Source organism: Streptomyces sp. NPDC051180 (genome assembly GCF_040689545.1).
Classification (GTDB): Bacteria; Actinomycetota; Actinomycetes; order Streptomycetales; family Streptomycetaceae; genus Streptomyces.
In genome coordinates, this window is record NZ_JBFBBC010000001.1 from 450997 (window position 1) to 507564 (window position 56568).

Annotated in this window: 50 protein-coding genes (2 of these 50 cut by a window edge); 28 read left to right on the forward strand and 22 right to left on the reverse strand. The window is 72.2% G+C overall.

Translation table 11 applies throughout. The features are described 5' to 3' along the window. Together AB0424_RS02015 and AB0424_RS02020 are read right to left on the reverse strand one after the other, a co-directional pair. A protein-coding gene (locus tag AB0424_RS02015; RefSeq protein ID WP_366301436.1) for a hypothetical protein crosses the window boundary here: on the reverse strand, positions 1 to 379 show its 5' portion. The gene continues 122 nt to the left of window position 1, outside the view; only the first 379 of its 501 coding nucleotides appear in the window; the start codon lies at positions 377 to 379; the stop codon falls past the left edge of the window. A 23-nt stretch (positions 380 to 402) separates the two neighbouring features. Further along, the gene (locus AB0424_RS02020; RefSeq protein ID WP_366301437.1) at positions 403 to 723 is read right to left on the reverse strand and encodes a MerR family transcriptional regulator; all 321 of its coding nucleotides are present in this window, start codon (positions 721 to 723) and stop codon (positions 403 to 405) included. A 129-nt stretch (positions 724 to 852) separates the two neighbouring features. On the opposite strand from AB0424_RS02020, the gene AB0424_RS02025 reads away from it, so the two are divergent. Both AB0424_RS02025 and AB0424_RS02030 read left to right on the forward strand, forming a co-directional pair. Further along, on the forward strand, positions 853 to 1410 hold the full coding sequence (locus tag AB0424_RS02025) for a PadR family transcriptional regulator (protein WP_366301438.1): 558 nt from the start codon (positions 853 to 855) through the stop codon (positions 1408 to 1410). A gap of 201 nt (positions 1411 to 1611) precedes the next feature. Beyond that, a complete protein-coding gene (locus AB0424_RS02030; protein ID WP_366301439.1) occupies positions 1612 to 3336 on the forward strand; it encodes an acyl-CoA dehydrogenase family protein in 1725 nt (574 codons plus the stop codon). A gap of 170 nt (positions 3337 to 3506) precedes the next feature. Here the strand turns inward: AB0424_RS02030 and AB0424_RS02035 are convergent, their stop codons facing one another. Then, complete coding sequence (locus AB0424_RS02035) at positions 3507 to 4181, reverse strand: DUF4232 domain-containing protein (protein ID WP_366301441.1); 675 nt, start codon at positions 4179 to 4181, stop codon at positions 3507 to 3509. A 394-nt stretch (positions 4182 to 4575) separates the two neighbouring features. On the opposite strand from AB0424_RS02035, the gene AB0424_RS02040 reads away from it, so the two are divergent. The 7 genes from AB0424_RS02040 to AB0424_RS02070 all read left to right on the forward strand — a co-directional run bounded on the left by AB0424_RS02040 (position 4576) and on the right by AB0424_RS02070 (position 13943). Then, entirely contained in the window at positions 4576 to 4959 is a 384-nt protein-coding gene (locus AB0424_RS02040) for a VOC family protein (protein WP_366301443.1), read from the forward strand. 83 nt (positions 4960 to 5042) lie between these two features. Continuing rightward, on the forward strand, positions 5043 to 5666 hold the full coding sequence (locus tag AB0424_RS02045) for a histidine phosphatase family protein (RefSeq protein WP_366301444.1): 624 nt from the start codon (positions 5043 to 5045) through the stop codon (positions 5664 to 5666). A 437-nt stretch (positions 5667 to 6103) separates the two neighbouring features. Beyond that, positions 6104 to 7285, forward strand: coding sequence for a hypothetical protein (locus AB0424_RS02050; protein ID WP_366301445.1), 1182 nt, complete (start codon positions 6104 to 6106; stop codon positions 7283 to 7285). Positions 7286 to 7354: 69 nt separating this feature from the next. Further along, positions 7355 to 8215, forward strand: a complete 861-nt coding sequence (locus tag AB0424_RS02055; protein ID WP_366301447.1) for a nuclease — start codon at positions 7355 to 7357, stop codon at positions 8213 to 8215. Positions 8216 to 8383: 168 nt separating this feature from the next. Next, positions 8384 to 10417: a hypothetical protein gene (locus AB0424_RS02060; RefSeq protein WP_366301448.1), complete on the forward strand. Its 2034-nt coding sequence runs from the start codon at positions 8384 to 8386 to the stop codon at positions 10415 to 10417. A 77-nt stretch (positions 10418 to 10494) separates the two neighbouring features. Further along, positions 10495 to 12591 carry a hypothetical protein gene (locus AB0424_RS02065; RefSeq protein WP_366301450.1) on the forward strand — a complete coding sequence of 699 codons (2097 nt, stop codon included), beginning with the start codon at positions 10495 to 10497 and terminating at the stop codon, positions 12589 to 12591. 95 nt (positions 12592 to 12686) lie between these two features. Further along, complete coding sequence (locus tag AB0424_RS02070; RefSeq protein WP_366301451.1) at positions 12687 to 13943, forward strand: hypothetical protein; 1257 nt, start codon at positions 12687 to 12689, stop codon at positions 13941 to 13943. Positions 13944 to 13972: 29 nt separating this feature from the next. Here the strand turns inward: AB0424_RS02070 and AB0424_RS02075 are convergent, their stop codons facing one another. Beyond that, positions 13973 to 14725: a hypothetical protein gene (locus tag AB0424_RS02075; RefSeq protein ID WP_366301453.1), complete on the reverse strand. Its 753-nt coding sequence runs from the start codon at positions 14723 to 14725 to the stop codon at positions 13973 to 13975. 188 nt (positions 14726 to 14913) lie between these two features. Between AB0424_RS02075 and AB0424_RS02080 the strand changes: the two genes are divergently transcribed. The 5 genes from AB0424_RS02080 (at position 14914) to AB0424_RS02100 (ending at position 19224) form a co-directional block, all read left to right on the forward strand. After that, entirely contained in the window at positions 14914 to 15966 is a 1053-nt protein-coding gene (locus tag AB0424_RS02080; RefSeq protein ID WP_366301455.1) for a mechanosensitive ion channel domain-containing protein, read from the forward strand. 198 nt (positions 15967 to 16164) lie between these two features. Then, on the forward strand, positions 16165 to 16626 hold the full coding sequence (locus AB0424_RS02085; protein ID WP_366301456.1) for a hypothetical protein: 462 nt from the start codon (positions 16165 to 16167) through the stop codon (positions 16624 to 16626). Positions 16627 to 16757: 131 nt separating this feature from the next. Then, a complete protein-coding gene (locus tag AB0424_RS02090) occupies positions 16758 to 17165 on the forward strand; it encodes a YciI family protein (RefSeq protein WP_366301855.1) in 408 nt (135 codons plus the stop codon). 8 nt (positions 17166 to 17173) lie between these two features. Further along, on the forward strand, positions 17174 to 18319 hold the full coding sequence (locus tag AB0424_RS02095) for a DUF6596 domain-containing protein (RefSeq protein ID WP_366301457.1): 1146 nt from the start codon (positions 17174 to 17176) through the stop codon (positions 18317 to 18319). 143 nt (positions 18320 to 18462) lie between these two features. After that, on the forward strand, positions 18463 to 19224 hold the full coding sequence (locus AB0424_RS02100; RefSeq protein WP_366301458.1) for a MerR family transcriptional regulator: 762 nt from the start codon (positions 18463 to 18465) through the stop codon (positions 19222 to 19224). A 279-nt stretch (positions 19225 to 19503) separates the two neighbouring features. On the opposite strand, the gene AB0424_RS02105 is transcribed toward AB0424_RS02100, so the two are convergent. Continuing rightward, the gene (locus AB0424_RS02105; RefSeq protein ID WP_366301459.1) at positions 19504 to 21495 is read right to left on the reverse strand and encodes a hypothetical protein; all 1992 of its coding nucleotides are present in this window, start codon (positions 21493 to 21495) and stop codon (positions 19504 to 19506) included. A gap of 333 nt (positions 21496 to 21828) precedes the next feature. On the opposite strand from AB0424_RS02105, the gene AB0424_RS02110 reads away from it, so the two are divergent. Both AB0424_RS02110 and AB0424_RS02115 read left to right on the forward strand, forming a co-directional pair. Then, entirely contained in the window at positions 21829 to 22965 is a 1137-nt protein-coding gene (locus AB0424_RS02110; RefSeq protein ID WP_366301461.1) for a hypothetical protein, read from the forward strand. Between the two features lie 152 nt (positions 22966 to 23117). After that, positions 23118 to 24380 carry a SpoIIE family protein phosphatase gene (locus AB0424_RS02115; protein WP_366301463.1) on the forward strand — a complete coding sequence of 421 codons (1263 nt, stop codon included), beginning with the start codon at positions 23118 to 23120 and terminating at the stop codon, positions 24378 to 24380. 75 nt (positions 24381 to 24455) lie between these two features. Here the strand turns inward: AB0424_RS02115 and AB0424_RS02120 are convergent, their stop codons facing one another. Next, positions 24456 to 24659 carry a cold-shock protein gene (locus tag AB0424_RS02120; RefSeq protein ID WP_030213732.1) on the reverse strand — a complete coding sequence of 68 codons (204 nt, stop codon included), beginning with the start codon at positions 24657 to 24659 and terminating at the stop codon, positions 24456 to 24458. 287 nt (positions 24660 to 24946) lie between these two features. Here AB0424_RS02120 and AB0424_RS02125 point away from each other — a divergent pair, with 287 nt between their 5' ends. Further along, positions 24947 to 25543 (forward strand): DUF1349 domain-containing protein, encoded by a 597-nt coding sequence (locus AB0424_RS02125; protein WP_366301465.1) that lies wholly within the window; start codon positions 24947 to 24949, stop codon positions 25541 to 25543. Between the two features lie 82 nt (positions 25544 to 25625). Here AB0424_RS02125 and AB0424_RS02130 read toward each other — a convergent pair whose 3' ends face one another. From AB0424_RS02130 to AB0424_RS02145, 4 genes are all read right to left on the reverse strand, one after another. After that, entirely contained in the window at positions 25626 to 26840 is a 1215-nt protein-coding gene (locus AB0424_RS02130; protein WP_366301466.1) for a glycosyltransferase, read from the reverse strand. Between the two features lie 209 nt (positions 26841 to 27049). Next, complete coding sequence (locus AB0424_RS02135; RefSeq protein ID WP_366301467.1) at positions 27050 to 29473, reverse strand: hypothetical protein; 2424 nt, start codon at positions 29471 to 29473, stop codon at positions 27050 to 27052. A gap of 219 nt (positions 29474 to 29692) precedes the next feature. Then, positions 29693 to 30412 carry a DUF6333 family protein gene (locus tag AB0424_RS02140; RefSeq protein WP_366301468.1) on the reverse strand — a complete coding sequence of 240 codons (720 nt, stop codon included), beginning with the start codon at positions 30410 to 30412 and terminating at the stop codon, positions 29693 to 29695. A 53-nt stretch (positions 30413 to 30465) separates the two neighbouring features. Further along, the gene (locus AB0424_RS02145; protein ID WP_366301469.1) at positions 30466 to 30816 is read right to left on the reverse strand and encodes a hypothetical protein; all 351 of its coding nucleotides are present in this window, start codon (positions 30814 to 30816) and stop codon (positions 30466 to 30468) included. A gap of 78 nt (positions 30817 to 30894) precedes the next feature. Here AB0424_RS02145 and AB0424_RS02150 point away from each other — a divergent pair, with 78 nt between their 5' ends. The 3 genes from AB0424_RS02150 to AB0424_RS02160 all read left to right on the forward strand — a co-directional run bounded on the left by AB0424_RS02150 (position 30895) and on the right by AB0424_RS02160 (position 35612). Continuing rightward, positions 30895 to 31062: a hypothetical protein gene (locus AB0424_RS02150; protein ID WP_366301470.1), complete on the forward strand. Its 168-nt coding sequence runs from the start codon at positions 30895 to 30897 to the stop codon at positions 31060 to 31062. 185 nt (positions 31063 to 31247) lie between these two features. After that, positions 31248 to 33098: an ABC transporter ATP-binding protein gene (locus tag AB0424_RS02155; protein ID WP_366301472.1), complete on the forward strand. Its 1851-nt coding sequence runs from the start codon at positions 31248 to 31250 to the stop codon at positions 33096 to 33098. Positions 33099 to 33341: 243 nt separating this feature from the next. Continuing rightward, entirely contained in the window at positions 33342 to 35612 is a 2271-nt protein-coding gene (locus AB0424_RS02160; RefSeq protein ID WP_366301473.1) for an alpha-N-acetylglucosaminidase, read from the forward strand. Positions 35613 to 35763: 151 nt separating this feature from the next. On the opposite strand, the gene AB0424_RS02165 is transcribed toward AB0424_RS02160, so the two are convergent. Together AB0424_RS02165 and AB0424_RS02170 are read right to left on the reverse strand one after the other, a co-directional pair. Beyond that, the gene (locus tag AB0424_RS02165; protein ID WP_366301474.1) at positions 35764 to 36528 is read right to left on the reverse strand and encodes a GntR family transcriptional regulator; all 765 of its coding nucleotides are present in this window, start codon (positions 36526 to 36528) and stop codon (positions 35764 to 35766) included. 33 nt (positions 36529 to 36561) lie between these two features. After that, positions 36562 to 37329, reverse strand: a complete 768-nt coding sequence (locus AB0424_RS02170) for a GntR family transcriptional regulator (protein ID WP_366301475.1) — start codon at positions 37327 to 37329, stop codon at positions 36562 to 36564. Between the two features lie 174 nt (positions 37330 to 37503). On the opposite strand from AB0424_RS02170, the gene AB0424_RS02175 reads away from it, so the two are divergent. The 5 genes from AB0424_RS02175 to AB0424_RS02195 all read left to right on the forward strand — a co-directional run bounded on the left by AB0424_RS02175 (position 37504) and on the right by AB0424_RS02195 (position 43563). Next, the gene (locus AB0424_RS02175; RefSeq protein WP_366301477.1) at positions 37504 to 38763 is read left to right on the forward strand and encodes an extracellular solute-binding protein; all 1260 of its coding nucleotides are present in this window, start codon (positions 37504 to 37506) and stop codon (positions 38761 to 38763) included. Between the two features lie 137 nt (positions 38764 to 38900). Then, the gene (locus AB0424_RS02180; RefSeq protein ID WP_366301857.1) at positions 38901 to 39761 is read left to right on the forward strand and encodes a sugar ABC transporter permease; all 861 of its coding nucleotides are present in this window, start codon (positions 38901 to 38903) and stop codon (positions 39759 to 39761) included. Next, complete coding sequence (locus AB0424_RS02185) at positions 39758 to 40591, forward strand: carbohydrate ABC transporter permease (protein WP_366301478.1); 834 nt, start codon at positions 39758 to 39760, stop codon at positions 40589 to 40591. The genes AB0424_RS02180 and AB0424_RS02185 overlap by 4 nt, the downstream gene beginning before the upstream one ends. A 9-nt stretch (positions 40592 to 40600) precedes the next feature. Further along, positions 40601 to 42085, forward strand: coding sequence for a beta-N-acetylhexosaminidase (locus AB0424_RS02190; RefSeq protein WP_366301479.1), 1485 nt, complete (start codon positions 40601 to 40603; stop codon positions 42083 to 42085). 47 nt (positions 42086 to 42132) lie between these two features. Continuing rightward, complete coding sequence (locus AB0424_RS02195; protein WP_366301480.1) at positions 42133 to 43563, forward strand: cellulose binding domain-containing protein; 1431 nt, start codon at positions 42133 to 42135, stop codon at positions 43561 to 43563. 68 nt (positions 43564 to 43631) lie between these two features. On the opposite strand, the gene AB0424_RS02200 is transcribed toward AB0424_RS02195, so the two are convergent. Then, positions 43632 to 44033 carry a hypothetical protein gene (locus AB0424_RS02200; protein ID WP_366301481.1) on the reverse strand — a complete coding sequence of 134 codons (402 nt, stop codon included), beginning with the start codon at positions 44031 to 44033 and terminating at the stop codon, positions 43632 to 43634. A 171-nt stretch (positions 44034 to 44204) separates the two neighbouring features. Here AB0424_RS02200 and sigJ point away from each other — a divergent pair, with 171 nt between their 5' ends. Next, the gene (gene sigJ / locus AB0424_RS02205) at positions 44205 to 45185 is read left to right on the forward strand and encodes an RNA polymerase sigma factor SigJ (RefSeq protein ID WP_366301483.1); all 981 of its coding nucleotides are present in this window, start codon (positions 44205 to 44207) and stop codon (positions 45183 to 45185) included. Positions 45186 to 45230: 45 nt separating this feature from the next. On the opposite strand, the gene AB0424_RS02210 is transcribed toward sigJ, so the two are convergent. Beyond that, positions 45231 to 45632, reverse strand: a complete 402-nt coding sequence (locus AB0424_RS02210) for a hypothetical protein (RefSeq protein ID WP_366301484.1) — start codon at positions 45630 to 45632, stop codon at positions 45231 to 45233. A gap of 62 nt (positions 45633 to 45694) precedes the next feature. Here AB0424_RS02210 and AB0424_RS02215 point away from each other — a divergent pair, with 62 nt between their 5' ends. Beyond that, positions 45695 to 46294 carry an N-acetyltransferase gene (locus AB0424_RS02215; RefSeq protein ID WP_366301485.1) on the forward strand — a complete coding sequence of 200 codons (600 nt, stop codon included), beginning with the start codon at positions 45695 to 45697 and terminating at the stop codon, positions 46292 to 46294. Here the strand turns inward: AB0424_RS02215 and AB0424_RS02220 are convergent. The 6 genes from AB0424_RS02220 to AB0424_RS02245 form a co-directional block, all read right to left on the reverse strand. Beyond that, positions 46261 to 47304, reverse strand: coding sequence for an aminoglycoside phosphotransferase family protein (locus AB0424_RS02220; RefSeq protein WP_366301487.1), 1044 nt, complete (start codon positions 47302 to 47304; stop codon positions 46261 to 46263). The two genes, AB0424_RS02215 and AB0424_RS02220, sit on opposite strands and share 34 nt — an antisense overlap. 188 nt (positions 47305 to 47492) lie before the next feature. Continuing rightward, on the reverse strand, positions 47493 to 48503 hold the full coding sequence (locus AB0424_RS02225) for a LacI family DNA-binding transcriptional regulator (RefSeq protein WP_366301489.1): 1011 nt from the start codon (positions 48501 to 48503) through the stop codon (positions 47493 to 47495). 137 nt (positions 48504 to 48640) lie between these two features. Then, positions 48641 to 49999 (reverse strand): GH1 family beta-glucosidase, encoded by a 1359-nt coding sequence (locus tag AB0424_RS02230; RefSeq protein ID WP_366301490.1) that lies wholly within the window; start codon positions 49997 to 49999, stop codon positions 48641 to 48643. 38 nt (positions 50000 to 50037) lie between these two features. Next, the gene (locus tag AB0424_RS02235) at positions 50038 to 50877 is read right to left on the reverse strand and encodes a carbohydrate ABC transporter permease (protein ID WP_366301858.1); all 840 of its coding nucleotides are present in this window, start codon (positions 50875 to 50877) and stop codon (positions 50038 to 50040) included. 55 nt (positions 50878 to 50932) lie between these two features. Next, entirely contained in the window at positions 50933 to 51931 is a 999-nt protein-coding gene (locus AB0424_RS02240; RefSeq protein WP_366301492.1) for a sugar ABC transporter permease, read from the reverse strand. Between the two features lie 14 nt (positions 51932 to 51945). Then, positions 51946 to 53262, reverse strand: a complete 1317-nt coding sequence (locus tag AB0424_RS02245; RefSeq protein ID WP_366301494.1) for a sugar ABC transporter substrate-binding protein — start codon at positions 53260 to 53262, stop codon at positions 51946 to 51948. Between the two features lie 183 nt (positions 53263 to 53445). Here AB0424_RS02245 and AB0424_RS02250 point away from each other — a divergent pair, with 183 nt between their 5' ends. Then, a complete protein-coding gene (locus AB0424_RS02250) occupies positions 53446 to 54756 on the forward strand; it encodes an ROK family protein (protein WP_366301496.1) in 1311 nt (436 codons plus the stop codon). Positions 54757 to 54816: 60 nt separating this feature from the next. Here the strand turns inward: AB0424_RS02250 and AB0424_RS02255 are convergent, their stop codons facing one another. Together AB0424_RS02255 and AB0424_RS02260 are read right to left on the reverse strand one after the other, a co-directional pair. Next, positions 54817 to 56178, reverse strand: a complete 1362-nt coding sequence (locus AB0424_RS02255; RefSeq protein ID WP_366301497.1) for an ABC transporter ATP-binding protein — start codon at positions 56176 to 56178, stop codon at positions 54817 to 54819. Between the two features lie 161 nt (positions 56179 to 56339). Further along, positions 56340 to 56568, reverse strand: the end of a protein-coding gene (locus AB0424_RS02260; protein WP_366301498.1) for a LacI family DNA-binding transcriptional regulator. Its footprint extends 812 nt past the window's final position; 229 of the gene's 1041 nt are visible here — the last part of the coding sequence; the start codon falls outside the window, past its right edge — the gene reads right to left on this strand; the stop codon is at positions 56340 to 56342.

The window sequence follows — 56568 nt, forward strand, 5'->3', positions numbered from 1 at the left end:
GGGTGATCCAGTCGGCGACGGCGTCGTACGCGCCGAGGATCTGGGGGAAGGCGGCGGACGGGCCGTTCACCTCGGTGCAGGCGAGGGTGGTCTCGGGCAGGTCGCGTACGGTCATGTCGTCGGGGAGGTCGGTGGCCTGGGCGCCCTTCTCCCAGAACGGCAGGCATGCCTCGACGAGGGTCTCGTTGTCGTCGTCGCAGACGCCGTGGAAGCGGACGAAGGCGGGGCCGGTGAAGGTGAGCGGGCCGCGGCCGGCGACCTCGTACATCTGCTGGTAGGCGGTGCGGAGGAAGGTGTCGAGGCCGGAGTTGTCCAGGGTCGCCCCGCGGACCAGGATCCGTTCGGGGGTGCTCTGGCGGACGGTGACGCGGTGGGTCATCTCGGCTCCTTCGGTGAGTCGGGTCAGAAGGCCGTGGACGACGGAGCGCTGCCGTTCCAGCCGACGCTCGGCCGCCCGCAGGTGCGCCCCAACGCGGTGGCGAGCTCCTGCTCGTCGCCGCCGAGGAGGCGGCGCACCTCCTCGACCGGGATGTCGAGCTGCCGGAGCGCTCTGATCGACTGCGCGGTGCGCACCTGGTCACGTCGGAAGTACCGGTAGCCGCTCACCGGATCGACGAAGGCGGGCACCAGGACGCCGGCGGCGTCGTAGTGCCGGAGCGCCGTGACCGAGAGGCCGCTGGCCTGTGAGAACTGCCCTATCGGCAGCATGTTTCTCCTGTCCACGGCGTCGACTGTGCCGTCTCGGGTCACCGGAGAGTCAAGCCCGTCGTCCGGGACGTCGGCGGGGTGAGGCGTGTCTCACCGGGGCCGGGACGCTTGCTATGCACTTCGTTGCATAGCAAGATCCGGGGTATGGCGCTCGACCACGCGATCCTCGTGTCCCTGCTGGAGAAGCCCGGGTCCGGCTATGAGCTGGCTCGGCGGTTCGAGCGGTCCATCGGGTACTTCTGGACGGCGACGCACCAGCAGATCTACCGCGTGCTCAAGCGGATGGAGCAGGACGGCTGGATCGACGTCCGGGAGGTGTCCCAGCAGGGGCGGCCGGACAAGAAGGAGTACTCGGTGGCCGAGCGGGGGCGCGAGGCGCTGGCCGCGTGGCTGCACGAGCCGATCGAGCCCGAGAGCGTGCGGCACGATCTCGCCGTGAAGATCCGGGGTGCCGCCTTCGACGATCCGGCCGGTCTGATCGGCGAGGTGCAGCGGCACAAGGAGGCGCACGCGGGTCGTCTCGCCCACTACCTGGCCGGGGAGGCCCGGGACTTCGGGGAGGCCCCGCAGGACGGGGCCCTCGACGCCGAGCGGGAGCTTCAGCATGTGGTGCTGCGGGGCGGCATCGCGTACGAGCGGATGATGATCGCCTGGCTCGACGACGTCCTCGCCACGCTCGACAGGTTCCGCGCCGCGCGGTGAGCGGGGCCGTGCGAGCGGCATCGTCGCGGTGAGCAGCGCCGTGCGGTGCGCATCGTCGCGGTGACCGCACCCGCAGGCGCCCCCAGACGTACGGCCTCCGCCGGGCTCCGGCAGGAGCGGCGCCTCCGTACGCCGATCGATTCAGGACCTCTTCCCGTACCAGTACGACCACCCTCATCACGATCCGGAAAGGCGGACGTCATGGCCGACGCGCTGCTGTTCAACCCGAACACCTACGACCCCGTGCACTTCGACCCGGAGACCCGCCGGCTGCTGCGCGCCACCGTCGACTGGTTCGAGGCGCGTGGCAAGCGCCGGATCATCGAGGACTACCGGACGCGGGCCTGGCTGGGCGACTTCCTGGCGTTCGCGGCCGAGGAGGGGCTCTTCTCCACCTTCCTGACGCCGTCTTCCGACGCCGGTGAGGCGGAGGGCGACAAGCGCTGGGACACCGCGCGGATCGCCGCCCTGAACGAGATCCTCGGCTTCTACGGCCTGGACTACTGGTACGCCTGGCAGGTCACCATCCTCGGCCTCGGCCCGGTCTGGCAGAGCGACAACGTCGCCGCCCGCGCCCGCGCCGCCGAACTCCTGGCCCAGGGCGAGGTGTTCGCATTCGGGCTCTCGGAGAAGTCCCACGGCGCGGACATCTACTCCACCGACATGCTCCTGGAGCCGGACGGCCGAGGCGGCTTCCTGGCCACCGGTTCGAAGTACTACATCGGCAACGGCAACGCGGCCGGCCTCGTCTCCGTCTTCGGCCGCCGGACCGACGTCGAGGGCCCCGAGGGGTACGTCTTCTTCGCCGCCGACAGCCGCCACTCGGCGTACCACCTCGTCAAGAACGTCGTGGACTCGTCCAAGTACGTGAGCGAGTTCCGCCTGGAGGAGTACCCGGTCGCGGCCGAGGACGTGCTGCACACCGGCCGGGCCGCCTTCGACGCCGCCCTGAACACCGTCAACGTCGGCAAGTTCAACCTGTGCACCGCGTCGATCGGCATCTGCGAGCACGCGATGTACGAGGCCGTCACCCACGCGCAGAACCGCATCCTGTACGGACGCCCGGTCACCGCCTTCCCGCACGTGCGGCGGGAGTTGACCGACGCGTACGTGCGCCTCGTCGGCATGAAGCTGTTCAGCGACCGCGCCGTCGACTACTTCCGCACGGCCGGCCCGGACGACCGCCGCTACCTCCTCTTCAATCCGATGACGAAGATGAAGGTGACCACGGAGGGCGAGAAGGTCATCGACCTGATGTGGGACGTCATCGCGGCCAAGGGCTTCGAGAAGGACAACTACTTCGCCCAGGCGGCCGTCGAGATCCGCGGTCTGCCCAAGCTGGAAGGAACGGTCCACGTCAACCTGGCGCTGATCCTCAAGTTCATGCGCAACCACCTGCTCGACCCGGTGGCGTACGAGCCCGTCCCGACCCGTCTGGACGCGGCCGACGACACGTTCCTGTTCCAGCAGGGCCCGGCCCGCGGCCTCGGCTCCGTCCGCTTCCACGACTGGCGCGCCGCCTACGACGCGTACGCCCACCTGCCCAACATCGCCCGCTTCCGCGAACAGGCCGACGCGCTCTGCGAGTTCGTCCTCAAGGCGGCGCCCGACGAGAAGCAGAGCCGCGACCTGGATCTCCTCCTCGCGGTCGGCCAGCTCTTCGCCCTCGTCGTCCACGGCCAGCTGGTCCTGGAGCAGGCGGCCCTCACCGGTCTGGACGAAGACGTGCTCGACGAGCTGTTCGCCGTCCTCGTCCGGGACTTCTCCGCTCACGCCGTCGAACTGCACGGCAAGGACTCCGCCACCGAGCAGCAGCAGCTCTGGGCGCTCGGCGCCGTCCGGCGCCCCGTCGTCGATGACGCCCGCTCCACCCGCGTCTGGGAGCGCGTCGAAGCCCTCTCCGGCACGTACGAGATGGCTCCCTGATTCCGACCGCAGGCCGTTGACCCCTTGATCGGGGGTCGGGGGTCGGGGCTCGGCTCTCGGCTGCCGGCCGCCGGCTGCCGGCTGCCGGTGATCCACACGCGGCCGGACGGCGCACGCAGGCGCCGGTGCCTACGCAGCGAGCGGAGGCACCGGCGGCCGGCATCGGTCGACTACAGGCTGAGCGCGTCCTCGACGTTGTCCACCCAGGCGGTCACCGAGTTGTCGGGGGCGACGTGGAAGCCGGGGGTGGAGACCTTCAGCGGGACCTGCTCGAGGTCCGACTCGGTGTTCATCGTCAGGGCGATCGAGGAGACCGTCTTGGTCTTGACGCTCTTCGGGTCGCCCATGAGGCCCGCGTAGGCGGACTGGCCCGGGGCGAGGCGGATGGCGTCCTCGATGCCGGGGGCGGCGCCCCGCTCCGTGGCGCGTCCGTCGAGGGCGCCGAAGGTGATGATGGGGTGGCCGAGGACGCGGCAGGGCTTGCCGGACTTGTTGGTGATCTTCAGCAGGTAGCTGCTGGTCGTCGGCTCGGCCAGCGTCGCGGTGAACGCGACGTCGTAGGTGCTGCAGGGGAAGACGTCGTAGTCCGGATCGGTCGACGGCGGGCCCGGCTTCGCGGGCTTCGTCGGCTTGGCCGTCGGCTTGGCGGACGCGGTCGGCTTGGCGGTCGGCTTCGCCGGCGGCGTGGTCGGATCGGTCGGCGTGGCCGGGGCCGCGGAGGTGGGGGGCGTCGCGGTCGGCACGTCGGTGCCGCCGCCGGCACCGTCCTCGGAGGGCCCGCAGGCCGTGAGGGCCAGTGCGGATGCGGCGACGAGGACGACGGCGGCTCTGCGGACGGTACTCATGGCGGATCTCCCCCCGATGGCAACGCACGAACTGCGTTGTGATGGACACCAGGTTCGCGCTCGCGCTTCACGATTCTGTGACGACGCCTTACCGAATTCACCACGGTTCGCCCCGAGCGCGACCTCGCGGGCATTCCGGGGTGGACCGCACGAGCGGCCACGGCCGACCCGCGCCGCAACCGGCGATCGGGAGGCACCGCCGACGGCGCCACGTACCGTCGTTCGCCGGGCCGCCCCGGCGGCCGGCCCCGGCTGCGACGACAGCCGCCCAGAGGGTCGGGTTTCGCCGGACTGCTCGGATCCGGGCTCACTCCTGAGAGGAGCCAGAGGCCGAAGCCTCCCCCCGGGCTCGGCGTGCGGCCGTGTCGTGTGGCGCCTCCTTACACTGGCGCGCATGGCATGCCGCATCAGTGAACTCGTGATCGACTGCGCCGACCCGGAGCGCCTCGCCGCGTTCTGGGGTGAGGTGCTCGGATACGTCGAACTCGGCCGTGAGGACGACGGCAGTATCGAGATCGGTCCGCCCGGTCTCGGATTCGGGGGGCCGCAGCCCACGCTCGTCCTCAGTCCCAGCGGTGATCCGCGGCGAGGGAAGCTCCCGCTGCACCTCGACGTCAACCCGACCGACCGGGATCAGGAGGCCGAGCTCGCGCGGTTGCTCGCCCTGGGGGCGCGGACGGCGGACGTGGGCCAGACGGGCGACGAGGGCTGGCACGTCCTGACGGACCCCGAAGGCAACGAGTTCTGCCTCCTGCGCAGGCGGCTGCCGCCTGTGTGACGTGTGCGCGCCGTGGAACCGGTGGGCGCGGGTCTGCGTCACTCCAGGGGTTCGCAAGATCGAATCCAGAGGAGGACCCGGTCATGACCGGTACGGCCGCGCGGTACCTGTATCTCACCCGGCACGGTGAGGCGACGGCGGACGAGAGCGAGCTGACGGAGGCCGGTCGGCGGCAGGCCGTGCTGCTCGGGGAGCGGCTGCGCGGGGTTCCGTTGAGCGCGGTGCATCACGGGCCGCTTCCCCGGGCCGAGCAGACGGCGCGGCTGGTGGGTGAGCGGCTCGACGGTGTTCCGCTGCGGCGCTCCGAGGAAGCCGGCGACTACGTTCCCTACCGGCCGTCGCGCGACGAGCTTCCGCCGGAGGCGGCCGACCTGCTGGTCGCCTTCCTGGACCAGTTCACGGACGAGGACTGCGAGCGGGGTGCCGCGCTCACCGCTGCGGCGGTCGCGCGGTTCACGGGCCCCGTGGCCGGTGACGAGCCCCGCCACGAGCTCCTCGTGACGCACAACTTCCTGGTCGGGTGGCTCGTGCGGGCGGCTCTGGACGCACCGAGGTGGAGGTGGCTGGGCATCAACCACGCCAACGCCGCGCTGACGGTGATCCGCTACGCGCCCGGCCGCGCGCCTGCGGTCCTGGTCTTCAATGACATGAGCCACCTGCCGGCGGAGCTCCGCTGGACCGGCTTCCCGCCGGAGCTCCACGTCTGACGTCCCCCGGCGGGCCGTGTCCCTACCGTCGCGGGCGTCGAGCGCGCGCGAAGATCGCGTCCTCGGTGATCATCAAGATCCTCGAGAGGCTGCTCGGACCGGCGGCCGACGTCGTTTACGTAGGGTTGCCGGGAGGCGCCGCTTGCGCCCTTTTGGTCCGTTCGTTCACGGAGTGCGTCGGCCTCCTCCGAGCGGAGCCGGCGGAGAGAGCGGAGCGTGACGACCGCCACGGACGGTAAGGATGCCCGACTCGGTTACCATCGTGCGGAGTTGACGCCCCGACGGCTTCTCGGCGCGCCCGGATCCCTCCCCGAGCTGCGAGGTGACGCCGCCTGGATATGCTGGTACTGGGACATTGTGCTAGCGCGTGGTACTCGTCACCGAGCGTCATCTGACGCGGTAATGGAAGACAAGACGCACACGGAGGGGTGACTCCCGTGGCGAAATTCTGCACAACACCTCGGGCAGCGGGCGCACCTCGCTGGGCGGCGGCGAAGGTCGGTCTGGTCGTCGAGTGGATCGTCCGGCAGGAGTACTGCTTCAGCAAGGGCGGCTGCAATCCGTATCAACGCGGTGGTTCCGGTACGGACTTCTTCGACGAGATGTCCGACACGACCCGCTGCCGGTTCCTCGCCAGTTTCCTCGCGACCCGCCAGCCGTCGGTGAACGAGGGATCCATCTCGGCGGACTGCGAGGCGCGCAAGAAGCCGGTCGACGCCGACGACGACGAGAACGAGCGGTTCGCGGTGCCGGACATCATCACCCATGAGCCGGGGCGCATGGAGTTCTACGAGATCAAGCCGAACTCCTTCTTCGGCCGGGAGGCCGGGCGGGCGAAGATAGAGACGTTCCTGTCGCTGATGGACTTCCTGGCGGCGACCGACCCGCTCTTCGAGAAGTACGAGAAGGGCAAGATCTTCGATCCGGACCGGACGATCACGTTCTACCAGCGCAACTATCTCGGCATCGTCCCGTGCAGGGTGTCCCTGCACTACCGGCGTGCGACGGAGCCCGAGATCGATCGGGGTCTCATCGTCTACGAGATCTGCGTGGAGGTGGACGGGGAGCTCCTGGAGGCGTTCGCGAAGGCGATCATCGTCTCGGCGATCATCGCGGCGCTCGCGGCGCTGGCGGCCATCGCCGCCGCCGTTCTCGGCGGTGGGGTGCTGGTTCCGGCGCTCCTGGCCTTCGAATCGCCGCTCGGTGACTCGGTGGGGCCCGACGGGACCAACGATCCGCAGGACGTGCGGTACGTCCAGGCTCTCGTCAACGACTGGCGGGCCGCCACGGACGGCTCCCCGATCGCGGTCGACGGCTTCTTCAGCGAGGAGACGGCGGGCGCGCTCACGGAGTTCCAGGGCGTCGCCGGGCTGGAGGACACCGCGGGCAACGTGGCGCCCGGGGACGCGACGGAGACCGAGCTGGAATCGACCCATCTGAACAACCTGATGGCCACCGCCGACCTGAGCGAGATGGAGACGGAGGGCGGAGTCGCCGACCTCGTCTTCGGTGCGGATCCCGACGGCGTCGATACGGAGCTGGAGGAGGAACAGGACCTCCAGACGGCGTTCAACGCGTTCGTCCAGCAGTACCTGCAGGATCTCCGCGACACCGTGTAGCGCAGATCGCGGCGCCCCCGCCGGGCGTCCGGGGGGCGGACCATCAGTCCCACCTGCTGAGGAGTCGTCATGCCCATGCTACTCATCAAGGGCTTCTACGATGTCAAGGGATCGCAACCGGACGGGGACACGGTCCACTTCACGGCCGACGACCCGGCCGAGTGGGGCCTCGTCGGCGGCGGAGGCGGCCGCGCCGTCGAGCACAACGCGCTGGGTCGCGCGACGCTGCGCCTGGACGCGGTCGACGCGCTGGAGACGCACTACGGTCCCGGCCGGGACCACCAGCCGCTCCCCTTCGCCCACGCGGCGCGCGACGAGATGCTGAGGTTCCTCGGCTTCACCGACGTACAGCGCCCGACGGGCGAGACCGTGACCGCCACTACACCGGAGACGGTTCGGGGCTTCGTCCTGACCCGTGGCGCCGACGTCCACGGGCGCTGTGTCGCCCTGGCGGGGCGCGGCGACCCACCGGGCACCAGCGGCCTGGAGATCGACGTGGACGTCCCCGTGCTCCGGTCGACGGTGAATCACCGACTGCTCGCGGAAGGACTGGCGTATCCGACCTTCTACCGCAGCCTGTTCACCAGCCTCCGTACGGAGATGTCCGCGGCGTCCAAGGCGGCGCGGGACGCCGGCCGCGGGCTGTGGCCCGAGGACGTGACGAACTCCGGGGCGAAGATCACCGGTGTGCCCTCGCTCACCGACGAGGCCGTGATCCTTCCGAAGCTGTTCCGCCGCACGCTGGACTATCTGCGCCTCGACATGCCCCTGACGTGCTTCCCGGCGTTCCTCGCCGGCGTGCAGGACCGCTACTCGGTCCTGTCGACCGGTGAGCGGAGGGCGGGCCTTCACCACATCGTGGAGGTCAGGGACGGCACCACGCTGCGGATGACGCAGCTGCCCGAGGACCTGGTCTTCGAGGACGCCTGACATGACGACACCAGGAGGAGGGTGATACCTCCTCGACGCCCGCTCGCCCCGCACCCGCCGTCCGACCCGTCGGTCGACGACTCGGTGGCGGCCCCCTGAGCACGTACACCGGGCCGGACCGGGTGCACTTCCAGCACAGCTGCTGGAGCTTCCAGCAGGGAGTTTCCCATGGCCAACTTCATCTCCGGGGTCGGACCGCTGTTCGGCCCGAACTTCGTCATCGTGACGGTGAACGACGACACCGGACGGCCCTTCCAGGTCCAGGTGTACCCCGACGCGCACAATCCGGAGCTGCGCGAGGCCGGTCTGCCGACTCAGTACTACTTCCAGCCGGCGCAGGTCTTCCTCGCCAGGAAGCACGACTCCCCCCAGGACTTCGACTTCCAGATGACCTTGTTCAAGGGTCTGCTGTCGGAGGAGGCGAACGTCACGCCGTCCGAACTGGCCGGGAGTGAACTGGGCGGCGGATTCTGCTCGTTCTCGACCACGTTCGCCATCCCGCCGAGCGTGATCACGGGCGCGCTGCAGAAGCTGAAGCAGCGGGAACACGCGACCCCCGACCGTCTGGGGCCCTTCTTCAACTTCCACGACAACGATCCGGAGCCGAGCCTCGGGATCGTCCCGATCACCGACAGCACGGTCGTCTGTGCCGTGCAGGACCCGGCCGTCACGGGTGGCAAGATCCTCATGACCGCGCAGCACAGCGGCAAGGGCAGCATCGAGGCGCAGGGCATCTGCTCGTTCCTGGTGAGCTGCAACCTGCCCGCGGCCGGTCAGATCGCGAGCGCGCTGAAGCAGGGCGCGTCGCCGCCGTTCCTCGTCACCAACACGCTTCAGGAGAGTTTCTACATCAACGGCGTGACCGTCGAGGTCGACGTCGACGTCGACAAGGTGTTCGACTCCTTCTCGGCGGCGGTCTCCACCGGCGGGTTCTTCAGGATCAACTCCCTGGCCGCGGAGTTCGCCTACCAGTCGTGCCTGACGACCGGCGGCATCACCACCAAGATGACGATGAACAACGGCGTGCCGCTCGATCCGGCCACCAAGAAGTGGGTGGACGATCACGTCGACATGATGCGGAAGACCGCGATCGACCTGGTCAAGCACGAGATCTTCGACTTCGACCCGGCCAAGAGCGACTCCAAGGCGTCCACTGACCGCGGTTGGTTCAGCGAGTTGTTCGGAGGCTCGTCCGTCGCGGTCAAGTCCACGCACGCCCACAACGGCGTCCACTTCCGCCAGACGCTGGAGCTCAACCAGACGGTGGCCGTGGGCCAGACCGTCAGCGGCAACCTGAACGACCTGCTCCCCGCCGTGCGCGCCGACCTGAACAAGTACCTGTTCATCGTCGACATCGGCGAGTTCTTCAAGAAGGTGCAGGTCGCCGGGTTCTGCAGGGTCAACTTCACGGAGAAGCTGCCCGACGGCACCGAGCTCAAGGACCCGCTCCAGGCCGTCCAGCTGGAGGCCGGATACCCCGACTTCTCGCGGCCCACGGAGGACGGTCACGTCAACCTGTCCATGCGCACGAGCGGACAGCACTACGTCCCCGGTGAGACGCAGCCCAGCGGACCGGTCCGCCCCGCCGTGTGGGACGAGACGTCGGCGAAGGACTTCGTCAACATCTCCTTCCTGCGCCTGGACACCCCTGTCGACGGCTGGCCGTCGGACCAGGTGCGCCTGCGGCGGAAGTGGATCTTCGACGGGCAGGACCCCCGGGTCAACCTCTCCAGCGACATCGCCCCGGACGACCCGGCGGTCGCGGTGATGGAGGAGCTGACGGACGACCACGCGCCGGTGCTCACCGCGAGCGCCGTCGGGTACGTCTTCGTGCGCTTCATGGTGTCGGCCGCCGCCCGGTTCCCGGCGAACGTCATCCTCCAGATCACCCCGTCCATCGGCCAGGACACGTTCCCGCCTCTCGTCATCACCAAGGAGAACGTGAGAAACGCGCTGTGGGAGGTCTACTCCGACAAGTACGTGCAGGCGACCGAGATCACCTACACGATGAACGTCGAGGTGACCGGGCCGGAGTTCTTCGACGAGTCGGTCTTCTTCTCGACCCCGCAGCCGGTCAGGGTTCCCGTGCCGGCCGGCCGGATCAAGTACATCCCGCAGCTGTTCACCCCGCTGCCCACCCCGCCGGCGGACAAGCTCGACACCATCCAGCGGTACGTCAAGGCATTCGAGACCATGGTGTGACCGCACCTCCTGAGCCCCCGGGCGGACGGAAGTCCGTCCCGGGGAGGGGAGTCCCCGCGCCCCGGACGGGAGGCGCCATGGCCGACATGGAGCAGGCATTCGACGAGTTCCTCGTGGCGGAACCGAAGCACTGGTTGGCAGGGCGCTTCGGTGACCACGTCGACTCCGTGATCAACGAGCAGCGGAGCGCCGAACTCCCGGCGCATCTCCGGGACATGCCACGCCTGGAGAGCAACTTCCTGCGGGACGCGGTCGGGGTCGACCCCGACAGGACGTGGTACCTGCCGGAGTTCACCCTGCTCGACGAAGCGGCCGGAGAGGATGCGCACTTCGCCTTCCACGCCGTCCAGAACGGTGACGTCGCCGCGGACGGAGGCCCCTTCAACCGCGCGACGCTGACCCTGTCGTTCGACACGGAGGTGCCACGCCACCTCCTGGGCCTGGACGATGGGCTCCCGCTCCTCGAAGTGCCGCAGCTCCAACCACACGTCCGACTGATCGTCCCCCTCACGGGCACGGGCGGGGTGCCGGAGGACCATGCGGTGCCGGGGACGGCCGTCGTCGCCGGGGAGCGCGGCTTCGTCGCCACCTTCGAGCTGGCCGGTTCGCTCGTCGAGGCCGCCTACGTCCATCTCACCCGCCGCGGCGAGCTGAGGCTGGAGTTCGAACCGACGTACTCCGGCTATCAGACGACCCTGGTGCAGGAGCCCGACACGGGCTTCCCCGTCCACGGTTCGATCTTCCGCGGCTTCCAGTTCGAGGTCTTCGGCGACGGCGGGAACACCCGGGGGTCGCCCTTCGAACCGCTCCTTATGGGCGTCCTCGGCGCCTACGTCTTCTTCCCCTCCACGGCGCGCTACCACCGCAGCCTTCGGATCGGACTCGCCTTCCACACCGACGCCTACCGCAGTCTGTTCACGATCACGGCCGAGGGCGTGACCCGGCCGATCATCGACGTCAACGACCTGAACAGCTTCGCGGGGCAGCGGTCGGAGTACCGCGAGCTGACGACGCTCGGGGACATCTCGACACGGTACCCCTCGCTCCGGCGGGTCTTCTTCGGCCAGGTGAGCGGCACGGTGGTCGCCGTACCCGCCGGATACGGCATCCTCGTCACCGCGCAGGGTGCGCAGGCCACGTGCGACTCCATCGTCGACGAGTCGCCCGCCTCCTTCAGCGGCTGCCGGTTCCACTTCACCTTCACCGTCGCCGCGATGACCGATCCGGTCGACCTGGCCCGCCTGAGAGCTGACGTCCTGGAGGTGCCCGAGGCCGAGGGCCGTACGCTGCGCGTCGCCCTGCCCGGCGGGCTGGACTCCCGTACCCCGTCCACCCTGGACGGGTTCCCGGCGGGACGCGCGGTCTTCGCCGACGGCGCGGGGAACGCGATCCAGGTGGGCGTCGACATCGCCGACGACCGGCCCACGCCGGCCACCACCACCGTCAACCTGTTCCTGCAGCAGCTCGCGGCCACCGGGCCGCCGCCGCTGTTCGGCACCGTCGCGGTCAGGCTCGACGACGTCTTCCCCCAGCCCGTCCGCACCTCGCTGCTCCTGAACGTGCGCCGGACCGCTCACGCCGACGACCTGGCGACCACCCGGCGGCCCGGACCGCCGCCGAGCGCCGAGGCACTCAACCTCGGACCGCTCGATCTCCGGCTGCTCGCCTGCGCTGACGTCCACGACGGTCAGGGTCCGGGGCCGACCCTCCCGCTCGGCGGACAGGTGCTCGCCGCCCGGGAGACGGCCACCCTCGCGGGAGTCGGCGCGGGAACCGATGTCGCGGTGACACGCGGCCTGGAGGTGCCCACCCCGCTGCCGAAGGCCGCGATGCTGCGGTTCCTCGCCTTCCACACCCACACCGTGCAGGAGGTGCAGCACCCCCTCACCGTCAACGCCGCCGGGCTGAACTTCGCGGCCGAGGGCATCAGCACGATCAGGGTCGACATCACCCTGGTCGCCGATCCCGGCGACTCCGCGCCGTCGCTCACCCTGAGCCCGTCCCACACCGTCGACTTCGTCCACGTCTCACTGCCGGTCGACTCGGCCGTCACCGGACTGGACAGCACGGTCGTCCTGTCCCTGACCACGGCCTCCGGCCCACGGACCGTCTCCCTAACGCACGACTTCGTCGACGAGCCCATCCTCGTCGTCACGTCCACGACCCTCCACTGACGGGAGACGACGCGTGTCCACCGGGGTCGCACCCCCGCCGACCGCCCCCCTCACCCCGCGGAAGACCGACGACGATCCGACAAGGAGCGTGCGTGATGCCCGGAAGCCTCGTCCCCGCAGGGCCGATCTTCGGCCCGGACCCGCTCGTGATCGATGTCGGCGCAGCCGGGGCGGGCGGCCCGTCCCTCGGCGTGCCCATCCGGCCCGACGCGCTCAACGCCGAGCTCGCGGCGGCCGGCCTGCCCGCCCGGTACTACTTCCAGCCTCCCCGGGTGACCGTCGCGCCCCGGCTCGGCAGCCCCGACCTCGATTTCTCGGCCACGGTCATGGTCGAGGCGCCGGTCGGCCCCCACCCCACCTACCTCGGCGGCTCGTGCACCTTCTCGTGCACCGCGGCCCTCCCGGGCGGCGCCGAGGCCCGCCTCGTCGAGGCGCTCACCCAGCGCAACCATGCGGAGCCGCCGGCCCGGATCGCGCCCCTGTTCGTCCACGGTCAGGGAGCCCCCACGCCCGAACTGCTCATGGTGCCGGTCACCGGCAGCGCGGTGTCGTGCGTGATCGAGGAACCGCCGGGCGGAGCCGCTCCGTTGGTCATGAGCGTGCAGGGCGGGCCGGGTGGAGGCGTCGACGTCCAGTCGCGCAGCTCGTTCCTGGTTTCCTTCAGCCCCGAGGCGGCCGAGTCGGTCGTGACGAGCCTGCGGGACGCGGCCGCGCCGCCGTTCGTCATCCGCAACGTACTCACCGAGCAGTTCGACACCGGCGCGGCGAGCATCACGGCGGACGTCGACGTCGCCCTCGACAAGCTGCACGCGGTACTCGCGGGAGCGGTGTCGCCCGGAGAGCCCTGGCCCGGCGGTGAGGCGGCCGCCACCGCCTACCGCGCCGCGGTCGCGACGGGCGCGGTCCGGATCAACCTGACCGAGACCGACACGGGGACCCTCCTGAACCCCACCGGCTCCTCCGGCCACACCGACTCCACCGACTCCACCGGCGGACCGGGGACGTCCGGTCCGTCCCGCCCTTCCGACCTGTCCGACCCCGCCGTCGTGGCCTGGCTCGCCGACACCGACGAGATCCGGAAAGCCGTGTTCCTCCTGTCCAAGGACCCTCTCTTCGACGTCGCGACGGGCACACTTCCCCCCGACGCACCCCCGCGGTGGTGGACCGAGGTCTTCGGCGACGCGCGCGTGACGCTCAAGACCGCGCCGATGACGGCGGGCATCAGGCTCCAGCAGGTTCTCGTACTCCACGGCACCGTCACCGCCGAGCAGACGATCGAAGGGAGTCTGACGGAGGTGGCCGAGGCGGCCCGCACCCGGCTGGAGACCTATCTGGCGGTCATCGCGATCTGACAGGCGCCGAGGGCGACCGAGTACGCGGATCAGACATGCGCGGTCTGTGCCAGCGCCGTGAGGACACGGCCGGTCTTGCTGTCGGGATGTGCGGAGAGCGTCAGTCCTCGGTCGAGCACGGCCTCTTCGAGCTTGCGCAGCCTGCGCTCGGCCCGTGCCGTGAACGCGTCGCCCTCCTCGTCGTCCTTGGGCTTGACGCGGGTCGACGCCTCCAGGAACTCCATGCCGGCGACGGACCACACCTCCAGGTCGACCTCCAGGTCGTCGAGCGGCGCGTCGTCGAGCTTCGTCGAGACGATCGGGCCCAGCGCGACCAGGGTGTCGACCCGGACGCCGGGCGCGCAGGCGTGGAGGTACTGGTCCTGCACGGCGTCGATCGGGGCGGCAGGGTCGCCTCCCGCCTCCACGGCGGCGATCAGGGCGCCCGGCGGGTGGGTGCGGGTCAACGAGGCGGCCTGCACGCGGGCGTTCCTCGACCAGTCCTCCTCGATCTTGTAGGTGAGGGGCCCCGCGGCGAACGCGGCGGCGAACCGGCCGACGAGCTGCTCCCGGGTGCAGGGCCGCAACTTGACGACGAGGTCGTCGGGTCCCCCGCCCGAACGGAGCCGTACGATCACGCCGCCCTCCAGGAGCGGCACACGCCCCTCGGCGACTCCGTCGCGATCCTCGGCGAACCAGATCCGGCGCGTCATCGCCGGTCCCCGGGAACCGGCGAGGGTGGCCAGCGCCCCCGGCACGTCGCCCTCGATGTTGACCTTGATCTCGACTGGCAGCAGGTCCATGACGTCGCTCCTGCACGCGGCTCAGAAGCAGGAAATACCTCTCATAACAGGATATCCAGGCCGGTGTTGGGTCGCAGGCCGGGCCCGACGGGGGCATGGGCGGCCGGTCCGGTGCCGCAGGTGTTTGCCCCGTGGCGTGGTGGTGAGGCGAGAAGGACGACCACGTCCTACTCGTCGACTGGGGAGCCATGGAAAACGTTGTTCGACTCGCGATCGTCCTCGGCGGTTCGGTGCTGCTGGCCCTTGCCGTCGGTCGTGCGGCGGACGTCCTCGCGCGCTACGCCGACGCGCGCCGCCCCGACAGCCCACTGTGGGGACTGTTGCGGCGTTGCCGCACGCCGCTCTATCTGGTGCTGCTGACCGCCGTGTTCCGGTGGTCGTACCGCGCGACGGAATGGCCACCCCTGCTGGAGCACAGCGAAGTGGTGGACCACGCTCTGTTGTTGTGCCTGATCGGCGGGGGTGCGTGGCTGGCCGTGCGGGTCACCTCGGCCGTCGTCGAGTCCTCGTACGCGCGGTACGCGGGGAGGTCGCGCGACGCGGCGCGGCTGCGGCGCGTCCGCACGCAGGTCACGCTGTTCACCCGGGTGGTGTCGGCGACCGTGGGGGTGCTGGCGGTCGCGTTCGCGCTCGTCACCTTCCCCACGTTCCGGGGACTCGGCACGTCGCTGCTCGCCTCGGCCGGGATCATCGGCATCGTGGCCGGCGTGGCGGCGCAGTCGACCCTCGGCAACCTCTTCGCCGGCTTCCAGATCGCCTTCGGCGACATGGTGCGCATCGGTGACACGGTGGTCGTCGACGGGGAGTGGGGCACGGTGGAGGAGGTGACCCTCACCTTCCTCACGGTACGGACCTGGGACGAGCGCCGGGTCACGCTGCCCGTCTCGTACTTCACGTCCCGCCCCTTCGAGAACTGGTCGCGGGGCGGCAACGAGCTGACGGGGACGATCTTCCTGCACTGCGACCACTCGGCCCCGGTGTCCCTCATGCGGGCCCACCTGCGGAAGTTCCTCGACACCTGCCCCGGCTGGGACGGGCGGGGGTGGGACCTCGCCGTCACCGACACCTCGCCCACCGGCATCACCCTGCGCGCCCTGGTCACCGCGAAGGACGCCGACGACCTGTGGACCACCCGATGTGCCGTACGGGAGGAACTCGTCGACTGGCTCACTCGCGAGCACCCCGCGGCACTCCCCCGCATCGTCACCGCGCAGGCCGCGGACGTGGCCGAGGTCGAGTGACGGCCATGGTGAGATCTTCAGGCGCGTCGGCCCTGGCTGACGCCTGCCGGCGCGTCCGTGGGCTCGTCCGTCGGGTCACCGACGGCGGCGCGGCCCCGGGACTCCCGGGCACTGAGCGCCGCGCGCGAACCGTCCCCCGGCCTCCCGCGGCCGCTCCGCTACCGTGCTGCCGTCAGGACGACGACGGAGAGGGAGACCATGCGGGGCAGGGGGACGTGGGCCGCGGTGCTGGCGGTCGTGGCGGTGGCGAGCGCCACGGGGTGCGGTCAGGAGGAGCGGCCCGCGAAGGCGGCACCCGAGGTGAGGCGGGACGAGGCGCCCATCACGTCGAGGGTGCCGCAGCTGGGCGACGTGGAGAGCGTCGAGTGGACGTACGAGCCGCTGGGGGTGGCGGACGAGCGGGTACCCGGCCCCACCGACCGGGAGCTGCGCGGTTTCGCCCGGCTGACGGAGGGTGACGTGCGGCGGCTGGAGGAGGAGTACACCTGGGTCGACGCCTCCGCGGCGCCGTCGGCGACCCCCTCGGGGAGCGCGGCGGGGACGCGGTGGCGGAGCAGCCGGGAGTTCGACGCGGCGGCGGGGAAGAAGGCGGAGGCCGCGGAGTTCCGGCTGGACACCGCGGGCCGGGTGATGACCTTCCGGCTGCTGAATCCCAGCTGAGCGCGGCCTCCGAGGGGCGTCGGGGGATTCGGCCGAAAGATTTCGCGTGGAGGTGTCGAGAACGCGTGGCCGGCTCCGTCCCCGGTGTGAGAGCGACCAGAATGGGCCGCTCCGGCACGGAGGAGAAGACGATGGCCAAGTACCTGCTGCTGAAGCACTACCGAGGCGCCCCCACGGCGGTCAACGACGTGCCGATGGATCAGTGGACGCAGGAGGAGATCTCGGCGCACGTGCAGTACATGCGGGACTTCGCGGCCCGGCTGGAGGAGACCGGCGAGTTCGTGGACGCGCAGGCGCTCGCGGCCGAGGGGACGTTCGTCCGGTACGACGGAGAGGGCCGGCCGCCGGTCACCGACGGTCCGTTCGCCGAGACGAAGGACCTCATCGCCGGGTGGATGGTGATCGACGTCGACAGCCACGAGCGGGCGGTCGAGCTGGCCGGGGAGCTCTCCGCCGCCCCCGGGGCAGGCGGGAAGCCGATCCACGAGTGGCTGGAGCTGCGCCCGTTCCTGGCCGAGCCGCCCACCGTCACGGAGTGAACCGTCCCGTGGACGAGACACTGCTCAGAAGCCTCACGCCGGGCGTTCTGACGATCCTGGTCCGCCGCGGAGCCGACTTCGCGGCGGCCGAGGACGCCGTGCAGGACGCGCTGGTCGAGGCGGTCCGCGTCTGGCCCGAGGGCGCTCCGCTGGACCCCAAGGGCTGGCTGGTCACGGTGGCGTGGCGCAAGTTCCTCGACGCGACGCGGGCGGACACGGCGCGCCGCCGGCGTGAGGACCGCGTCGACGCCGAGCCGGAGCCGGGACCGGCGACGTCGGTGGACGACACGCTCCGCCTGTTCTTCCTGTGCGCCCACCCATCGCTGTCGCCGTCGTCGGCCGTCGCGCTCACGCTGCGCGCCGTCGGCGGGCTCACCACCCGCCAGATCGCCCGGGCCTACCTGGTACCCGAGGCGACGATGGCGCAGCGCATCAGCCGGGCCAAGCGCACGGTCTCCGGCGTGCGGCTGGACCGGCCGGGTGACGTCTCCACCGTGCTGCGCGTGCTGTATCTGGTCTTCAACGAGGGGTACTCCGGCGATGTCGACCTCGCCGCCGAGGCGATCCGGCTCACCCGGCAGCTGGCGCGCGCCGTCGACCATCCCGAGGTGGCGGGCCTGCTCGCGCTGATGCTGCTCCACCACGCGCGGCGCGCCGCGCGGACGGCGCCCGACGGAGGTCTGGTGCCGCTCGCCGAGCAGGACCGCGGCCGGTGGGACACGGCCGCGATCGCCGAGGGCGTCGAGATCCTTCAGGCGGCGCTCGCACGCGACCGGCTGGGCGAGTTCCAGGCCCAGGCCGCCGTGGCGGCTCTCCACGCCGACGCGCGGACCGCCGAGGAGACGGACTGGGTGCAGATCGTCGAGTGGTACGACGAACTCGTCCGCCTGACCGACAGCCCGGTCGTCCGGCTGAACCGCGCGGTCGCCGTCGGCGAGGCCGACGGGCCGCGCGCCGGTCTGGCGGCGCTCGCCGCGCTGGACGCCACCCTGCCCCGCCACACCGCGGCCGCGGCCTACCTCCACGAGCGGGCCGGCGACGCGGCGACGGCCGCCCGGTTGTACGCGGAGGCGGCGCTGAAGGCACCGAACCTCGCCGAACGCGACCATCTGACCCGTCAGGCCGCCCGTCTCAACTCCCGCCGGGAACCGTGAGGGCCCTGCTTCGCGGCACTTTCGGGGGTGTGCGACGGATGTACTTGGCATGCTGGGGTTGAAGTTGCCCCTGCGGCAGCTTCTACCGTCCTGACCAGGGCCGGAAAGACCGGCCCGATGACGGCATCGTGAGGGAGGCGGCGTTGGACTGGCCGATCTCGGAGGTCGCCCGGATGTCGGGGGTGACCGCCCGGACCCTGCGGCACTACGACGAGATCGGGCTGCTGCCGCCGGCCCGGATCGGCGCGGGCGGGCTCCGCTACTACGAGGAGCGCCAGCTCCTGCGCCTCCAGCAGATCCTCGTCCTGAGGGAGCTGGGCGTGGGTCTGCCCGAGATCGGCCGGATCCTGGCCGATCAGGTCGACGAGGCGGAGGCCCTGCGGGGCCATCACCGTCGGCTGATCGCCGAGCGCGACCGGCTCGACGCCCTGGCCGGCTCCGTCTCCCGCACGATCGCCGCACTGGGACGGTCCGGAAAGGACGGTGCACAGGTGATCGAGATCAATCGACCGGAGAACCTCTTCGAGGGCGTTCGGCCCTCTCAGTACGTGGAGACCCTGCGGGACTTCCCCGAGCACGCCGAGGAGGTCACCCGCCGGGTCGCCGTGATGACGCGGCAGGACGTCGAGACGGGGCAGCGCGAGCGCACGGCGTGGATGGTCCGGCTCGCCGAGCACATGGCCGAGGGGCTGCCCGCCGACGCCGAGCCGGTGCAGGCGGAGGTAGACGCCCAGTACCGGGCTCTGTCGGGGCTGCGCACCGTCTCCGCCGGAGAGTACGCCGCCTTCGGCCGCTCCTGTGTGGAGAACGCGCAGTGGCGGGCCGCGTACGAGTCGATCGCGCCGGGCCTCGCGGTGTACCAGCGGGACGCCATCGAGGCGTACGCGGCGGCTCTGCCGCAGTGAGTCGGTGGTCCCGTCGCCCGGGACCGGCAGAGAACCGCTATGCCGGGGGGCCGTCGCCGAGGCAGGAGCCCAGGCGGCGGCCCTCCGTCGTTCGGCCGGCGGCCCTCCGTCGTTCGGCCGGTGGTCGACGGAGAGGTCCGGGCCTTCCCCTGCGCGCCGCCCGGTGCCGGTCCGGCGCCGGCCTGGCGTCGGTACGGCCTCGGTCGGGCCGCCTGGCACGACGTGGGTACGGTCGGTGCCCGGCCGGTCGGCCGTCCTCCGGTCCGCCACCGGACCCCGTCAGCGCTGGGTCGGGCTCGCCGTCGCTGCCGCCGTCCGTGTCCCGGCGCGTGGTGTCGGCAGGGGCGGGCGGTGGGGCGGTAGGGGTGATCCGTCGGCCTGGCCCGTGCCGGGGCCGAGGGTCGCGAGGAGTCGGCGCAGGGCGGTGCGGGCCTGCGGGGCGTCGACCTGGGCTTCGAGCTGCGCGAGGGCGTGGCGCGCCCGGTGGCGGGCACGGCCGGGGTGGCCGGCACGGTGGTCGGCGAAGGCGTGGGCGTAGTGGGCCAGGGCCGTGGCCCAGGCGTCGTTCTGTCCGCTGCGCTGGGCGAGTGCGCGGCGGGCGGTCGAGGCGGCGGCGGTGGGCGAGAGGTGGGCCTGGACCACGGACAGGGCAGCGAGGCTGACGGTGGGCGGCGGGCCGCCGGGGGCGCCGGTGGGCACGGTGTCGGCCGCCAGGCGGTACTGGACGGCGGCGGCCTCCAGGTCCTGCCGCTGCCAGGCCAGGGTGCCGCGGACGTGGGCGATGCGGCCGACGAGGGCGTCGTCGCCGTCGAGGACGGCGACCGGCCAGGCGAGGTCAAGGAGGGCGCGTGCCTCCTGGGGGTCGGCGGCCGCGCCGAGCCAGGCCGCGAGCCATCGGCCGTGGGTCAGGAGCCTGCTGTCGGCGGGGAGCCGGGGCAGGAGCGCGTGCAGGTGGCCGGCGCCTTCCGCGGCATGGTCGTGGACCGCCCACCAGAACCAGAGGTGGAGCATCGCCTCCAGCGCGGTCTCGGCGAGGTCGGCCCGGCCCGCGGCGTGTCGTACGAGCGCGGTCAGGTCGTCGTGTTCGTCCCGGACGGTCTGCACGGCCTGGCGCTGGAGGCCGGTGTTCCAGAGGGTCTCGGCGACGGCGGCGACACCGCGGAAGTGCACGGCGTGGCGGTCGCGCGTGGCCTGCAGTTCACCGGCCGCGCCGAGCCGCTCCGTGCCGAAGTCGCGGGCGGCCCGGGTCATGCGGTAGCGGGGCCGGTGGACCGCGCCCGGGTCGCCGAGCACCTGGAGCACGCCCGTCGCGCTCAACAGCGCCAGGGCGGGCGGAACTTCGTGCGGCGCGAGGCCGGAGCCCGCGCACACGAACGCCGCGGCCGTCTCGGTGAACGGCCCTTCGAAGACGCTGAGGCGGCGCCAGGTCCGTCGGGGTGCCGGCGGGCAGAGGGCGTGGACGGCCCCGACGGCGGTGCGCAGGGAGCGGTGGCGTCGCAGCGGCGGTGCGGGGTCGGCCAGCCGGCACTGGTCGGTCGCGACGTGTTCGGCCAGTTCGTCCATCGTCCACTCCTCCAGTCGGCCCGCGGCGAGTTCGAGGGCGAGCGGGACTCCTTCGAGCAGCCGGCACACCCGGGCGACGACCGCCGGGTCGGGTTCCTCGCCGTTCCATCCCCGCTCGCGCGCGCGGGCGAGGAGGAAGGCGGCGGCGGGTGAGTGGCCGGGGTCCGTCCCTCCCGTCTCCACGGGCAGCGGCCCGAGGCGCAGCACCGTCTCGTCGCCGAGTCCGAGGGGCCGTCGTGCGGTCACCAGGATCCGCAGCTCCGGCCGGGCCATCAGCAGGGCCTGGACGAGTCCGACGCATTCGGTGTGCACGGGGTCGACGTCGTCCAGAAGGAGCAGGAGGTCGCCGGGCGGCAGGGCTTCGACCACGGCCGCGAGGTCCGAGGCGGGTCTGTCGGGCGGCGGGGTGGTGGTCAGGGACCGGAGGAGTCGCGCCGTCAGGGCGTGGCGTCCGACGGGGATCCCGTCGTGCCAGCGCACCTGCACGGTCTTCGGCCAGGGTGCTTCCGGGAGGGCGGCGGCCGCCTGGGCCAGCCGGCTCTTCCCCGTGCCGACCGCTCCCGTCACGGTGACCAGGCGGTGCCGGGAGACGGCGTCTCGGAGTGCCGCGAGGTCGCGGTCGCGCCCGGCCCGGGTGGTGGGGCCGTCGGGGTGCCGTTCCACGCGCCCGGCGTCGTGCCCCTCGCTGTGGGTCCTCTTCTCCGGCACGGGCCACTCTCCAGGTCGTCGCTCTCGCCCTCGGACGCCCCACCCGCCGAGGTCGGCGGATCGCTGCGGAAAGCCGCAGGTCCTGCTTGCAGAACCGTCACTGCACCCGGCGTCACGGCAACCCCAACGCGCCGCCCCGCGCCCGAGTGGCGCGCGGCGCGACGGAACCACTCTTCGCGGTGAACGGACGAACATCTGCCTGATATCACCCACCCGTCCCCGATGCGCCCGCGAGTCCGGTCGCCCCACGCCCGCCCGCACGCCCACTCCGCGGGCGCCCGATGTCCGAGCCGTGCCGTAAGGTGCGCGCAGTCGCCGCCCAGGGAGATTCGCGTGTCCGTTCGTGCCCGGCTCCGTGCCACCGTTCCCGCTCCGCTGTCCGCACCGGGGGCCGCTCCGCCGGAGATCACGGGGCAGCCCGGGCGCCGGCTGGTCGTGCAGAGGAGCGACGAGGTGGTCGTCGCCCAGGCGCTCGACGACGACTTCCACGCCCGTCCGGGACCCGCGGTCCGCTTCCCGGCACCATGGCCCCGCGGCCGCGGGGCCTTCGCGGTGGCGCCCGACGCGGGTCTCGCGGTCTTCGCCGGCGTCCACGCGGTGCGCGCGGTGGAGCCGTCGGGGGCGACCCGCTGGGAGGTCCGGCACGGCTGCTGGTCGGGCGCGTGCCCGGAGACACACCTGTCCTACGAGGAGTACGCCGACCTCCCCGACCACCGGTACCCCGACGGCGGCTCGGCCGGCTTCTCCGCCGACGGCACGCTCGTCTGGGCCCATGTCCGCGGGCCGCTGGCCGACGGCGCACCACTCCCGGGGGCCGTCGACGAGTGGCTGCTGCTCGACGCCGTCGACGGCCGGGTCCGTGCGCGCGTGGACAGCAGGTCCACGGCGGTCGGCAGCTTCCACCTCGCCCACCCCACCGATCCGGGCCAGATGGGGCTCAGCATCGGCGAGGGCCAGGACGGAGCGCCTCTGCGCTGGGGCCGGTGGGACGGGCAGACGCTGGAGGTCGCGTACCTGGAGGACGACCTCTGTCTGCTGAGCGTGAGCCCCTCCGGCGACCGGCTCATGACCGTCTCCCACGACCAGGACTCCCTCGCCGTGCGCGACCCCCGGGGAGCCGTGGCGGAGGGCGGGGAGTGGGACGCCGCTTCGGCGGTGCCCCGCCACCCCGACGCTCCCCCGCCGTCCGACGACGAGGACGAGGACGACGAGGCACCCGTGTACTGGGACTGGGCCGGCGGCTTCGTCGACGAGAGGACACTGATCGTCTCCACCGTCGAGAGCGACGAGGACTGGGGCCGCGACCGCCACTGGTTCGTCGACACCACCACGCCCGCGGCCGTGCGGCCGGTCGTCTACCCGTCGCCGGTCGCCGGAGAGCCCATGGCGCTCGGGGGCGGCTGCTGGTCGACCCTGTCCGAGTCCCGCGACTCCGTGCGGGTCTGGGACGCGCCGACGCCTCGGGGCTGAGGCGAGCGCCCGGCCGGATCGCCCCGGCGGGGAGCGCCCGGCCGGGCTGCCCGGAACCGGACGGCCCGTTTCCGGAGGCCGACACACACGTCCCGTCCTAGGCTGGGGGTCAGCCTCAGGGCCGTAGCGGCAGCACGCGGGACAGGTGGGACGTGAGAGGACCCGGGATCGACTATCAGGCGGTCTTTCAGGCGACGCCGAGCGCGGTGGCCCTGTTGACGCCGGACCTGGTCTTCGTGGACGTGAACGAGGACTACCTGTCCGTCTCCGGCCGCACGCGGGAGCAGATCCTCGGCCACTACCTCTTCGACGTCTTCCCGGACAATCCCGAGGACCCGTCGGCGAACGGCATGCGCCACCTCACCTCCTCGCTGGAGCGCGTCGTCTCCACCGGGGAGCGGGACAGCATGGCGCTGCAGCGCTACGACGTCGAGAGCCCGGAGCGGCCGGGTGAGTGGCGGGAGCGGTACTGGAGTCCGGTGAACGCGCCCGTCCTCGCCTCCGACGGATCCGTGGCGCTGCTGGTGCACCGGGTCGAGGAGGTCACCGAGCTCATCCGGGCCCGCGGCGACGACGGTGACGGGGGCCGCGCGCAGGTCCTCGAATCGGAGCTCTACGGCCGCGCCAGGGAGCTCCAGGCGGTCAACGAGCGGCTGCGCCGCGCCCACGCCCGCGAACGGGAGGTGGCGCTCCACCTCCAGGAGGCGATGCTGCCCACGCCCCGGCCGCTGGGGCTGCACCATGCCGCGGTGCGCTACCGGCCCGCGACCGCGGCGCTGAACGTCTGCGGCGACTGGTACGACCTGGTGGACCTGGCCGGGCGGACCGCGGTCGCCGTCGGTGACGTCGTGGGACACGGGCTGCGGGCCGCGGGCGTGATGGGGCAGCTGCGCAGTGCCCTGTCGGCCGCCTCGCGTGCCGCCGGCGGCCCCGCGCAGGCGCTCGACGTGCTCGACCTGTACGCCCGCGACACCGCCGGCGCGGAGTCCACGACCGCCGTGTCCGTCTTCATCGACTGGCATGCCCGGACGCTCACCTACAGCAGTGCCGGGCATCCCCCGCCGGTCCTGTGCCGTCCCGACGGCACGGTGGTCCTGCTCGACGGGGCCACCGATCCACCGCTCGGCGCCCGGCCGGAGCACACGGCGCGGCCCCAGGCCGTCACCGGCTTCCCCGACGGCTCGGTGCTCGTCCTCTACTCGGACGGCCTCGTCGAGCGCCGCAACGAGGACATCGACACCGGTCTGGCCAGGCTCACCGAGGCGCTCGCGCGGCACCACACCGCTTCCCCCGACGCGCTGGCCGACCTCCTGCTCGGCAGTCTGCTGCCGCCGGCGGGCAGTACGGACGACACCGCGCTCGTGGTCCTCCGCCTCCTGCCCCCGCAGGGTGCGGGCGCGCCGTACGGTCCGTGACGCGGGCGCGTCCCGGCATGCCGATGGCGCCCGCACGGGGTGCGGGCGCCATCGGAGGAAACGGGTGACCCGAGCTCAGCCGCGGACGATGTTCTCGGCCTGCGGGCCCTTCTGGCCCTGCGTGATGTCGAAGGTGACGGCCTCGCCCTCCGTCAGCTCGCGGTAGCCGTTGCCCGAGATGTTGGAGTAGTGGGCGAAGACGTCCGGGCCGCCGCCGTCCTGGGCGATGAAACCGAACCCCTTCTCGGAGTTGAACCACTTCACAGTGCCGCTGGCCATGCTCGTTCCTCTGGTCAATTCAGCAGCGGCCCGGTCTCGGGCCCCTGGGGCGCTCCTGCACGGGCGCCCACACGCGTCTTCCCCCATCTCACCCGTCCCTACACCCATCAATCCGATCTTCTTACAGGGATCGTCGCCGTCATGTGTCCGTCCGGGGCGGCGCCTTCGCCCGCGCGGGTGCGCGCGGCACCCTTCCGGTGGTGCGGCGACCTGGACTTTCGGGCCACTTGTTGGATCTTCGTGGCGGATTCTTGAGCGGGGACTCCGGCGCGGGCAGGGTGGACGTCATGACTCTCGCGACTGCCCTGACGGACCGCCGGAACTGGACGGTGGCCCCGGCCGCCCTCGCGGTGGACGCCGACGTGCTGACGGTGGAGGCGCACGCGGGCACCGACGTCTTCACCAACCCGCTGACGGGCGAGGTCCGGGACGACGCGGCGCGGGCCCTCCTCGCCCCGCCTCCGGGCGACTGGCAGTTCTCGGCCCGTCTCCGCGTCGGCTTCGGGGCGCCGTGGGACGCGGGCGGCCTCCTCCTGTGGTCGGCGCCGGACGTCTGGGCGAAGCTCACCTTCGAGCAGTCGCCGGACGGCCGGCCCGCGGTGTACTCGGTCGTCACCCGGGGTCTCTCGGACGACGCGGTGGGGCAGCCCCTCGATCCGGAGTCGGCCTGGCTGCGGATCAGCCGTGTCGACGACGGGTTCGCCTTCCACTCCTCGTCCGACGGCCGTTCCTGGCGCCTCGCCCGGCAGTTCGGCCTGGGCACCGCTCCCGATCCGAGGGTGGGACTCACGGTCCAGTCCCCGGTCGGCGACGGCTGTGTCGTGGCGTTCGACCGTGTGACGCTGACGCCGACCCGTCAGGCCGACCTCTTCGACGGGAGCTGAGCGAGGAGCCGCGCGCGGGACGGCGGTACGCCCACGGCGCACGCGCTCGCCCCGCCGTCCCGCGCGGGATCGCCAGCCTCCGTCAGTCCGCGGTGGCGAGCAGGAGCTCGGCGGCGACGGTGGTCCCGTCGGTGCGGAGGGTGGGCGCGATCTCCGTGGCGCGGGACCGGATCGCGGGGGCGAGGACGGTGCCGAGCGCGGCGGCGAGGGAGTCGGCCGTCGGGGCGGGATCGTCGTACGCGGCGCCGATGCCGAGTGAGGTGACGCGCTCGGCCCAGTACGGCTGGTCGGCGCCCCGGGGCAGCACCAGCTGCGGCACACCCGCCTGTGCGGCGGTCGTCGTCGTGGCGGCGCTGCCGTGGTGGACGACGGCGGAGGTCCGGCGGAAGAGCCTCTGGTGGTTGACCTCGCCGACGACGAAGCAGTCGGGCGTGGACTCGGCGGGGGCCAGGTCGGCCCAGCCGCGGGAGACGACCACGCGGTGTCCCCGGGCCCGCGCCGCCTCGACGGCGGGGAGGGCGACGTCCTTCAGCACGCCCATGGGCATGCTGCCGAAGCCGACGTAGACGGGCGGCTCTCCGGCGTCCAGGAACTCCACGAGGTCGGCGGGGAGCGGGCGTTCGTCGGTGACGTGCCAGGCGCCGGTCTGGACGACGCCGAGTCCGGTCGGCTGCCACGGGGAGAGCACCGGGTCGGTGGCGAGCCACGGCCGGTCGGTGAACGCGTAGCCGCGGACGTCGTCCACCGGCGGCAGACCGAACGAGGCCCGCCGGGTGTTGAGCATGTCGCCGAACATCGCGCGGGCGATCCGCGCATCCTCCTCCCACAGGGCCCGGTTGTCGGTGACGCCGTCCGGCAGGGGCTGTCCCCTGCGGCCCGGCGGCCGGCGGTCCGGCGACGGCAGGCTGACGGGCTGGTGGCCGGCGTGCACGTAGCGGATGCCCAGTCGCTCGGCCGCCGAACGGGCCCCGGTGACGGCGGGCAGCGGCCCGGTGGCCACCAGGACGTCCGCGCCCTCGGCCGCCTCGGCGACCGTGGTGAGCTGCGCGTCCATCAGCTCGGCAGCGCGTTCGGCCAGGCCCTCCGCCGAGCCCGGCGTCACGGTCGTGACCAGGGGCCGTACGGGCCGGCTCGTCGGCACCATGGGCACGCCGAGTTCCTCCAGCCTCCGCGCGAACTCCTCGTCGGGCGGCGCGCACACCCGTGCCTCCGCGCCGAGTTCCCTCAGCCTCGCCGCCAGCGCCGCCATCGGCTCGACGCTTCCCCGCGACCCGTACGTCGTCAGCACCACACGCATGTCGTGACTCCCCGTCTCCGTCTCCGTGATGTCCGAAGGCGAGTCTGCGGGATGCGCCGGGACCCGCCGTACTCAGGGGTGGGGCGGCCTCCCGGGCACGCGCCCGGTCGTACGGGGACCGATCCGGGGCACGCGCGCGAACGGGCCCCGCCCCCGGGAGTACGGGGAGCGGGGCCCTGTCGCGCTGGACGGGTTAGGTCCGGCGGGTGTCAGCGCGCGGAATCCCCGCGTCGGCGCCGCATCCACCAGGTCAGCGCGCCGCCGACGGCCGCCAGGGCGGCGGCGACGGTGACGAGCAGACCGACGGGAGTGTCGGAGCCGGTGTCGGCGAGACCGCCGTCAGGGGTGTGGGCCGGCGGGGTGGTCGGGACCGTGCCCGGGGTGGACGGGGCCGGTCCCGGGGCGGTCGGGGTGTCGGTCGGTCGCGGTGTGCCGGTCTGGGTGGGGTGCGGCGTCGGGGTGGGAGTCGGATCGTCGTCGCCGCCGCCCGAGGTGTCGCCCGAGGCGTCGCCGCCGGCGTAGGAGATGTCGGTGTCCCGGTAGGACGTGTCGTCCGACTGCAGGGACGTCCGGGTGGTGGTGTCCAGCGTGCGGTTCTCGACCTGGAACCGCGTGCGGGAGATGTTCTGCTTCGGCGCCTTGGTGAAGTCCACGCCGCCGATCATGTAGACGGCCACCTCACCGCCGTACTTGAGCTCGTACCTGAAGTCGCCCTCCTTGAACGACTTCACCATCTCGTCGAAGACGGTCTTCTTGTCCCAGTCCGCGTGGGGCGCGCGCAGCGGCCAGCGGGAGACGTCGTTGCTGTCGATGATCGGGCGGAAGTCGGACGCCTTGCGGGCGTCCTGCTGCCGGATCCACTCGGCGGCGACGCGGGACGTGTAGACGCGGCGCAGGTCGGCGTATTTCGGCGACTCGTTGACGAGCTTCTTCACGATCGGGGTGAGCATGGTGTCGATGCTGGCCTGGCCCTGCTTGATCTCGGCCTCGGTGAGGTCACAGCCCTCGCCGCCGGGCCCCGGGGTGTCGTACTTCTGGGCGACGGACTTCACGTTGAGCGGGGCGTCGAGGATGTACAGCCCGCCGTCCTGCTCGCGGACCTGCGCGGGCTCGGGCTCGATCCAGTACCGGCCGGAGTGCAGGCACGGGAAGCCGTTCCTGCGCGGGAGGGAGTCCCAGAAGCGGTCGCCCACTTCGGTCTCGGGGTCCATGGCACGGCCGTAGTCGCGCTTCATCTCCATGTCGGCCTGGAGCAGGACGCGGCCGGCGTCGGTCTTGGCGAACTCCTTGTCCATGATCGTCTCCGGCTGGTCCGGGTTGAGGTTGACCCACATCCGGTCCGGAGTCAGTGCCAGCCAGGTGAACAGCGCGTCGGAGGCCATGGTCATCTTCGCCTCGCCGCCGAAGCCCGGGGTCTCGTCCGGGTCGGGCATGAGGTCGGCCTTCATCGAGTAGGCCATGCCCTTGCCCTTCTCCAGCCCGCCGACGAAGCGCAGTTCGAGGGTGGTGAAGTCGATCCCGCCCGGTCCGCCCCTGGGGAGCGTGCCGCGGGTGTCGAGGCGCCGGGCCTCGGCCTGGATGCGCCGGGCCTCGTCGAGGGTGCGTCCGGAGCCCTTGATGCGGTCGTTCGCCGGACCGCGGGTGCCGCAGGAGCTCGCGGGGGCGGCTTGCGCGGTCGCTCCGGCACAGCCGGGGGCGAACCACTTGTCGTACTGCGAGTAGCCGCGGATGGGCTTGGTCTGCGGGATCGCGTTGTACTGGCGCTGGAAGCCGCGCACCTGGTTCGGCTTGCCCCGGGACTGCTCCAGTTCACGGTTGAAGCGGTCGATCTTCGCGCGCTCGCCCTTGGAGAAGGTCTTGCCGCCGTTGAAGCGGAAGGTGTGGTCCTTCTTCACCTCGGCGATCATCCGGTCGACCTTGAGCTGGTCGTTGCGGAGCTTGGAGTTCGACTTGAACTCGTTGAACTCCTTGGTCCTCTGGTTGTAGGCGTCGTAGCGCCGTTCGGCGATCTTCTTCCCGTTCTCGTCGAAGACCTCGACCTTGACCTCGCACAGCCAGTCCGGGCCGACGAGCTGGAAGTCCTTGACGAGGCGCCGCTCGAACGACGAGCCCTTGTGGTTGTTGGTCTCGTTGCGGATGTACCGCTTGTCGAACCAGTGCTTGAAGGAGAGGCCCTCCTTGTTGGCCAGGTACCGGGCGTAGATCTCCATGGACTTGTCGGAGGGCTTGCCCGACGCGGCGGCGATCCTCGCCCACTTGTCGTAGTTCTTCTTGGGGTCCGGGTCCTGGGAACGGGCCTCGGTCTTCTGCGCCTCGGTCGGCGCGCCCAGGCCGTCGTACGCCTGGCCCGGCAGGGCGTAGTTGTAGTTCTTAGGGTCTCCCGCCCAGACGGCGAAGTTGCCGGTCGGGTCGTCGGGGAAGCCGGAGTTGCGCGGCGTGGTGGCGTACGGGCGTCCGACGTGCTTGGTGTCGCAGCGCTGCCCGCCGATCTTGACGCTGGTGGGCGCGGCGGCGGCCGGGTCGAGGCCGGAGCCGGGCAGACCGGTCAGGGTCATCGCCCCGGCGAGGCCGCATGCCGCCGCCAAGCGGCCGATCAGCCGCCATCCGCGCGACGTGTGTATGGATCCGTTCAAGGTGCTGGTCGTCCCTCGTCGTCATGGGGGCGCAGAGGGGGTGCGGGGCGGCGCTTGAGGCCCCCGTGACGTAAGCGCCGCGTAAGCCACCATCGTGACGCGCCACGACGCGACGACCGCGGGATTTGTTCGGGTGGGTCGGTGAACTTCCGTGAATCTTTTGTGGGTTGAGGGTCGCAACGGATGATCGACCTGCCGCCGGGGCGTCGTCGGCGGTGCTCAGCCCCCGATGAACCAGAGCTCTTCCATCGTCAGGGTGTACGCCTCGGTGTGGCGCACCCGGAACACGGAGGTCTGCAGGTGGGGCCACGCCCACGGGTCGGCCCGTCCGAGGCCGAGGGCGACGAGGGCCTTCCACTCGACGTCCTCGGGCTCCTCGTCCAGGTCGAGGTCGAGGTCCTCCAGGACGCCGGCGGGGACGCCGAGCGCCTCGACGAGGGCGTGCGGGTCCCCGGTGAGCTTCCACGGGTCCATCGTGGGCCAGCCGGACGCGTGGAACAGCGGGCCGCCGGGGAGCCGGATGACGTCCTCGGTGTGGGCCTCGCCGCAGTCCACCTCCGCGCGGCCGACGATCCGGGCGTGCGGGTAGCGCCGTTGGAGCTCCTCCGTCAGGGCGAGGAGCGGCTCGTCGTTCCCGTTGTCCACGAAGGCCGGGTCGGAGACGGCGGTGACGTTCCCCCAGCAGCCGACCCGGATCAGCTCCAGGTCGGCCCGCGTCTCCAGGTACGGCGACTCCCCCGCCGGCCGGCCCGGCAGCTCGCCCAGGACGGCGTCCACGGTGGGGAACTCCTCGGCGAAGCGGCGCGCCCGTACGGGGTCGTGCGGGGGCAGCTCGGTGGCCGCGACGTCGAAGGGCGGCTCCAGGATGGTGATCGTGAAGGTGCCGCTCCCCTGCACGACGCGGTCCGGCGGCGAGGTCCAGAACTCGGTGTGGGTCATGCCCGCCACCGTAGCGACTCCCCGTGCCGGTACGGACGTTCGCCCTGTGCGCATCAGGGGAGTCGGGGCGGCGCCCCGTGGCGCAGGCGGTGGTCGGCGCCGTGGCGGACGCGCCGGGTCCGGCCTCGCTCGGCCAGGAGGCGCAGGGCCTCGGGCGAGGTGGGCACGGGCGTGGTCGCGACGGTGCGCTGGAACCAGTCGGAGGCTCCCGTGACCTCGTCGGCGGACCACGGCTCTCCCCGCGCGACGGTGTCGAGCAGCGTCCACTCCCGCAGGCGCCGGACGAGGAAGTCGTCTCCGGCGCAGGCGTCCGCCAGGGCGGCGGACCAGTCCGTGAAGCGAGGGCCCGTCAGGAGGGCGGCGGCGCGGCGGTCGACGTGGCGGCCCACCGCACTGCTCGCCATGCCCCTGTCCGGGTCACTCAGGACGCTCGCCACGAGTGAGACCTCGTCCGCGTCGGCCACGGCCTCCAGGGCGCGCAGATGGCCCGCGAAGCGCCGGTGCTCGGCGGGTTCCGGGTCGGCGGGTTCCGGGTCGGCGGGTTCCGGGTCGGCGGGCGAGATGTCGCCCGCGTGCGCGCCGTCGGCAAGGAGGCGTGCTGCGTCGTCCGGGCGTGCGCCGCCGACGGGCCCGGGAGTGGCGGGGAGTGACGGGTCGTCGATGGTCGTGGGCCTTCCTGCGGTGGTCGGTCGGCGGCCACGATAGCGGGGGGGGCGGCTGCCGGATCCGCCGGATCGTCCCGTATCGGGAGCGGGAGAAAACACTTGGACCCCGTGGGTGCCGGTACGGGAGAATCCGTTTGCTCGCCTTTCGGTATGACAACACTGGGTTGGGTATGGGATCACCTGAATCGCACGACGGTTTACCGAGCAAGGGTTCGGTCCTCCTCGCACTTCGCTCCTACACACGGGAACTGGTCCGCCTCCGGTGGCTGACCCTGCCCGCGATGCTGCTGCCGGCGCTGGGCAACATCGGGATCCACTACATCGCGCCGCTGGTCGTCGCGAAGCTCGTCGGCCGGATCGCCGGGGACGGCGGCGCCACCGTGGCCCTCGGTTCGATGCTGCCGTACGTCCTGCTGTTCGCGGGCGTGCTGCTCGCTGCCGAGGGAATGTGGCGACTCGGGCTGCACTGTCTGAACCGGGTCGACGCACGCGGCATCGAGCACCTCTACGTGACCGGCATGGACGAGCTGTTCGCCAAGGACGCGGCCTTCTTCCACGACAACTTCGCCGGCTCGCTGACCAAGCGGGTGCTGAGCTTCGCCTCCCGCTTCGAGGAGTTCGTCGACACGCTGACCTTCTCGGTGATGGGAAGCTTCCTGCCGCTGCTGTTCGCGTCGGTGGTGCTCTGGCAGTACGACCCGCTGCTGGTGGTCGGCCTTCTGACGATGATCGCGGTCACCGGGCTCATGGCCGCGCCGCTGATCCGTCGCCGTCAGGCGCTCGTCGCCCGTCGCGAGCAGGCCATCGCCCGGGTGTCGGGGCACGTCGCCGACAGCCTGATGAACATGGACACGGTCCGGGCGTTCGCCGCCGAGGACCGGGAGGCCGCCGAGCACCGCTCCCGCGTGGCCGAGTCCCGGCGGCTCACCCTGCGCTCCTGGGACTACGGCAACCTCCGGATCGACACGCTGGTCGCGCCGATGTCGGTGCTGACCAACGTGCTGGGCCTGGTGCTCGCGCTGGGGCTCGGCGGGGCGGCCCACGGCGTGGAGGCGGTCATCGTCGCCTTCACCTACTACGCGAACGCCACCCGCATCATGTTCGAGTTCAACCAGATCTACCGCCGCCTGGAGAGCTCCATGACCGAGGCGGCCCAGTTCACCGAGTTGCTCGTCGAACCGCCGACCGTCCGCGACGCCGACCACCCGGAGCCGCTCGTCGGCCGTCCGTCCGCCGTCCGCTTCGACGGCGTGACGTTCGCGCACGGCGGCGGGAAGCCGCTGTTCGAGGGGCTGGACCTGGACGTGCCGAGCGGGGCGCGGATCGGGCTGGTCGGTCGGTCCGGCGGCGGGAAGACGACGCTGACCCGGCTGCTGCTGCGGATGACGGACATCGACGGCGGCCGCATCCTCGTCGGCGGGCAGGACATCAGCCGGATGCGCCAGGCCGACCTGCGCGGTCTGATCGCCTACGTGCCCCAGGACCCGGTGATGTTCCACCGGACGCTGCGGGACAACATCGCGTTCGCGCGGCCGGACGCCACCGAGGCCGAGATCCGGCAGGCCGCGGAGGCCGCGCACGTGACGGAGTTCGCCGACGGGCTTCCCGACGGGTTCGCCACGATGGTCGGCGAGCGGGGGGTGAAGCTGTCCGGGGGCCAGCGCCAGCGGGTCGCCCTCGCCCGGGCGATCCTGCGCGACGCGCCGATCCTGCTCCTGGACGAGGCGACCAGCGCGCTGGACTCCGAGAGCGAGATCCTCGTCCAGGACGCCCTGTGGAGGCTGATGGAGGGGCGGACGGCGCTGGTGGTGGCGCACCGGCTCAGCACGGTGGCCACGATGGACCGCCTCGTCGTCCTCGACCGGGGCCGGATCGTCGAGCAGGGCTCGCACCAGGAACTGCTCGACGCCAAGGGCGCGTACGCCCGGCTCTGGCAGCACCAGTCGGGCGGCTTCCTCGACGACACGGCCGGCGACGTCCGTCCGTCGGAGGACGCCGCCACCCCGGTGGACCTGCGCTGACGCCGCACACCCCCTGACCCTGCCGGGCGGGTCAGGGGGCACACCCGTCGGCCTCGCGGCCGCCCGCTCCGGACTGTGGTCCGGTGCGGGCACATCCGTGCGAGAGGTGTGGTGACGCACCTCGTGAGCCGCGTGCACCCGCGAGGATGAGCTGCGCGGACTCCCGGCTCGGCGTGCGATCCACGGGGGCCCGATCGTCGGAGAGTGGGCGCCGACGATCATCCCCTTCGAGCAGGGAGCCTGATGGGCACGCGCCCCCTCCTTCGTTGCCGCCGGACCCTCGCCGTCGCGGTGCTCGCCGCCGTGACCGCGGCCGCGCCCGGGGCTCTGCCCGCGCGCGGGTCGTCGGCGTCCGCCGCCGCGCCGGCCTTCGACACCTCACCCGCCCGGGAGGCGCTGGAGCGCCTGCTGCCCTCCAGGGCGGACCAGTTCACCCTCGTCCCGGTCGAGGAGCCCCCCGCCGGCGCCTCCTTCTCGGTCTCCGGCGAGGCCGGCGCCGTCGAGGTGCGCGGTACCTCTCCGGCGACGCTGCTCGCCGGCGTGGGCTGGTACCTGGAGCGGGTCGCGGGCGTCGACATCGGGTGGCCGGGCGAGAGCGTGCAGCGGCTGCCCGCCACACTGCCGGGGGTGCCGGCCACCCTCACCCGGTCCGCGACGGTGCGCCACCGCTACGCGCTCAACGACACGGACGAGGGGTACTCCGGCGCCTACCGCGACTTCGACTCCTACCGGCACGACATCGACGTGATGGCGCTGCACGGAGTGAACGAGGTCTTCGTGCCGACGGGCGCCGAGTACCCGTACCACCAGGCGCTCCAGGAGTTCGGCTACGACGCGGCGGAGCTGCGCCGCTGGATCCCCGCACCCGCCCACCAGGCATGGTGGCTGCTGCAGAACCTGTCGGGGTTCCCTGATCCGGTGTCCGAGCAGCTCGTCGAGGCACGGGCGGCCCTGGGGAGCCGGATCGCGCGGCATCTGCGCGCGCTCGGCATGACACCGGTGCTGCCGGGCTTCTTCGGCACGGTGCCGCCGGACTTCGCCGCCCGCAACCCGGGCGCGGTGACGGTGCCTCAGGGCAAGTGGGTCGGGTTCGACCGTCCCGACTGGCTGGATCCGACCGGCCCGGTCTTCGGCCGGCTGGCGGAGGCGTACTACCGGGCCCAGCGGCAGCGCTTCGGCGCGACCTCCATGTTCAAGATGGACCTGCTGCACGAGGGCGGCACCCCGGGTCCGGTCGACGTCGCCTCGGCGGCCGGGGCCGTCCAGCGGGCACTGGAGGCGGCGCATCCCGGCGCGGTGTGGGTGATGCTCGGTTGGCAGACCAACCCCGGCGCGGCGCTGCTGAGCGGGGTGGACCGCAGCCGGGTGCTCATCGTCGACGGGCTCTCCGACCGGTACGACGGCCTCGACCGGGAGACGCAGTGGGGCGGCACCCCCTACGCCTTCGGGGCGATCCCCAACTTCGGCGGCCACACCAGCCTGGGCGCCAACACGGGCGTGTGGACGAGCCGCTTCCACGCGTGGCTGGCGAAGCCGGACAGCGCGCTGGCCGGCATCGCCTACCTGCCGGAGGGCACCGGCGGGAACCCCGCCGCCTTCGACCTGTTCGCCGAACTCGCCTGGCAGCCGGGTCCGGTCGACCGTCAGGAGTGGTTCGCCGCCTACGCCGCCCGGCGCTACGGCGGCGCCGATCCGCACGCGGCGGCCGCGTGGGAGCAGCTGCGGCTCGGCCCGTACAGCGGGCTCTCCGGTACGTGGAGCGAGCCGCAGGACAGCCTCTTCACCGCGCGCCCGAGCCTGACCGCGTCCCGGGCGGCGCGGTGGAGCCCGACGGCCATGCGCTACGACCCGGACACGGTGGAGCGGGCGCTGGCGGAGCTGCTGCGGGTGGCGCCGGCGCTGCGGACCACGGACGCGTACCGGTTCGACGTGGTGGACGTGGCACGGCAGGCGCTCACCAACCGTGCGCGGGTCCTGCTGCCGAGGATCAAGAGCGCGTACGAGGCCGGGAAGCTGGAGACGTTCCGGTCGCTGGTGCGGGAGTGGAGCGCGGACGAGGAGCTGCTCGGCCGGCTGGTCGGCTCCGACCGGCGGTTCCTGCTCGGTCCGTGGCTGGCCGGCGCCAGGGCGTGGGGCGGCGACCCCGCCGAGCGCGACCGGCTGGAGTACGACGCCCGCTCGATCCTCACCACCTGGGGCGGCCGGGTGCCGAGCGAGACGGGCGGGCTGCGCGACTACGCCAACCGCGAGTGGGACGGGCTGGTCCGGGACCTCTACGCGCCGCGCTGGAACTCCTACTTCGCGCGTCTCGACCGTGCCCTGGTGACGGGCACGGCGCCGGAGGCCGTCGACTGGTTCGCGGTGGACGACGCCTGGGCCCGGGGGCACGGGACGTATCCGACGGAACCCACCGGTGACCCCGTGTCCCTGGCGGGCGAGGTGCACGCGGCGCTGGTCGCGGCCACGTCCGCGCGCGTCGTCGAGGGGCGCGCGGGCCGCGTGCGCCGCGGCTGATCCCGTGCGCGTACGGAGGCCGCGGGGGGGGGCCGTCGAGGCGTCCTGGCGCCCCGCCCGTGCTTCGACGACGCTCTCGGCGGGGCGGCCCGCCGCCGGGCCCCTGGGGGCGTCTTGTCGATCATGTCCCTGAGGCGCACGGCCCTCCGCGTCACTCCACCGTCCCCCACCACGTGCCGCCGCGGGTGGCGTCCGCGGCCGGGTGGTCGGGGGCGCCGTCGGCGAGCGCGAGGCGGGTGACGACGCGGTAGCGGTCGCCCCGGTAGAGGGAGCGGACGTACTCGACGGGCCGGCCGGCCGTGTCGGAGGTGATGCGGTCGAAGAGCAGGGCGGGCGAGAGGACGGGCACGTCGAGGAGGTCGGCCTCCTCCTCGCTCAGCACGGTCGGTTCGATGGACTGGACGGCGTGGGCCGTGCGGATGCCCCGCCGCTCGCGGAGGTGGGCGTAGAAGCCGCCTTCCATGTCCGCCGCGGTGAGGCCGGGGACGAGGTCGGCCGGGACGTGCAGCTGTTCCAGGGCGATCGGCGCTCCGTCGACGTGCCGGAGGCGGGTCACGTGGACCAGCTCGGCCGCCGGGGAGAGGGCGAGTTTGCGGCCGATGCGGGCGCCGGCGCGCACCGTGCGGAGGTCGAGCACGGTGCTCGTCCAGCTGCCGGGGCTGCGGGGGACGCTCGCCGCGGGGTCGTCGGCGACCAGCTCCTGGGTGATCTTGGCGGGGGCGACGAACATGCCACGGCCGTGCTCCCGCACCAGGAGACCGGTGGCGACGAGTTCGTCGACGGCCGCCCGGAGCGTGGGGCGCGAGACGCCGAGCGAGGCGCACAGGGTGCGCTCGGAGGGGATGGCGTCGCCGGGGCGCCGGCCGTCGATCACGGCGAGCAGGTGTTCGCGTACCCGTTCCCGCTTCAGTTCCATCGTGCCCTCCCCGGTGCGCCGTCCGCCCGCGGGTCAGTATGCATCCCCTTCGGTCGACGAGGTCACGAGGCCGTCGCGGGTGAAGTCGAGCCGGGAGACAATGCGGTAGCGGTCGCCCCGGTAGACGGAGTGGACGTACTCCACGGGGCGGCCCGCCGTGTCGAGGGTGAGGCGTTCGATCAGGAGCGCGGGCGAGAGGACCGGCACGTCGAGGAGCGCGGCCTCGGCCTCGCTGACGACGGTGGGTTCGATCGACTGGGTGGCCTCCTGGACGTGGACCCGGTGGTGCTCCCGCAGGTGGTCGTAGAGGTCGCCCGCCTCCAGCTCCTCCGGGCTGAGCGCCGAGCCCACCAGGTCCGCCGGGATGTGCAGGTGCTCGATGGCCATGGGCGAGCCGTCGACGAGGCGCAGGCGGGCGACGTAGAGCAGCTCGGCGGCCGGTGAGAGGCGGAGCCTGCGGCCGATGCGGGCGCCGGCGCGGATGGTGGCGGACTGCAGGACGGCGCTGGACCAGTCGCCGGAGGCGCGGGGGACGGCGAAGGCCGAGTCGTCCGGGGCGAGCCGCTGGGTGATCTTGGCGGGGGCGACGAACATGCCGCGGCCGTGCTCCCGCACGAGCAGGCCGGTGGCGACGAGTTCGTCGGCCGCGGCGCGCAGGGTCGGGCGCGAGACCCCCAGCGAGGCGCAGAGGGTGCGCTCGGAGGGAATGGCGTCGCCCGGCCCGAGGCCCTCGATCAGGCCCAGCAGGTGTTCCCTTACCCGCTCCCGTTTCAGCACCCCGCCGGCGGAGCCGTCCTTCATGCCACTCTCCCTGACTGGTCAACTGGTAAGGACGATAGTAGCCGGACCAGTTGACCTGTGACCCGATGAACAGCACATGTTTTTCTGGGGATTGACGGCTCTCCCGGTCCATGCCACCTTCTGGTCACACACCTGACCACTTGACCAATTGGTCAACTACCTTTCGAGGTGCCCGTGAAGACAAGACCCCTCGCCGGCCCCGTCGCCCTCGCGGCGGCCGTCGCCCTCGCCGCGACCGCCTGTGGCGGCCCGGACGATCCGGCGGCCTCCGGCGGACCGGAGAAGGTCACCGTGTGGATCATGAAGGACAGCGTCACCGACGCCTTCCTCACCCGCTTCCGCACCGGCTTCGAGGCCGAGCACAAGGACATCGACCTCGACATCCAGATCCAGGAGTGGGACGGCATCGGCGAGAAGGTGACGGCCGCACTCGCCAGCAACGACGCCCCCGACGTCATCGAGGTCGGCAACACCCAGGTCGCGCAGTACGCGGCGAGCGGCGGCGTCCGCGACCTCAGCGACCGGACCGCCGAGCTGAACGGCGCCGACTGGCTGCCCGGTCTCGCCGAACCCGGCAAGGTCGACGGCAAGCAGTACGGCATCCCCTGGTACGCGGCCAACCGCGTCGTCATCTACCACAAGGACCTCTTCGCACGGGCCGGCGTCACCGCGCCGCCGAAGACCCAGGACGAGTGGCTGGCCGTCACGGCGAAGCTCGACAAGGGCGCCACGCAGGGCATCTACCTGCCCGGGCAGAACTGGTACACCCTCTCCGGCTTCGTCTGGGAGGCAGGCGGCGACCTCGCCGTCCAGGACGGTTCCGCGTGGAAGGGCGCGCTCGACACCCCGCAGGCCCTGTCCGGCATGGACTTCTACCGGCGGCTCCAGGCCCTCGGCAACGGCCCCAAGGACTCCGACGAGGCCAAGCCCCCGCAGGCCGAGGTCTTCGCCAAGGGCGACGTCGCCCAGATCATCGCCGTGCCCGGCGGGGCGAAGATCGTCGAGGAGATCAACCCCGCCCTCAAGGGCAAGCTCGGCTTCTTCCCCGTGCCCGGCCGGACCGCCGAGCAGCCCGGCGCGGTCTTCACCGGCGGCTCCGACCTCATCGTCCCCGAGGCGTCCACCCACCCCGACGCCGCCTACCAGGTCGTCAAGGCGCTGGCCGGGGAGAAGTGGCAGACGGACATGGCGAAGACGATGAGCTACGTCCCCAACCGCACCTCCCTCGCACGCGTCATCCAGGACGACGAGGGCACGGCCGCGATGGCGGCCGGCGCCGCGCGCGGCCGGGCGACGCCGAATTCCCCCCAGTGGGCCGCCGTCGAGGCCACCAACCCGATCAAGCAGTACATGACCGCCGTGCTCACCGGCACCGACCCCGCCAAGGCGGCGGCGACCGCGTCCGCGAGCATCACCCGGACCCTCGGCTCGTGAGGCAGGCCCCACGGCTCGCGAGCAGGATCCCCCGGCTCGCGGGACGGGTGCCCGGTCCGACGGGAGAGCTCCCCTCGCCCGAGGCGCCCGCCCCCCGGCGTCCGGGAAGGCCCGCGGGATCGCTCCTCCCCTACCTCCTGGTCGCCCCCACCGTCCTCGGCGGCGCGCTCCTCCTCGGCTACCCCCTCGTCCGCAATCTGCTGATCTCCTTCCAGCAGTTCGGGATGGGCGAACTCATCCGCGGCGGCGCAGGTTTCGTGGGAGTGCGGAACTACCGGACGGTGCTGGCCGACCCCGAGTTCTGGGAGGTCGTCCGCCGCACCTTCTGGTGGACCCTGGTCAACGTCACCCTGATCATGGTGATCGGCACGCTGGTCGCCCTGATGATGCAGCGCCTCGGCCGGCGGATGCGGATCCTGGTGACGAGCGGACTCGTCCTCGCCTGGGCGAGCCCGGTGATCGCCACCACCACCGTGTTCCAGTGGCTCTTCGCCTCCCGGCTCGGCGTGGTCAACTGGGTCCTGGTCCAGCTGGGGTTCACCTCCTTCGAGGGCTACTCCTGGCTGGCGGACGGTCCCGCCGCGTTCACGGTCCTGGTCCTGCTGGTCGTCTGGCAGTCGGTGCCGTTCGCGGCGATCACCCTCCACTCGGCGCTGCTGACCGTCCCCGCCGAGCTGTACGAGTCCGCCCGGCTCGACGGCGCCGACGGCCGCCGGATCTTCCGGTCGATCACCCTGCCGCTGCTGAGGCCGGTCTTCGGCCTCGTCCTCTGCCTCGAGGTCATCTGGGTGTTCCGCTGCTTCGCCCAGATCTGGGCCGTCACCAAGGGCGGGCCGGGCGAGGCGACGACCACCCTGCCCGTCTACGCCTACCGGGTCGCGCAGTCCCTGCACCGCTACGACCTCGGGGCGGCCGTCTCCACCCTCACCGTCCTCATCCTCACGGCCGTGCTCATCGCCTACTTCCGCCAGCTGCTCCGACAGGAGGCCGACCGGTGACACCGCGCGCCCTGCGCCGGCTCCCGCTGAACACCGCGGCGGCCCTCGTCTTCGCCGTCGCCGTCTTCCCGGTGTACTGGATGGTCCTCACCGCCTTCCGGCCGACCCGCGACATCCAGTCCGAGACCCCGCGCTTCCTGCCCGGCTCGGTGACCCTCGACCACTTCCGGCACGCCGTGGCGGCCGACGGATTCTGGACCTTCTGGACCAACAGCCTCCTCGTGACGGCCGGTTGCGTCCTGCTGGCCCTCGTCGTCGCCCTCGCCGCCGCCTTCGCCGTGGCGCGACTGCGGTGGCGCGGCCGCCGCGCCTTCCTCCTGATGGTGTTCCTCGCCCAGATGGCGCCGTGGGAGGCGCTGCTGATCCCGATGTACGTCATCGCCCGGGACGCCGACCTGCTCGACCGGCTGGCGACGCTCAGCCTGGTGTACTTCATGATCACCCTGCCCTTCACCGTCGTCACCCTCCGCTCGTTCCTGGCGGGCGTGCCGGCGGAGCTGGAAGAGGCCGCGCAGGTCGACGGCTGCACCCGGGTCGGCGCCTTCCGGCGCGTGACCCTGCCGCTCCTCGCGCCGGGGCTCCTCGCCACCTCGCTCTTCGGCTTCATCACCGCCTGGAACGAGTTCGCCTTCGCCAACATGCTGATCATCAAGAACCAGGACGACCGCACCCTGCCGGTCTGGCTCTCCTCGTTCTCCAACGTCTTCGGCACCGACTGGGGCGCCACCATGGCCGCCTCCACCCTCTTCGCCCTGCCCGTCCTCGTCCTCTTCCTGGTCCTGCAGGGCCGGGTCGCCGCCGGAATGACCGGCGGAGCCGTGAAGGGATAACGCACCGCGATGCCGCTGCCCCGCCTCGTCCCCGAGCCCACCCATCTCTCCGTCCTCCCCGGCCGGTTCACCTTCGACGCCACGACCGCCCTCAAGGTCTCCCCCGGCGCCGACGCCGCGGCCGACCTGCTGCGGACCCTGCTCGGGCCGGCCACCGGCCTGCCCCTGCCCGCCCGCTCCGACGGCTCCGTCGTCCTCGCCCTCGACCGCGCCCTCACCGGCCTCGGCGACGAGGGATACGGGCTGACGGTGGGCCCCGAGGGCATCCTGCTGCGGGCCGCACGCCCGCAGGGGCTCCTCGCCGGGATCCAGACCCTCCGCCAGCTGCTGCCCGTCGAGGCCCTGCATCCGGAACCGGTCCCCGGCGTGGTCTGGTCGGTCCCCTGCGCGCAGATCACCGACATCCCGCGCTTCCCCTGGCGCGGCTCCATGCTCGACGTCGCCCGCCGCTTCCGCCCCGTCTCCTACCTCAGGCGGTACGTCGACCTCCTGGCCCTCCACAAGCTCAACGTCCTGCACCTCCACCTCACCGACGACCAGGGCTGGCGGATGCCGGTGGCCGCCCTCCCCCGCCTCACCGAGGTCGGCGGCCACCCGCACGGCGGCGCGTACAGCCGAGCCGAACTCACCGGCCTGGTCGCCTACGCGGCGGAGCGCGGCGTCACCGTCGTGCCCGAGATCGAGATGCCCGGACACGTCCGGGCCGCCCTCGCCGCGTACCCCGGACTCGGCAACCACCCCGGCCGCACCTACGACGTCTGGAACCGGTGGGGGGTCTGCGACACCATCCTCGGCGTCCACGACGAGGCCCTCGCCTTCTGCCGCACGGTCCTGGACGAGGTGATGGACGTCTTCCCGTCCCCGTACGTCCACATCGGCGGCGAGGAGTGCCCCACCACCGAGTGGCACACCTCCCCCGCCGCGCTCCGCAGGGCCGCCGAGGAGGGACTGCCGGGTCCCGACGCCCTCCACGGCTGGTTCATGGAGCGGATCGGCCGCCACCTCCTCGACGCCGGCCGGCGGCCGCTCAGCTGGACCGAGAACGGCGCGGACCTCCCGTCGTACTTCACCGTCATGCCCTGGCGCGACGCCGACCACGGGCGCACCGCAGTCCGCCGCGGACACCAGGTCGTCATGGCACCCCACCGCACCACCTACCTCGACTACCCGCAGAGCGCCAGCCCCACCGAACCGCCCGGCCAGGCCGGTGAGGTGGTCGACCTGCGCGCCGTCCACGGCAACGACCCGGCACCGGCCGACTGGAGCCCCGAGGAGGCCGCCCGGGTGCTCGGCTCCCAGGTCCAGCTGTGGACCGAGTACGTGCCCACCGCCGCCCACGCCGAGTACCTCACCTTCCCCCGGCTCTGCGCCCTCGCCGAGGTCGTCTGGACCGGCCGCCACGACTGGCCCGGCTTCCAGGAGCGCCTGCGCCACCACCGGACCCGGCTCGACGCCCTCGGGGTGCCGCGCCGGCTGTCCCCCGCGGCCCTGTGACCGCCTCCGTACCCCTGCTCCACCCCACCCCAGGAGAGGAATCCCCCATGAACCACCCGTCGAGGAACAGGAAGACGCGGATCCGTGCCGCGCTCGCCGTCGCCGCCGTGACCGGGCTCGGCGCCACCGCGCTCACCGCCCTTCCGGCCGCCGCGGCCGGTGAGGCCGTCGCCGTCCAGTACCGGCAGAGCTCCACCGGCGGCGACCAGGTCGAACCGTGGCTGAAGGTGGTCAACACCGGCACGTCCAGCATCCCGCTGAGCCAGGTGAAGGTCCGCTACTACTTCAAGGCCGACGCCGGCGCGTCCTACACCTACGCCTGCTCGTGGGCGGTCAAGGGCTGCGCCAACCTCACCGGCACCTTCGGCACCCTCCCCAACCCCACCGCGACCGCCGACCGCTACCTGGAGGTCGGCTTCACCGCCGGCGCCGGCTCCCTCGCCCCCGGCGCGGACACCGGCGACATGCAGCTGCGCTTCCACCGCTCCAACTGGCAGCAGCTCAACCAGAACGACGACTACTCCTTCGGCCCGGCCCAGACGGCGTACGCCAACTGGTCCAAGGTCACCGCGACCGTCGGCGGCGTCCCCGTCTGGGGCACCGCGCCCGCGGGCAACGAGCCGACGCCGACCCCCACGCCGACCGGTCCGACCACCCCGCCGCCCACCGGGGCCGCCCTCTTCGACGACTTCGACTACACCGGTCACACCGACCCGGCGATCAACACCCACGGCTGGAGCGTCCGCTCCAACGCCGGCGGCCCGGGCGTGCCCGGCGCCACCTGGGCCCCCGAGAACGTCACCTTCGCCAAGGAGGGCACGAACTCGATCATGAACCTGCGGACCTCCACCGCGGGAACCGGCGAGTCGACCAGGCACACCGAGATCCTCACCCGCGCCACCAAGTTCAGGAACGGCACGTACGCGGCCCGGGTGCGCTTCTCCGACGCCCCGGTCTCCGGCCCGGACGGCGACCGCCTCGTCCAGACCTTCTTCACCATCAACGACCTCAAGGCCCCCATGGCCGACGACTACGCCGAGTACGACTTCGAGTACCTCCCCAACGGGGGCTGGGGCGAGCCGGCCAACATCCTCTACACCACCTCGTGGGAGACCTACCGGCCCGACCCCTGGGAGGCCGTCAACCAGCACTCCGAGTCGCGCACCAGCTACGCCGGCTGGCACGACCTCGTCCTCACCATCGACGACAACGCGATCGTCTACTACGTCGACGGCCAGGAGTTCGGCCGCCACGACGCCCGCTACCTGCCCGAGCGCCCGATGTCCATCAACTTCAACCAGTGGCTGATCGACCTCGCCGGCCAGACCTCCACCACCCCGCGGTCCTACGACCAGAAGGTCGACTACGTCCTGCACGTGAAGGACCAGGTCCTCACCCCCGCCCAGGTGGCCGCCAAGGTCGGCGCCTACCGCTCCGCGGGCACCGCCTTCGAGGACACCGTCCCCGCCGTGTCCTAAGGGGTCCGGAACGACCCGCGCGGCCCGTCCCCTCGACCGGGGGGACGGGCCGCGCGCCGTCGGACGTCCTATCCCCGGGCTCCGCGGCCGGTGAAGCGCGGCGCGAGCACCTGGCCGAGCGCCAGGACACTCAGGCCGAACATGAGGACGCCCAGGGGGACATGGAGGGCGGGCTGGTGCGCGATCCCCAACACCACCTGGACCGAGGCGAGTACGAGGAAGCCGGACGAGTAGAGGATGGGGCGGGGCGACCCGCCGCCCGGGCGCCAGGCGAGGACCGCGGCCAGTACGTACAGCATCGTCGCGCCGTACATGACGCGGGCGCCGACACCGTGCAGCAACTCCCCGTGGGACGAGGACAGGAGCAGCCCCGCGGTGGCCGCCTGGAAGAACAGGGTGACGGTCTGCAGCGCGATCGAGACCTGCAGGAACGTGCGGCTGCTCGGTGCCGACATCGTGTTGGTGGCCATGGTGCGGTCCCCTCTTCTGCCTGGTGGGCAGTGGCTCGGTACTGTCTCGATCATTCGACGAAGCAGGCCCGTGGAATGTGAGGTCGGCCCGTCGGCCTCGTGTCCCGGCGACGGGTCCACGCGGGGCTCGAATGCGGGACGGAACCGGAGAACGAGGGAGCGGTCGCGACCATGAACACCCCATCCGAGGCGGGGATCGACCCGTACGGTCGGCAGCTGAGCGTGATCGTCGGCGAGCGGCGCCGGCTCACCGACCTCGCCTACCGGCTGCTGGGTTCGCTGGCCGAGGCCGAGGACGCGGTGCAGGAGGCGTACACGCGCTGGTACGCCATGTCACGGCGGCAGCAGGAGGCCGTCGAGTCGCCGGGGGCCTGGCTGACGACGGTGACCGGCCGGATCTGCCTGGACATGCTCGGCTCGGCGCGGGCGCGGCGCGAACGGTACGTGGGCGCCTGGATACCCGAGCCCCTGCCGGACCGTACGGAGTGGTTCGGCGGGCGGGCGGTGAGCGGCGGGGCCGGGCCCGCGGACCCGGCCGACCGGGTCACCCTGGACGAGTCGGTGAACATGGCCTTCCTCGTGGTGCTGGAGTCGATGACGCCGGCCGAGCGGGTGGCGTTCGTCCTGCACGACGTGTTCCGCTACCCCTTCGCCGAGATCGCCGAGATCGTCGGGCGGACGGCGGCGGCCTGCCGGCAGCTGGCCGCCTCGGCCCGTCGGCGGGTCCGCGACGAGCGGGTGCCGGCCGCTCCGTCGGCGGGGCAGGCCGGTCTGGTGCGGAGCTTCAAGGAGGCATGGGAGGAGCGGGACATCAAGGCGCTCGTGGGTCTCCTCGACCCCGAGGCGACGATGACCGCGGACGGCGGGGGCTTCGTCGGGACGGTGCTGCGTCCCGTCGAGGGCGGCGAACGCATCGCCCAGTACCTGATCCACATCGCCGACAAGGCACCGGGGCTCGTGCTGCTGGAGCGGTCGGTCAACGGCCTTCCGGGGCTGGTGGCGCAGCACTCGGGCAGGACGGTGACCGTCGCGGCGTTCGATCTCGCCGAGGGCCGGATCAGCCGCATCTGGGCGGTCCGCAATCCGGAGAAGCTGCGCCCGTGGAACGAGGACGGCGGGGACGGGGCCGAGCGGCCCGACGGGGCGTCGTAGGACGGTGGCGGCGACGCCCCCGCCGGGACGGGCGCCCGGCGGGGGCTAGCGTCGGGGCACGGCCACGACCTGGACGTCGTCCTCGTAGACGATCCGGCCGGGGTCTGCGGACCGGACCATCAGACACTCGACGCCGTGGGCGGCGAGGATGGCGAGGTAGCCGGGCACCCGGTCGATCAGATGGGTGGCCGAGGGCTTGAACCAGGCCATGGCACCGGGGTTGACGGCGTCGTCGTAGACGGTGGGGTCGACCGTGGACGGATCGGTGTAGGCGTCGTCGTACCAGCGGTTGTGGGCGCGCCGGAAGGACTCCTGCTGCTCGGTGAGGCGTCCCTGCCGGGCGAGGGTGTTCACGAGTCCGAAGATGCCGGTGAAGTGGCCCCGGCCGTTGCGGTGCGGCGACTGGAACCGTACGTACTCCACGACCGTGCCGTGCTCGTCGCTCATCCTCGTGGGTCCTCTCGGTGTGCGGGCGGGTGCTGGTTACGCTGCCCCTCATGGAGAAAGCCATGACCGGCGGCACTGACCATCGTGCGCCACGCGTCCTCGACGCCGCGGACCTCTTCGCCGACCCGGTGCTCGGGCCGGGGTTCGCGCGGGAGGCCCACCGGATCCTGGCGGACCTGGTCCGCGGGGGTGCCGCGCTCGGCTGGGTCGATCCGCCCGCGGCCGGTGAGGTGGCGGCGCTCGTCGACGGCGTCGCCGCCGCCGTGCGGGCCGGGGACGGGGCCTTGCGCGCCGCGTACACGGACGGGCGGCTGGTCGGCTTCGGCTACTGGCTCCGCTACGCCAGGCCGACGCACCGCCCGCACGCCGACCTGGAGAAGCTCGCGGTGGACGCCGCCGCCCAGGGCCACGGGGTCGGCCGGGCCCTCACCGCCGCCCTGATCGCCGACGCGGAGCGGGCGGGGATCGAGGTCCTCACCCTGGACGCGCGGGGCGACAACACGGGCGCGCTCGGTCTCTACCGGTCACTGGGGTTCTCGGAGTACGGCCGGCTGCCCGACTTCGTGGCCGTCGGCCCGCGCCGCTACGACAAGGTCCTCTGCCTCCTGGACCTCCGCGGTCCCCGTCCTCATGCGTCCGGCGCGTCGAGGACCGCGAGCTGAGCGGTGACGCGCTCCGCGGACCAGGTGTCCAGCCAGGCGGCGAAGTCCCCCTCGTAGGCGCGCGGGACGGATTCCACGCGCATGATCAGGGCGAGGTAGATCCGGTAGAGCGCCAGGCGGACCCGGGCGGCGCCGTCGAGGGCCGGGACGGGAGTCACCGAGCGGTAGCCGGCCATGAGGTCGGGGTCGTGCTCGGCCGCGCCGAGCGGGTCGAGGCCGACGAGTTCGGCGAGGGGGTCGCCGAAGAAGGCGCGCTCGCCGTCGATGAGGCCGACGCGGTGCCGGGTGTCGTCCTCGGCGCGGGTGAGGACGACGTTCCCCTCCCAGGCGTCGAAGTGGACGAGCGCGGGGCGTCGCACCAGGGCGAGTTGGCGGGCGAACCGCTCGGGGAGGCCGGCCAGGAGCGCCACCGGGGCGGGCAGCGGGACGGCGAAGCGGGTCGCGTCGGCGAGGACGGCGTGGAGCATGGCGGTGAACGCGGACGGCCAGTCCGGGCCGTTGAGGCCCAGCGCGGGTCGGGGGTACCCGAACGCCGGTCCGGTGACCGTGGCGACCCGGGCAAGGCTCTTCCCCAAATCGCGGCGCAGGGCGGCGTGGTCGGCGGGAGCGAGTTTCTCGCGTGACGCGTCCCAGGTGTGTCCGTCGAGGTAGGAGAGCAGCAGCCATGCGGCGGGGTTTCCCGGGCCGGCGGGTTCGTGGTGGAGGACGGTGGGGACGCGGGCCCCGGCGTCGGCGGCCAGGCGGTGGAAGAGCGCCTCGGTGCCGAGCAGGCCCTGTTCGTGGGTGAGGGCGGGGGCGGTCGCCGGTGGCGCCGTCTTGAGGATCAGCCGCCTTCCGTCGGCGAGTTCCAGCAGGCGGGCGGAGTTGTACAGGCCCCCGCTGAGGGCCGTGTCCAGCACGACGGTGACGGGGCCGAGGGCGCGGCGGACACACGCGGCCGCGACGTCGGACGTGGGAGCGGGGCCCGGCGTGGGCGCGGCGGTGTCGGTGTCGGCGTCGGCGTCGGCCATGGAGCGCTCCTGGGGGGGGAAGGGGTCGGGTGGGGCCGGACGCGTCCACCGGAGCGGCGCCCGCGTCGGCCCCGGTCGCCTACGCCCGCCACGTGCGACGCGGTGGCTTGCTTTTGAGTCGACCCGTCGCCAATTTACGTCAGCCGGGCGATGTCTTCCCCTCGCCGGCCCCTCCGCCGGCGCCGGGCTCAGCCGACGGGCGGCTGCGCGGTCGAGCCGCGGACGACGAGTTCGGGCTCGAAGAGCAGCTCGCCCGGGTGGGTCTGGGTGCCCTGGATCTGGGCGCAGAGCAGTTCGACGACGGCCCGGCCCATGGCCTCGATGGGCTGGCGGACGGTCGACAGCGGCGGTTCGGTGCAGTTCATGAAGGCCGAGTCGTCGAAGCCGACGACCGAGACGTCCCGGGGGACCGACAGGCCCCGCCGGCGCGCGGCCCGGATGGCCCCCAGGGCGAGGGGGTCGCTGGCGCAGACGATCCCGGTGACCCCCCGGTCGAGGAGCCGGCCGGTGGCGGCCTGGCCCCCTTCGAGGGAGAAGATCGACCGCTCGACGAACTCGTCGGACAGTTCCCTTCCGGCCGCGGCGGCGACCGCACGGGCCGCTTCGAGCTTGCGGCGGGAGGGGACGTGGTCGGCCGGCCCGAGGACCAGACCGATCCGCTCGTGACCGAGGGAGGCGAGGTGGCGCCACGCCTGCTCGACGGCGACGGCGTCGTCGCAGGAGACGCAGGGGAAGTTCAGCCCCTCGATCGCCGCGTTGATGAGGACGACCGGGATGTTCCGCTCGGCCAGCTGGTGGTAGTGGTCGTGCGGTGCGGCGGCCTGGGCGAAGAGCCCTCCGGCGAAGACGACCCCGGAGACCTGCTGCTGGAGCAGGAGGTCCACGTAGTCGGCCTCGGAGACACCTCCCTTGGTCTGGGTGCACAACACGGGCGTCAGCCCCTGCTGGGCGAGGGCACCACCGATGACCTCGGCGAACGCGGGGAAGATGGGGTTCTGCAGCTCCGGCAGGACGAGGCCGACGAGCCGGGCGCGCTCGCCCCGCAGCTGGGTGGGCCGCTCGTACCCGAGGACGTCGAGGGCGGTGAGCACGGACTGCCGTGTCGCTTCGGACACCCCGGGCTTGCCATTGAGGACACGGCTGACCGTCGCCTCGCTGACCCCCACCTTCTTCGCCACCTGAGCAAGTCGTCGCGTCATGGCCGCAAGGCTAGCGCAAGGGCCGCAAGCCGGTTGCGGGCCTGCGGGCCCCGTTCCCGGGCCGCCTCTCGGGCGGTCCGGGGCCGCCCTCGGCGGTGTGCGAGGGCGGCTCTCCGGTGACCGGACGGCTCGGCCGCTCAGCCGGCCGTCGCCTCCCGGTGGGCGCGGACGATGTCGGCGTACCGGCGTCCGCTCGACTTCACGGTGCGCCGCTGCGTCGCGTAGTCGACGTGCACGAGGCCGAAGCGCTTGTCGTAGCCGTAGGCCCACTCGAAGTTGTCGAGCAGGGACCAGGCGTAGTAGCCGGCGAGCGGTGCGCCCTTGCGCAGGGCGGAGGCGCAGGCCGCGAGGTGCTGCTCCAGGTAGCGGGTGCGGTCCGGGTCGTGGACCTGGCCGTCGGGGCCGACGGTGTCGGGGAAGGCGGAGCCGTTCTCGGTCACGTACAGCTTCCGGACGCCGTAGTCCTCGGTGAGCCGCAGGAGGAGGGCCTCCAGGCCGCCCGCGTCGATCTGCCAGTCCATGCCGGTGCGCGGCACGTCGGGCAGGCGGACCTCGGTGGCGTACGGGACCGGGCCGGCGGGGTCGTCGGCGACGGTGGCGGGGAAGTAGTAGTTGAGGCCGTGCCAGTCGAGCGGTGCGGCGATGGTCTCCAGGTCCCCCGGCCGCTCCGGGAGTTCGACCCCGTACAGCTCGCGCATGTCGGTGGGGAAGCCGCGGCCGTAGACCGGGTCCAGCCACCAGCGGTTGGTGTGGCCGTCCATGCGGGTCGCGGCGGCGATGTCCTCGGGCCGGGTGGAGGCGGGCACGATGGTGGAGTGGTTGGTGACCAGGCCGATCTGCGCGCCGGGGGCGGCCGCGCGGACGGCCTGCGTGGCCAGGCCGTGCGCGAGCAGGAGGTGGTACGAGGCGCGGACCGCGGCGGTCAGGTCGGTGAGGCCCGGGGCCATGCGGCCCTCCAGGTGCCCGATCCAGCCGGAGCAGAGGGGTTCGTTGAGGGTGGCCCACTGGGTGACGCGGTCGCCGAGACGCTCGGCGACGACGGTGGCGTAGGACGCGAGGTGTTCGGCGGTCTCGCGGACGGTCCAGCCGCCGCGGTCCTGGAGGGCCTGCGGGAGGTCCCAGTGGTAGAGGGTGACGGAGGGCGCGATGCCGGCGTCGAGGAGACCGTCGACGAGCCGGTCGTAGAAGTCGAGTCCGGTCGCGTTGACCGGGCCGTCCCCGCCCGGGACGATGCGGGGCCAGGCGACGGACAGCCGGTAGGCGTCGGTCCCGAGCTCCTTCATGAGGGCGATGTCCTCGGGCCAGCGGTGGTAGTGGTCGCAGGCGATGTCGCCGTGGTCGCCGTTGTCGATGGCTCCGGGGACGCGGGAGAAGGTGTCCCAGATGGAGGGGCCGCGGCCGTCCTCGGCGACGGCGCCCTCGATCTGGTACGCGGAGGTGGCCGTGCCCCAGGTGAAGGAGGACGGGAAGGCGGCGAGGTCGAGCGGTTCAGACACGGGAGTCCTTTCGGTGGCGGTGGCGCCGGTGGAGCGCGTCACTTGACCGCGCCGGCGGTCAGGCCGGTGACGAGGTAGCGCTGGAGGAGGAGGAAGCCGGCGACGACGGGGACGCTCACCACGAGGGAGGCGGCCATCACCTGGTTCCAGTAGACGTCGTTCTGGGTGGCGTAGCCCTGGAGTCCGACGGCGAGGGTGCGGGTGGTGTCGTTGGTCATGACGGAGGCGAAGAGGACCTCGCCCCACGCGGTCATGAAGGCGTAGACGGCGACGGCGACGATGCCGGGGATCGCGGCGGGGACGATGACCCGGAAGAGGGCTCCGAGGGGGCCGCAGCCGTCGACCTTGGCGGCTTCGTCGAGGTCGCGCGGGACCGCGTCGAAGTAGCCGATGAGCATCCACACGGAGAACGGCAGCGAGAAGGTCAGATACGTGAGGATCAGACCGCCGCGCGAGCCGAAGAGGGCGATGCCGGTGGCGTTGCCGATGTTGACGTAGATGAGGAACAGCGGCAGCAGGAAGAGGATGCCGGGGAACATCTGCGTGGAGAGCACGGTGACCGTGAAGACGCGCTTGCCGCGGAAGTTGTACCGGCTGACCGCGTAGGCGGCGAAGACCGCGATGGTGACGGAGCAGACCGTCGCGGCCCCCGCGACGACCAGGGAGTTCACGAAGTAGTCCGCGAGGGGGACGGTCTCCCAGATGTCGAAGTACGGCCGGAGGGTGAGCCCGGAGGGGATCCACTGGAACTTCCCGGACACGTCCTCCAGCGGCTTGAGGGAGCTGGAGACCATCACGTACACCGGCAGCAGGACGAAGCCGGTGAGGAGGGTGAGGAAGATCCGGCGGCTCCAGAGGAAGGAGCGGGGGGCCGCCATGGGCGAGCGGGGCCGGCCGCGGCGGGCCGTCGGGGTACGCGGGGGCGCGGTGCGGTTACCGGACATCGGTGGCCTTCCTTCCCCTGGTGGTGAGGAGCAGGTAGGCGCCCGTGACGACCAGGAGGAAGAGCAGGAGGAGCACCGACATCGCGGAGCCGGTGCCGAAGTTCCAGGTCTGGAACGAGGACTGGTAGATGTGCAGGGAGATCAGGTCGGCGGACTCGGGGGCCGCTTTGCCGAAGAGGACGAACGGGGTGTTGAAGTCGTTGAACGTCCACAGGAAGAGGACGAGGACCAGCACCTGGTTGACCGGTCGCAGCGACGGGAGCGTGATGCGGCGGATCTGCTGCCAGACGCCCGCGCCGTCGAGGGCCGCGGCCTCGTAGATCTCCTTGGGGATGTTCTGGAGCCCCGCCATCATGATGAGGAAGGCGAAGGGCCAGCCCTTCCAGACGGAGACGACGAGCAGGGTGTAGAAGGCGTTGTCCCCGATGAGCCAGAAGGCGGGGCTGTCGCCGATGCCGAGCTGGTCGTGGAGGACGTGGTTCACGAGGCCGTTGTCCCGCTGGAACATGAACGCCCAGGTGATGACCGCCGCGTAGACCGGCAGGGCGTACGGGACGAGGAAGAGCGCCCGCAGGAAGCCCCGGCCCCGGAACGTCTCCTGCATGAAGATCGCCGCCGCGGTGCCGAGCAGCCAGCACAGGCCGACCGAGCAGAGCGTGAAGAGGCAGGTGGTGAGGAACGAGGAGAGCAGGGCCTCGCCGACGGGGGCGTCGAAGTCGACGGAGACGGTGTAGTTGTCCAGACCGGCCCAGGGCGCGCTGGTCCAGTCGCGGATGAAGAACTGGGTGAGTTCCCGGAAGCTCATCACGATGCCGATGAACATCGGGATGAGGTGGACCAGGAGCTCCAGGAGCAGGGCCGGAAGGAGCAGCATGTACGGGAGGCCGAGGGCCCGGAGCCGCCCGGGGCGGCGCCTGCGCGGCGCCGTCCCGGGGGTGTTCCGCTGTTCGCTCCGTCCGCCGGTCTTCTCGATGGCGGTGGTGGTCATGGTGGTGTCCGGACTCACTTCTTGGGCATCTGCTGCTGGGCCTTTTCGAGCTTGGCCCGGACGGACTCGGTGGTGACGGCCCGGCCGGCGGCGGCGTCGGCGAAGAGCTCCTTGACCGCGGTGCCGACGACGGTCTCGAACTGCGACTCCTCGGGGACCTGCGGGAGCGCGGCGGCGCTGGTGGCGAGCGTGTCGCGCAGGACGGAGAGGGCGGGGCCGTTGAAGGCCGGGTCCTGCTGGGCGGTCTTCACCGGCGGGATGGAGCCGTAGGCCGTGTTGAGGATCTTCTGCTCCTCGTCGCCGGTCATGAAGTTCACGAACTTGAGGGCGCCGTCGAGGTTCTTGGTGTTCTTGAAGACGGCCATGTTGATGCCGGCGACCATGGAGTTGGTGGCCTTGCCCTGACCCGGGGCGCCGGACGGGACGGGCGCGGGGGCGACGCCCCACTCGTCGTCGGCCATGCCCTGGGCCTTGAACGTGGCGGAGGCGGTCTGCCAGAGGACCATGGCGGTCTTGTTCTTGGCGAAGTCGCTGAGGGACTGGTTCTGGGCGTACTCGGCGTTGCCGGGGGCGACGATCTTGGCGGTGGCCATGAGGTCGACGTACTGCTTGACGGCGGCGACGGCCCCGTCGGAGGTGAAGTCGGCCTTGCCGTCGGGGGTGAAGAAGTCGGCGCCGTGCTGCTTGCCGAGGACGAAGACCTGGTGGATGTTGTTGGAGAGGTTGGAGCCCTCGACGCCGATGCCGGAGCCGCCGGCCTTGGTGATCTTCTGGCCGGTGGCGATCAGCTCGTCCCAGGTGGCCGGGGGCTTCTCGACGCCCGCGTCCTTGAACATCTTCTTGTTGTAGTAGAGCGCGTACGCCATGGAGTACAGCGGCACGGCCGCCGGGTCCTGGCCCTGGACGCCGGTGGAGCCGAGGGCGGAGTCGACGAAGCGGTCCTTGCCGCCGATCTGCTCGAAGTTCTTGGCGTCCCAGGGCAGCAGGGCGCCGCTCGCCTGGAGGGAGGTGCTCCAGGTGTTGCCGATGTTGAGGATGTCCGGGCCCTGCCCGGAGGTGGTGGCGGTGAGGATGCGGTTGAGGAGGTCGGACCAGGGGACGACCTCCAGCTTCACCTTGATGCCGGTCTTCTTCTCGAACTTGTCGAGCTCGGGCTGGAGGACCTTCTTGTCGACCTCCAGGCTCGCGCCCTGGTTGGAGGCCCAGTAGGTGAGCGTCTTGGGCTGGGAGTTGGAGCCGGCACCGTCCGTGGAGCCGCCTCCGCAGGCAGCCGCCGAGAGGACGAGGGAGAGGGTGACGGCACCGACGGCGGCGGCTCTGATTCTGCGCATGATCCCAGGGGCCTTTCTTGGGGTCGTGGAAGTCGGGGAGGAGGGAGCGCGACGTCCCGCGTTCAACCTCCGAAGCCCTCTCCCGACTTAATTTAGGATGTGAGTTAAACCTCAAGCGAAGGTGGCGTCAAGAGGTCTGCCAGGGGTATGTTTCGAATCCGAACCAAGGGAATGGGGTGCTCGGTGAGCGTACGCAGCGGCCGGACCGTGCGTGACCTGCGGCGGGAGAACCGCTCCGCGGTACTGCAACGGTTGTATTTCGACGGGCCGATGAGCCGCTTCTCGCTGGGCCCCGCGACCGGTCTGAGCTCGGGCTCGGTCAGCAACGTGGTCGCCGAACTCGTCGCCGACGGCCTCGTCGAGGAGGCGGGCAGCGTCGACTCGGCCGGCGGCCGCCCCCGCACCCTCCTCCGCGTCCGCCAGACGAGCGCCTACATGATCGGGGTGGACGTCGGCGAGACCCGGGTGAGGGTCGAGCTCTTCGACATGGCACTCACCGAACTCGCCCGCCTGGAGCGGCCGTTGGACCCCGAGGGCCCGTGCCGTGTCGACCGTTACGAGGTCGGCGTCGTCGTCGGTCACGTCCGCGACGGCGTCGAGGAGGTCGTCCGGCAGGCCGGGATCGACCCCGAGCGCCTGCTCGGCGTCGGCGTCGGCGTTCCCGGCATCGTGGTGCGCGGGCCCGACGGGACCGCCGTCGTGCACGGCCAGACCATCGGCTGGGACGGCGTCCCGCTGGAACGACTGCTGCGCGCCGCCGTCCCCCTGCCCGAATCGGTGCCGTACGTCATCGACAACGGCGCCAAGACGCTCGGCCAGGCGGAGATGTGGTTCGGCGCGGGCCGGGGCGTGCGCAACGCCGTGGTCGTCCTGTTCGGCTCGGGCGTCGGAGCCTCGGTCGTCTCGGACGACCTGCGGCCCGGCCGGGCCGTGGAGTGGGGGCACCTGACCGTGCGGGTCCGAGGTCGACGGTGCCGCTGCGGCGCCCGCGGCTGCCTGGAGGCGTACGCCGGCGCGGAGGCGCTCCTCGAACGCTGGCGCGAGGCCGGCGGCCTCCCCCCGACGGGCGCCGACGAGGAGACCGCCCTCACCGCCATGCTCGCCGCCGCCTACCCCGCCGACCCCGACACCGCACCCGACGCCACGGCCCTCGCCGTCCTGGAGGAGACCGCCGAATACCTCGGCGCCGGCTTCGCCGACCTCGTCAACCTCTTCCAGCCCGAACGCATCCTCGTCGGCGGCTGGGCCGGCCTCCAGCTCGGCACCCGCTTCCTCGACACCGTCAAGGGCTACGCCACCGAGTACGCCCTCACCTTCCCCGCCTCCCGCGTGCGCATCGCCCTCGGCACCCTCGGGCCCGACGCCGTCACCGTCGGCGCGGCCATCCTGCCGCTCGCGGACTTCTTCGCCCGCGGAGGCCGCCTCGCTCCGCCGAACGCCGAGGAGGCGGCGCCCGCCTGGCAGGAGACGCTCCGCGAACGCGCCGCGCACTGACGACGGACCTCCGGCCTTCGCGGCCGGCCGCGGACGGGGCTCCCCCGCGGCCCTCGTCGTCTACCGGTCGAGGCCGGGCAGGGCGTCGGGGGCGGGACAGATCCTGGTGCCCTGATGGTCGAAGACGTACAGCTGGGCGAGGTCGACGAGGAGCGGGACCTGCGCGCCGACCCGGACCCGGACATGGGGGCCGGTACGCAGGACGAGGTCGCTGCGGCCCACCGCACGGCGCTCGTGGGCGGCGTAGGGGTCGCCGGACGTGACCGGCGCGGCGGAGACCGCCGCCCTCGGACCGTCCGCGGCCGCCCGGCCCACTCCGAGGGCCGCCACCCGCGCCCGGATCCGGCCGATCCCGCGTCTGCGCCGTCCGCCCGGGCGGCGGCCGGTCGGCCGGGTCCGCGCCGCTTCGAGCTCGGCGACGACGGCGGGCCGCGAGCCGGTGTCGAGGTGCACGAGCACCTCGTGGCCCTGGTACTCGACGTGCTCCACGATCCCGACCAGCGACGCCTCTCCCGGCCTGGCCTGGCTCGGCGGGGCGATCCGTACCGCCTCGGAGCGCAGTCCGACGATGATCGGCCGACCCTGCTGGATCCGGAGCAACTGGTGGTCGACGCTCAACGGCAGGGGGAGCAGGAGCCGTTGGCGACCGAGCTCCAGGGACATCGGACCGTCCAGCGGTGCGTGGACGACCGCGTCGAGCAGGTTGATGCGGGGGGTTCCGACGAACGCGGCGACGAAGACGTTGACCGGGCGCGCGTACAGCTCCTGGGGCGGGCTGACCTGCTGCAGGACACCGTCGCGCATGACCGCCACCCGGTCGCCGAGCGACATGGCCTCGGACTGATCATGCGTCACATAGACCGTGGTGACGCCCAGTTCGGCGGTGAGGCGGGCTATCTCGGCCCGCAGGTGGCCCCGGAGCTTCGCGTCGAGGCTGGACAGGGGCTCGTCGAGGAGGAAGACCGAGGGGCGGCGGGAGATCGCCCGGCCCATCGCGACCCGCTGGCGCTCGCCGCCGGACAGCTGTCCGGGCAGCCGGTCGAGCAGGTCCTCGATGGCGAGCATCCGGGCCGTCGACTCGACCTGCAGATCGTGGTCCGCCGACGGGTCCCGCAGCTTCAGGGGAAAGCCGATGTTCTCCCGCGAGGTCATGGACGGGTAGAGCGCGAAGTTCTGGAACACCATGGCGATGTCGCGTTCACGCGGCGGCACGTCGTTCGCGTGCTCGCCGTCGAGGAAGAGGTCGCCGTCGGTGATGTCCTCCAGGCCGGCGATCATCCGCAGGACCGTGGACTTGCCGCATCCGGAAGGGCCGAGCAGCACCAGGAACTCGCCCGGTTCGACGGCGAGGGAGACCCTCCGCACCACAGGGGAACCGCCGTAATTCTTGCTCACATCTCGCAGCACGATGGCGCGACTCATGGAAATCCGCCCGGAGTAGAAGGACCGCAGGGGGGGTGTGTGGCCGAAAGTAGCTCATCGTGAAGCGCTGCGGAACAGTTTCGTACGTCTTTCGGAAATCCGAATTCGACGGCGGGCGAATGCCGAAGGCACGGCCCCTCCCCGGTCGTCGCGCGACCGGGTCAGGCCGATTCCCGCACGACGAGTTCGGGGGCGAACACCCGGTACGCCGGGATCGCGGGCGCTCCCTGGAGCCGGCCCATGAGCAGCTCCGCCATCGCGGCGGCCATCCGTTCGACGGGCTGGCGCACCGTGGTCAGCGGCGGGCGGCAGGTCATGGCGACGCTGGAGTCGTCGAAACCCACCACCGCCACGTCCCCGGGCACGCCGAGGCCGCGCTCGCGCAGCACC

Excerpts from the sequence above, each read along its gene's own strand:
- AB0424_RS02055 (WP_366301447.1), top strand. The coding sequence starts at position 7,355 with ATGCCCATGCTACTCATCAAGGGCTTCTACGATGTCAAGGGATCGCAA.
- AB0424_RS02155 (WP_366301472.1), top strand. The coding sequence starts at position 31,248 with ATGGGATCACCTGAATCGCACGACGGTTTACCGAGCAAGGGTTCGGTC.
- AB0424_RS02195 (WP_366301480.1), top strand. The coding sequence starts at position 42,133 with ATGAACCACCCGTCGAGGAACAGGAAGACGCGGATCCGTGCCGCGCTC.
- AB0424_RS02160 (WP_366301473.1), top strand. The coding sequence starts at position 33,342 with ATGGGCACGCGCCCCCTCCTTCGTTGCCGCCGGACCCTCGCCGTCGCG.
- AB0424_RS02170 (WP_366301475.1), bottom strand. The coding sequence starts at position 37,329 with ATGAAGGACGGCTCCGCCGGCGGGGTGCTGAAACGGGAGCGGGTAAGG.
- AB0424_RS02070 (WP_366301451.1), top strand. The coding sequence starts at position 12,687 with ATGCCCGGAAGCCTCGTCCCCGCAGGGCCGATCTTCGGCCCGGACCCG.
- AB0424_RS02090 (WP_366301855.1), top strand. The coding sequence starts at position 16,758 with ATGGCCAAGTACCTGCTGCTGAAGCACTACCGAGGCGCCCCCACGGCG.
- AB0424_RS02035 (WP_366301441.1), bottom strand. The coding sequence starts at position 4,181 with ATGAGTACCGTCCGCAGAGCCGCCGTCGTCCTCGTCGCCGCATCCGCA.
- AB0424_RS02125 (WP_366301465.1), top strand. The coding sequence starts at position 24,947 with ATGACTCTCGCGACTGCCCTGACGGACCGCCGGAACTGGACGGTGGCC.
- AB0424_RS02130 (WP_366301466.1), bottom strand. The coding sequence starts at position 26,840 with ATGCGTGTGGTGCTGACGACGTACGGGTCGCGGGGAAGCGTCGAGCCG.
- AB0424_RS02065 (WP_366301450.1), top strand. The coding sequence starts at position 10,495 with ATGGCCGACATGGAGCAGGCATTCGACGAGTTCCTCGTGGCGGAACCG.
- AB0424_RS02120 (WP_030213732.1), bottom strand. The coding sequence starts at position 24,659 with ATGGCCAGCGGCACTGTGAAGTGGTTCAACTCCGAGAAGGGGTTCGGT.
- AB0424_RS02060 (WP_366301448.1), top strand. The coding sequence starts at position 8,384 with ATGGCCAACTTCATCTCCGGGGTCGGACCGCTGTTCGGCCCGAACTTC.
- AB0424_RS02255 (WP_366301497.1), bottom strand. The coding sequence starts at position 56,178 with ATGAGTCGCGCCATCGTGCTGCGAGATGTGAGCAAGAATTACGGCGGT.
- AB0424_RS02190 (WP_366301479.1), top strand. The coding sequence starts at position 40,601 with ATGCCGCTGCCCCGCCTCGTCCCCGAGCCCACCCATCTCTCCGTCCTC.
- AB0424_RS02080 (WP_366301455.1), top strand. The coding sequence starts at position 14,914 with ATGGAAAACGTTGTTCGACTCGCGATCGTCCTCGGCGGTTCGGTGCTG.
- sigJ (WP_366301483.1), top strand. The coding sequence starts at position 44,205 with ATGAACACCCCATCCGAGGCGGGGATCGACCCGTACGGTCGGCAGCTG.
- AB0424_RS02085 (WP_366301456.1), top strand. The coding sequence starts at position 16,165 with ATGCGGGGCAGGGGGACGTGGGCCGCGGTGCTGGCGGTCGTGGCGGTG.
- AB0424_RS02215 (WP_366301485.1), top strand. The coding sequence starts at position 45,695 with ATGACCGGCGGCACTGACCATCGTGCGCCACGCGTCCTCGACGCCGCG.
- AB0424_RS02200 (WP_366301481.1), bottom strand. The coding sequence starts at position 44,033 with ATGGCCACCAACACGATGTCGGCACCGAGCAGCCGCACGTTCCTGCAG.
- AB0424_RS02140 (WP_366301468.1), bottom strand. The coding sequence starts at position 30,412 with ATGACCCACACCGAGTTCTGGACCTCGCCGCCGGACCGCGTCGTGCAG.
- AB0424_RS02040 (WP_366301443.1), top strand. The coding sequence starts at position 4,576 with ATGGCATGCCGCATCAGTGAACTCGTGATCGACTGCGCCGACCCGGAG.
- AB0424_RS02025 (WP_366301438.1), top strand. The coding sequence starts at position 853 with ATGGCGCTCGACCACGCGATCCTCGTGTCCCTGCTGGAGAAGCCCGGG.
- AB0424_RS02045 (WP_366301444.1), top strand. The coding sequence starts at position 5,043 with ATGACCGGTACGGCCGCGCGGTACCTGTATCTCACCCGGCACGGTGAG.
- AB0424_RS02075 (WP_366301453.1), bottom strand. The coding sequence starts at position 14,725 with ATGGACCTGCTGCCAGTCGAGATCAAGGTCAACATCGAGGGCGACGTG.
- AB0424_RS02210 (WP_366301484.1), bottom strand. The coding sequence starts at position 45,632 with ATGAGCGACGAGCACGGCACGGTCGTGGAGTACGTACGGTTCCAGTCG.
- AB0424_RS02245 (WP_366301494.1), bottom strand. The coding sequence starts at position 53,262 with ATGCGCAGAATCAGAGCCGCCGCCGTCGGTGCCGTCACCCTCTCCCTC.
- AB0424_RS02240 (WP_366301492.1), bottom strand. The coding sequence starts at position 51,931 with ATGACCACCACCGCCATCGAGAAGACCGGCGGACGGAGCGAACAGCGG.
- AB0424_RS02235 (WP_366301858.1), bottom strand. The coding sequence starts at position 50,877 with ATGGCGGCCCCCCGCTCCTTCCTCTGGAGCCGCCGGATCTTCCTCACC.
- AB0424_RS02225 (WP_366301489.1), bottom strand. The coding sequence starts at position 48,503 with ATGACGCGACGACTTGCTCAGGTGGCGAAGAAGGTGGGGGTCAGCGAG.
- AB0424_RS02030 (WP_366301439.1), top strand. The coding sequence starts at position 1,612 with ATGGCCGACGCGCTGCTGTTCAACCCGAACACCTACGACCCCGTGCAC.
- AB0424_RS02145 (WP_366301469.1), bottom strand. The coding sequence starts at position 30,816 with ATGGCGAGCAGTGCGGTGGGCCGCCACGTCGACCGCCGCGCCGCCGCC.
- AB0424_RS02220 (WP_366301487.1), bottom strand. The coding sequence starts at position 47,304 with ATGGCCGACGCCGACGCCGACACCGACACCGCCGCGCCCACGCCGGGC.
- AB0424_RS02165 (WP_366301474.1), bottom strand. The coding sequence starts at position 36,528 with ATGGAACTGAAGCGGGAACGGGTACGCGAACACCTGCTCGCCGTGATC.
- AB0424_RS02150 (WP_366301470.1), top strand. The coding sequence starts at position 30,895 with ATGGCCCGCGAAGCGCCGGTGCTCGGCGGGTTCCGGGTCGGCGGGTTC.